Origin of the sequence: Azospirillum oryzae, assembly GCF_008364795.1 — a bacterium.
GTDB lineage: Bacteria > Pseudomonadota > Alphaproteobacteria > Azospirillales > Azospirillaceae > Azospirillum > Azospirillum oryzae.
In genome coordinates, this window is sequence record NZ_VTTM01000006.1 from 115344 (window position 1) to 171455 (window position 56112).

The 56112-nt window shown below is 68.0% G+C and carries 53 protein-coding genes (2 of these 53 running past the window's edge); 29 read left to right on the forward strand and 24 right to left on the reverse strand.

The features are described 5' to 3' along the window. The 6 genes from FZ938_RS17670 to FZ938_RS17695 all read right to left on the reverse strand — a co-directional run. Positions 1 to 281, reverse strand: the 5' portion of a protein-coding gene (locus tag FZ938_RS17670) for a dihydroneopterin aldolase (RefSeq protein WP_149199777.1). 217 nt of this gene lie to the left of the window's left edge; the window shows 281 of its 498 coding nt (coding positions 1-281); it begins with the start codon at positions 279 to 281; its stop codon lies beyond the left edge, outside the window. Positions 282 to 484: 203 nt separating this feature from the next. Further along, positions 485 to 1504, reverse strand: a complete 1020-nt coding sequence (locus FZ938_RS17675) for a GlxA family transcriptional regulator (protein ID WP_149199778.1) — start codon at positions 1502 to 1504, stop codon at positions 485 to 487. A 347-nt stretch (positions 1505 to 1851) separates the two neighbouring features. Beyond that, complete coding sequence (locus FZ938_RS17680) at positions 1852 to 2661, reverse strand: formylmethanofuran dehydrogenase subunit C (protein ID WP_149199779.1); 810 nt, start codon at positions 2659 to 2661, stop codon at positions 1852 to 1854. Further along, the gene (gene fhcD, locus FZ938_RS17685) at positions 2658 to 3563 is read right to left on the reverse strand and encodes a formylmethanofuran--tetrahydromethanopterin N-formyltransferase (RefSeq protein WP_149199780.1); all 906 of its coding nucleotides are present in this window, start codon (positions 3561 to 3563) and stop codon (positions 2658 to 2660) included. The genes FZ938_RS17680 and fhcD overlap by 4 nt, the downstream gene beginning before the upstream one ends. Continuing rightward, the gene (locus FZ938_RS17690) at positions 3554 to 5254 is read right to left on the reverse strand and encodes a formylmethanofuran dehydrogenase subunit A (protein ID WP_149199781.1); all 1701 of its coding nucleotides are present in this window, start codon (positions 5252 to 5254) and stop codon (positions 3554 to 3556) included. Before FZ938_RS17690 ends, fhcD begins: the two co-directional genes overlap by 10 nt. Next, positions 5247 to 6599 carry a molybdopterin-binding domain-containing protein gene (locus FZ938_RS17695; RefSeq protein ID WP_149199782.1) on the reverse strand — a complete coding sequence of 451 codons (1353 nt, stop codon included), beginning with the start codon at positions 6597 to 6599 and terminating at the stop codon, positions 5247 to 5249. Before FZ938_RS17695 ends, FZ938_RS17690 begins: the two co-directional genes overlap by 8 nt. A gap of 225 nt (positions 6600 to 6824) precedes the next feature. Here FZ938_RS17695 and FZ938_RS17700 point away from each other — a divergent pair, with 225 nt between their 5' ends. The 7 genes from FZ938_RS17700 to fae (FZ938_RS17730) are packed head-to-tail and all read left to right on the forward strand — an operon-like array spanning position 6825 to position 13342. Continuing rightward, positions 6825 to 7859 carry a beta-ribofuranosylaminobenzene 5'-phosphate synthase family protein gene (locus tag FZ938_RS17700; protein ID WP_149199783.1) on the forward strand — a complete coding sequence of 345 codons (1035 nt, stop codon included), beginning with the start codon at positions 6825 to 6827 and terminating at the stop codon, positions 7857 to 7859. Between the two features lie 50 nt (positions 7860 to 7909). Further along, on the forward strand, positions 7910 to 8812 hold the full coding sequence (locus tag FZ938_RS17705) for an NAD(P)-dependent methylenetetrahydromethanopterin dehydrogenase (protein ID WP_149199784.1): 903 nt from the start codon (positions 7910 to 7912) through the stop codon (positions 8810 to 8812). Further along, positions 8794 to 9990: an ATP-grasp domain-containing protein gene (locus FZ938_RS17710; RefSeq protein ID WP_149199785.1), complete on the forward strand. Its 1197-nt coding sequence runs from the start codon at positions 8794 to 8796 to the stop codon at positions 9988 to 9990. Before FZ938_RS17705 ends, FZ938_RS17710 begins: the two co-directional genes overlap by 19 nt. Before the next feature lie 46 nt (positions 9991 to 10036). Continuing rightward, a complete protein-coding gene (gene mch, locus FZ938_RS17715; RefSeq protein WP_246799054.1) occupies positions 10037 to 10930 on the forward strand; it encodes a methenyltetrahydromethanopterin cyclohydrolase in 894 nt (297 codons plus the stop codon). 11 nt (positions 10931 to 10941) lie between these two features. Next, entirely contained in the window at positions 10942 to 11874 is a 933-nt protein-coding gene (locus FZ938_RS17720) for an ATP-grasp domain-containing protein (protein ID WP_149199787.1), read from the forward strand. After that, positions 11871 to 12959: a triphosphoribosyl-dephospho-CoA synthase gene (locus FZ938_RS31075; RefSeq protein ID WP_246457346.1), complete on the forward strand. Its 1089-nt coding sequence runs from the start codon at positions 11871 to 11873 to the stop codon at positions 12957 to 12959. The genes FZ938_RS17720 and FZ938_RS31075 overlap by 4 nt, the downstream gene beginning before the upstream one ends. After that, the gene (gene fae / locus FZ938_RS17730; RefSeq protein WP_246457345.1) at positions 12854 to 13342 is read left to right on the forward strand and encodes a formaldehyde-activating enzyme; all 489 of its coding nucleotides are present in this window, start codon (positions 12854 to 12856) and stop codon (positions 13340 to 13342) included. Before FZ938_RS31075 ends, fae (FZ938_RS17730) begins: the two co-directional genes overlap by 106 nt. Here fae (FZ938_RS17730) and FZ938_RS17735 read toward each other — a convergent pair. Next, on the reverse strand, positions 13321 to 14049 hold the full coding sequence (locus FZ938_RS17735) for a HisA/HisF-related TIM barrel protein (protein ID WP_149199789.1): 729 nt from the start codon (positions 14047 to 14049) through the stop codon (positions 13321 to 13323). The two genes, fae (FZ938_RS17730) and FZ938_RS17735, sit on opposite strands and share 22 nt — an antisense overlap. Here FZ938_RS17735 and FZ938_RS17740 point away from each other — a divergent pair. Genes FZ938_RS17740 through FZ938_RS17750 form a run of 3 tightly spaced genes read left to right on the forward strand, consistent with a single transcriptional unit; the run spans position 14048 to position 16545 of the window. Beyond that, positions 14048 to 15025, forward strand: a complete 978-nt coding sequence (locus tag FZ938_RS17740; RefSeq protein ID WP_149199790.1) for an ATP-grasp domain-containing protein — start codon at positions 14048 to 14050, stop codon at positions 15023 to 15025. The genes FZ938_RS17735 and FZ938_RS17740 overlap by 2 nt on opposite strands. Then, the gene (locus tag FZ938_RS17745) at positions 15018 to 16052 is read left to right on the forward strand and encodes a hydantoinase/oxoprolinase family protein (RefSeq protein ID WP_149199791.1); all 1035 of its coding nucleotides are present in this window, start codon (positions 15018 to 15020) and stop codon (positions 16050 to 16052) included. Before FZ938_RS17740 ends, FZ938_RS17745 begins: the two co-directional genes overlap by 8 nt. A 10-nt stretch (positions 16053 to 16062) precedes the next feature. After that, the gene (locus tag FZ938_RS17750; protein WP_149199792.1) at positions 16063 to 16545 is read left to right on the forward strand and encodes a GreA/GreB family elongation factor; all 483 of its coding nucleotides are present in this window, start codon (positions 16063 to 16065) and stop codon (positions 16543 to 16545) included. 3 nt (positions 16546 to 16548) lie between these two features. Here FZ938_RS17750 and pabB read toward each other — a convergent pair whose 3' ends face one another. The 11 genes from pabB to FZ938_RS17805 form a co-directional block, all read right to left on the reverse strand. Further along, entirely contained in the window at positions 16549 to 18000 is a 1452-nt protein-coding gene (gene pabB, locus FZ938_RS17755; RefSeq protein WP_149199793.1) for an aminodeoxychorismate synthase component I, read from the reverse strand. A gap of 3 nt (positions 18001 to 18003) precedes the next feature. Next, positions 18004 to 18720 (reverse strand): GNAT family N-acetyltransferase, encoded by a 717-nt coding sequence (locus tag FZ938_RS17760; RefSeq protein WP_149199794.1) that lies wholly within the window; start codon positions 18718 to 18720, stop codon positions 18004 to 18006. After that, positions 18717 to 19601 carry an ABC transporter permease gene (locus FZ938_RS17765; protein ID WP_149199795.1) on the reverse strand — a complete coding sequence of 295 codons (885 nt, stop codon included), beginning with the start codon at positions 19599 to 19601 and terminating at the stop codon, positions 18717 to 18719. The genes FZ938_RS17760 and FZ938_RS17765 overlap by 4 nt, the downstream gene beginning before the upstream one ends. Positions 19602 to 19604: 3 nt before the next feature. Then, positions 19605 to 20888 (reverse strand): glycine betaine/L-proline ABC transporter ATP-binding protein ProV, encoded by a 1284-nt coding sequence (gene proV, locus FZ938_RS17770; RefSeq protein ID WP_149199796.1) that lies wholly within the window; start codon positions 20886 to 20888, stop codon positions 19605 to 19607. 64 nt (positions 20889 to 20952) lie between these two features. Next, positions 20953 to 21735 (reverse strand): adenine nucleotide alpha hydrolase family protein, encoded by a 783-nt coding sequence (locus FZ938_RS17775; protein WP_149199797.1) that lies wholly within the window; start codon positions 21733 to 21735, stop codon positions 20953 to 20955. Next, entirely contained in the window at positions 21728 to 22960 is a 1233-nt protein-coding gene (locus FZ938_RS17780; RefSeq protein ID WP_149199798.1) for an electron transfer flavoprotein subunit alpha/FixB family protein, read from the reverse strand. The genes FZ938_RS17775 and FZ938_RS17780 overlap by 8 nt, the downstream gene beginning before the upstream one ends. Further along, a complete protein-coding gene (locus FZ938_RS17785; protein ID WP_149199799.1) occupies positions 22957 to 24894 on the reverse strand; it encodes a (Fe-S)-binding protein in 1938 nt (645 codons plus the stop codon). The genes FZ938_RS17780 and FZ938_RS17785 overlap by 4 nt, the downstream gene beginning before the upstream one ends. Positions 24895 to 24945: 51 nt before the next feature. Beyond that, positions 24946 to 26991, reverse strand: a complete 2046-nt coding sequence (locus tag FZ938_RS17790) for an NADH:flavin oxidoreductase (protein ID WP_149199800.1) — start codon at positions 26989 to 26991, stop codon at positions 24946 to 24948. Positions 26992 to 27161: 170 nt separating this feature from the next. Further along, the gene (locus tag FZ938_RS17795) at positions 27162 to 28358 is read right to left on the reverse strand and encodes a GlxA family transcriptional regulator (RefSeq protein ID WP_246457344.1); all 1197 of its coding nucleotides are present in this window, start codon (positions 28356 to 28358) and stop codon (positions 27162 to 27164) included. A gap of 65 nt (positions 28359 to 28423) precedes the next feature. After that, the gene (locus tag FZ938_RS17800; RefSeq protein ID WP_246799055.1) at positions 28424 to 29533 is read right to left on the reverse strand and encodes an FAD-binding oxidoreductase; all 1110 of its coding nucleotides are present in this window, start codon (positions 29531 to 29533) and stop codon (positions 28424 to 28426) included. A 90-nt stretch (positions 29534 to 29623) separates the two neighbouring features. After that, positions 29624 to 30904 (reverse strand): aromatic ring-hydroxylating oxygenase subunit alpha, encoded by a 1281-nt coding sequence (locus FZ938_RS17805; RefSeq protein WP_149199801.1) that lies wholly within the window; start codon positions 30902 to 30904, stop codon positions 29624 to 29626. A gap of 661 nt (positions 30905 to 31565) precedes the next feature. Here FZ938_RS17805 and FZ938_RS17810 point away from each other — a divergent pair. From FZ938_RS17810 to fae (FZ938_RS17820), 3 genes are all read left to right on the forward strand, one after another. After that, positions 31566 to 32456, forward strand: a complete 891-nt coding sequence (locus FZ938_RS17810; protein ID WP_149199802.1) for a glycine betaine ABC transporter substrate-binding protein — start codon at positions 31566 to 31568, stop codon at positions 32454 to 32456. Positions 32457 to 32618: 162 nt separating this feature from the next. After that, positions 32619 to 34334, forward strand: a complete 1716-nt coding sequence (locus FZ938_RS17815) for a methyl-accepting chemotaxis protein (protein WP_246457343.1) — start codon at positions 32619 to 32621, stop codon at positions 34332 to 34334. 37 nt (positions 34335 to 34371) lie between these two features. Then, on the forward strand, positions 34372 to 34905 hold the full coding sequence (gene fae, locus FZ938_RS17820; RefSeq protein WP_149199803.1) for a formaldehyde-activating enzyme: 534 nt from the start codon (positions 34372 to 34374) through the stop codon (positions 34903 to 34905). A gap of 102 nt (positions 34906 to 35007) precedes the next feature. Here the strand turns inward: fae (FZ938_RS17820) and FZ938_RS17825 are convergent, their stop codons facing one another. Continuing rightward, positions 35008 to 36201: an MFS transporter gene (locus FZ938_RS17825; protein ID WP_281497563.1), complete on the reverse strand. Its 1194-nt coding sequence runs from the start codon at positions 36199 to 36201 to the stop codon at positions 35008 to 35010. Between the two features lie 166 nt (positions 36202 to 36367). On the opposite strand from FZ938_RS17825, the gene FZ938_RS17830 reads away from it, so the two are divergent. Further along, a complete protein-coding gene (locus FZ938_RS17830; protein WP_149199804.1) occupies positions 36368 to 37144 on the forward strand; it encodes an AraC family transcriptional regulator in 777 nt (258 codons plus the stop codon). Between the two features lie 9 nt (positions 37145 to 37153). On the opposite strand, the gene FZ938_RS17835 is transcribed toward FZ938_RS17830, so the two are convergent. Beyond that, positions 37154 to 38041, reverse strand: a complete 888-nt coding sequence (locus tag FZ938_RS17835) for an SDR family oxidoreductase (protein WP_149199805.1) — start codon at positions 38039 to 38041, stop codon at positions 37154 to 37156. A gap of 101 nt (positions 38042 to 38142) precedes the next feature. Between FZ938_RS17835 and FZ938_RS17840 the strand changes: the two genes are divergently transcribed. Continuing rightward, positions 38143 to 38994, forward strand: coding sequence for a helix-turn-helix transcriptional regulator (locus FZ938_RS17840; protein ID WP_149199806.1), 852 nt, complete (start codon positions 38143 to 38145; stop codon positions 38992 to 38994). 91 nt (positions 38995 to 39085) lie between these two features. On the opposite strand, the gene FZ938_RS17845 is transcribed toward FZ938_RS17840, so the two are convergent. Next, positions 39086 to 40450, reverse strand: coding sequence for a sigma-54 interaction domain-containing protein (locus tag FZ938_RS17845; protein WP_149199807.1), 1365 nt, complete (start codon positions 40448 to 40450; stop codon positions 39086 to 39088). A 393-nt stretch (positions 40451 to 40843) separates the two neighbouring features. On the opposite strand from FZ938_RS17845, the gene FZ938_RS17850 reads away from it, so the two are divergent. The 6 genes from FZ938_RS17850 to FZ938_RS17875 all read left to right on the forward strand — a co-directional run bounded on the left by FZ938_RS17850 (position 40844) and on the right by FZ938_RS17875 (position 46791). Further along, complete coding sequence (locus FZ938_RS17850; RefSeq protein WP_149199808.1) at positions 40844 to 41755, forward strand: 3-hydroxyacyl-CoA dehydrogenase family protein; 912 nt, start codon at positions 40844 to 40846, stop codon at positions 41753 to 41755. A gap of 81 nt (positions 41756 to 41836) precedes the next feature. Further along, complete coding sequence (kce, locus tag FZ938_RS17855; RefSeq protein ID WP_149199809.1) at positions 41837 to 42775, forward strand: 3,5-dioxohexanoate:acetyl-CoA acetone transferase; 939 nt, start codon at positions 41837 to 41839, stop codon at positions 42773 to 42775. A 33-nt stretch (positions 42776 to 42808) separates the two neighbouring features. Continuing rightward, positions 42809 to 43588 (forward strand): 3-hydroxybutyrate dehydrogenase, encoded by a 780-nt coding sequence (locus tag FZ938_RS17860; protein WP_149199810.1) that lies wholly within the window; start codon positions 42809 to 42811, stop codon positions 43586 to 43588. An 83-nt stretch (positions 43589 to 43671) separates the two neighbouring features. Then, positions 43672 to 44886, forward strand: coding sequence for an ABC transporter substrate-binding protein (locus FZ938_RS17865; protein ID WP_149199811.1), 1215 nt, complete (start codon positions 43672 to 43674; stop codon positions 44884 to 44886). 169 nt (positions 44887 to 45055) lie between these two features. After that, a complete protein-coding gene (locus tag FZ938_RS17870; RefSeq protein ID WP_149199812.1) occupies positions 45056 to 45475 on the forward strand; it encodes a CopG family transcriptional regulator in 420 nt (139 codons plus the stop codon). Positions 45476 to 45528: 53 nt separating this feature from the next. Further along, entirely contained in the window at positions 45529 to 46791 is a 1263-nt protein-coding gene (locus FZ938_RS17875) for an extracellular catalytic domain type 1 short-chain-length polyhydroxyalkanoate depolymerase (RefSeq protein WP_149199813.1), read from the forward strand. A gap of 124 nt (positions 46792 to 46915) precedes the next feature. Here FZ938_RS17875 and FZ938_RS30845 read toward each other — a convergent pair whose 3' ends face one another. The 3 genes from FZ938_RS30845 to hypA all read right to left on the reverse strand — a co-directional run bounded on the left by FZ938_RS30845 (position 46916) and on the right by hypA (position 48166). After that, entirely contained in the window at positions 46916 to 47437 is a 522-nt protein-coding gene (locus FZ938_RS30845; protein ID WP_281497564.1) for an IS6 family transposase, read from the reverse strand. A 3-nt stretch (positions 47438 to 47440) separates the two neighbouring features. Continuing rightward, positions 47441 to 47734, reverse strand: a complete 294-nt coding sequence (locus tag FZ938_RS30850; RefSeq protein ID WP_211101095.1) for an IS1 family transposase — start codon at positions 47732 to 47734, stop codon at positions 47441 to 47443. Positions 47735 to 47824: 90 nt separating this feature from the next. Beyond that, a complete protein-coding gene (hypA, locus tag FZ938_RS17885; RefSeq protein WP_149199814.1) occupies positions 47825 to 48166 on the reverse strand; it encodes a hydrogenase maturation nickel metallochaperone HypA in 342 nt (113 codons plus the stop codon). 558 nt (positions 48167 to 48724) lie between these two features. On the opposite strand from hypA, the gene FZ938_RS17890 reads away from it, so the two are divergent. The 8 genes from FZ938_RS17890 to FZ938_RS17925 all read left to right on the forward strand — a co-directional run. After that, positions 48725 to 49201 (forward strand): 4Fe-4S dicluster domain-containing protein, encoded by a 477-nt coding sequence (locus FZ938_RS17890; RefSeq protein ID WP_085091330.1) that lies wholly within the window; start codon positions 48725 to 48727, stop codon positions 49199 to 49201. A gap of 2 nt (positions 49202 to 49203) precedes the next feature. Continuing rightward, entirely contained in the window at positions 49204 to 51009 is a 1806-nt protein-coding gene (locus FZ938_RS17895; RefSeq protein ID WP_149199815.1) for an aldehyde ferredoxin oxidoreductase family protein, read from the forward strand. 94 nt (positions 51010 to 51103) lie between these two features. Then, positions 51104 to 51376 carry a MoaD/ThiS family protein gene (locus FZ938_RS17900; protein ID WP_149199816.1) on the forward strand — a complete coding sequence of 91 codons (273 nt, stop codon included), beginning with the start codon at positions 51104 to 51106 and terminating at the stop codon, positions 51374 to 51376. Positions 51377 to 51390: 14 nt separating this feature from the next. Next, positions 51391 to 53241, forward strand: a complete 1851-nt coding sequence (locus FZ938_RS17905; RefSeq protein WP_149199817.1) for an NADH-quinone oxidoreductase subunit 5 family protein — start codon at positions 51391 to 51393, stop codon at positions 53239 to 53241. A gap of 20 nt (positions 53242 to 53261) precedes the next feature. Then, positions 53262 to 54491: a proton-conducting transporter transmembrane domain-containing protein gene (locus FZ938_RS17910; RefSeq protein WP_149199818.1), complete on the forward strand. Its 1230-nt coding sequence runs from the start codon at positions 53262 to 53264 to the stop codon at positions 54489 to 54491. Continuing rightward, positions 54488 to 54997 carry an NADH-quinone oxidoreductase subunit B family protein gene (locus tag FZ938_RS17915; protein ID WP_149199819.1) on the forward strand — a complete coding sequence of 170 codons (510 nt, stop codon included), beginning with the start codon at positions 54488 to 54490 and terminating at the stop codon, positions 54995 to 54997. The genes FZ938_RS17910 and FZ938_RS17915 overlap by 4 nt, the downstream gene beginning before the upstream one ends. Further along, a complete protein-coding gene (locus tag FZ938_RS17920; protein ID WP_149199820.1) occupies positions 54994 to 55902 on the forward strand; it encodes a respiratory chain complex I subunit 1 family protein in 909 nt (302 codons plus the stop codon). The genes FZ938_RS17915 and FZ938_RS17920 overlap by 4 nt, the downstream gene beginning before the upstream one ends. A gap of 14 nt (positions 55903 to 55916) precedes the next feature. Continuing rightward, on the forward strand, positions 55917 to 56112 hold the beginning of the coding sequence (locus tag FZ938_RS17925) for a 4Fe-4S binding protein (RefSeq protein ID WP_149199821.1). It continues 347 nt past the right edge of the window; 196 of the gene's 543 nt are visible here — the first part of the coding sequence; it begins with the start codon at positions 55917 to 55919; its stop codon lies off the right edge, out of view.

Here is a 56112-nt window from a genome sequence, read left to right on the forward strand (position 1 = left end):
TCGTCCATCAGGATCCGCTTCAGCCCGGACAGCAGATCGTCGTAGGACAGCACGTCGCCGATATCGTCGGAGAATTGGGCTCCGTCCTGGCGCACCTGCAGCAGAAGGTCGATGCGCACCCGCTGAGGCGCACCGCGCTCGTAATCGAAGACGCCGATCCGGCAGGGCAGGACGACGTTCTCCAAGAACAGCTCGTAGAGGCCGGCCGGGATGGAGGACAGCTGCGCGTCGGCCGTGGCGGCGCCGCGCGCGCATTGGGCGGAAAGGATCGTTTCGAGCATCGGTGCCGTCCTCCTTGCAGTTGTCCGGCGGGGCCTGACGCGGATCGGGTGCCGGGCAGGCCGATTTGTACCTTATCGGCGACCGCAGGAGGGCATGTGTTCGAATGCGACACCGAATTGACGATTCCCGCCGCCGCCCGCCTGTTTCCCCTGGGCCGGTCCCGACCCGCATCCCGATAGCCGGTGGGGTACCCGGTGCGGCATCAGGTCAGGCCGGCGAACTCGTGCGCGGCGGCAAGCGGGCTGTGCCGCTGGCTCTGGCGGTCGTTGCGCGGGGCGACGCCGAAGTGATCGCGGTAGCATTTGCTGAAATGGGTGGCGGAAATGAAGCCGCAGCTGATCGACACCTCCATCACCGACATGCGGGTCTGGCACAGCAGCTGCCGCGCCCGCTTCATCCGGAGGCCGAGATAGTATTTCGCCGGCGAGCAGTTCATGTATTTGCGGAACAGCCGCTCCAGATTCCTGCGGGACTGGCCCAGCTCCGCGGCGAGCGTCAGCAGGTCCAGCGGTTCCTCGATGTTGGCCTGCATCACCGCCACGGCGGCGTTGAGATCTTCGTGATCCAGCACCGGATTGGCATGCAGTTCTTCCTGCTGGCGGATGCTGCCGGCGCGGATCTTGGTGTGCAGAAGCTGTTCGGCGATGTCCATCGCCAGCTTCTCGCCATGCCGGGCGGCGATCAGGTGCAGCATCATGTCGGTGGCGGCGGTGCCGCCCGCGCAGGTGAAGCGGTTGCGGTCGATGGTGAACAGTTCCCCCGTCGCCTCGATCTCCGGGAAGGTCTCGGCGAAGCCCGCCATATTCTCCCAATGGATGGTGCAGCGGTAGCCGTTCAGCAGGCCGGCCCGGGCCAGGATATGGCTTGCCGTGCACAGGGCGCCGAAGGCGATCCCCTGGGCGGCCGACCGCCGCATCCACGAGAACATCGCCCGATCCTCGTACCAGTGGCCTCCGACGCCGCTGCACACCATCACGGTGGACAGCGCAGGGGCGTCGGCGATGGCGTGGTCGACGCAGATCCGGATGCCGTTGCTGGCCCGCTCGACACCGCCGTTCGGGGAGAGCAGCACCCAGCGATACAGCTCCTTGCCGCTGATGTGGTTGGCAAGGCGGAGAGGCTCCACCGCCGCGGTGAAGGCGATCATGGAGAAATCGGGAACCAGGAGAAAACCGATTGTGTCGACCTTGGAACCGCCGGACTGCTGTTCAATGCACTTCATTGTCCCGTGCCCCTCTTCCGCATTCCTGTTCGTATCGTCGTGGGTCGCGAATGGTCGGCGAACACGCTGCTTTCCCGCGGCCTTGTTTGCTTGGATGGCCACGTTCGGACGGGCGGGAGGACGATCCTTCTCCGCACCATCAGTTTTTTATGACAAGCAGCCTACGCAGGTTGCGGCCTGGCGACATTGAACAAAGCGGACATTATCCTTGAAGGAGCGCGACGTTGATCGAGTCGGGATTGTTTTTCATGCAAATCATCCGGGCTTGCGAACGATAATATCACCCGGCGGAGTAATCCCACACCCTCCAAACGGCTGAATCCGAATGATCATTGGGCGGGGATTTTTCAAAGGCAGGACAGCAGCTCGCCGCGTCCGCCGAATCCGCGATCGCCCAGCCAGCGGCGCGCCCGCCCGGTCAGGCCCCGGCAGGCGGGTGGAACCCCGTCCAGTTCGGACAGGTGGTTGTCGAGAAGCGACAGGAAGGGCAGCTGGTTGAGGCCGCAGTCGGCGAACCCCGGCAACGGATCGATCTCGCCGCGGAACAGGATGGTGCCGTTCCGCATGCCGTGGCCGGTGGCCGCTCCCGGCCTGCCGCCGATCAGCAGGCTGCCGGCGTTCATGTGCAGGGCGGCATAGGCGCCGGTATCGCCGCCGACGGCGATCAGTCCGCGCCGCATGCGTTCACCGACGCGGTCGCCGCAACTGCCCCGGACCAGGATTCGTCCGCCCATCATCCCCGTCCGTTCACCGGGCAGCGCGCCGCCCAGTTCGTTGCCGGCATCGCCGCCGATGGTCAGCACGCCGCCGCGCATGGCGGCACCCGCCGCCAGCCCCGCCGACCCCTCCACCACCAGGACTCCGCCGCTCATGCCGGTGCCGGCGCGATGGCCGACCGCTCCGGCGATGCGGATGGTGCCGCTGGACTGACCCGCCCCGACGAAGTCGAGCCGCCCGTCGCCCTCGATCTCGACGGTGTCGCCGGGGCCGCCCGACAGGTCGAACAGCTCGCCGACCACGACATGGCCGCGGCCGAGCCGCAGCGGCAGGGCGGCGATCTCCGTCACGGTCAGCGCCGCCAGCCGGTGCGGCAGCAGGGGAGAGGCGTCGACGCGGCCGGGCAGCGGGCCTTTCAGACGGAAGCTCAGCACGCTCATGGCAGCAGCTCGTGAAGGTGGAAGTGGTGGCGGCCCAGCTTGCCGCCGTAATTGCCGGCGGTGACGCCCCAGACGCCGGAGCCGCGACCGCGCTCGATCAGGCATTTCAGCCCGGCGGTGGTGGCTGCCGCGACATCGGCCGCGGTCAGCCCGTCGATGACGATCTCCAGCACCGATTCGACCTCGGCCGGAAGGCGGGAGCGGGGCAGGCCGCGCAGCGTCGGGCAATAGGCATCGTTGGTGGAGGCCGGCATTCCCTTGTACTTCGCCCCCACCTTGGAGCCGGAGCGCACGACCCCGCCCGGGAACGGCAGCACCACGTTGGGCACGGTGCGCATGGCGTCCGCCGCCGCTTCCGCCGCCTCCAGCGCCGCCATCCGGGCGTCGGCCAGGATCAGCAGGTTGCCGCCGCCGACGGCCGGGACGCTCCAACTCGATTCCTCGCACAGGAACTCGCCGTCCATCACCGGGATGCGCCAATAGCGCCGGCCGCCCACCAGCTTCGACATCTGCTGCCCGTCGCCGAAATAGCGCAGCTTCTGACCCATCGGGATCAGATCCTCTTTTGAGCCGCGCGGCACGCCGGAGAAGCAGGCGGTGCCGGGACAGGTCAGGATGCATTGGCCGAGGCGGGTTTCCACCTGCTTGCCCAGCACGCTGCGCCCGGTGGCGAAGAACAGCAGGGACACGCCGGGGCGTCCGTCCGGGGTTTCCTCCGGCGTCAGCTCCCGCTCGATTCCCGCCTCGCAGCCGCAGGCGATGACCGAGGTGGCGAAGCCGGTCGCAGCCATGCCGGCATGGCGCGCCCAGGCCGGCGTGTCGGCGGTCACGATCAGCCGGGTCGCCTTCATGTCGAAGGCCTCGGCATAGGTGTTCTCGATGTGGATGCCGTTCAGAAGCATGAGTCGGATGCCGTCAGGGTCGGAACGATGGACAGGCCGCCGCGGCCATGGTCGAGGATCTCCCCGTCCGCGATGCGGAAGTTGCCGAGCCGGACAGTCTGGTGATCCTCGAACCACGGCTTCAGCCGCCGTTCGATGGCGGAATCGAACTCCGGGCGGACGACGATGGTGTCGCCCCAGCCTGTGGCGGTCAGCTGTCCGTTCCGCGCCACCAGCCGGCCATTCTTGAACACCAGCGCGGGGGCGGCGAACATCGCCTCGCGGTCGGGCAGGTCGTCGTACACCACCACGTCGGCGACGGCGCCGGGGCGCAGATGGCCGCGGTCGCGCAGCCCCAGCACGCGGGCGGGGCCGGCGCGGGTCATGATGGCGATCTCCTCCAGCGTGTATTCGCGGTCGATGGAGCCGAGCCGGCTGTGCGCCGCCACGTCGGGATTGATCCGCGCAAGCTGCTCGTTGCGGAAGCTGCGGTCCATCAGCAGGCGGATCAGGTGGGGATAGCTGGTGAAGGGGCCGCCGTTCGGGTGGTCGGTGGTCAGATAGACCCGCCACGGATCCTCGATCAGCAGGAACAGCTCCAGCCCGATCGCCCATTGCAGGGCGTTGACGAAGGCCTTGTCGCGGTAGCGGAACGGCACCAGTCCGCAGCCGCCGTCGCATTCGATGTCGGTGCACACCCACTTGCGCGGGCTGGCGAGGCCGCTGTTGCGGAACTGCGACATGATGTCGGCCGACGCGGTGATGGTCTGGCCGAAGATGATCTGGCCGACATCGACCGAGATGTTCGGGCTGCGGTTCACCGATTCCGCGATCTCGGCGGCGGCCGAGGAGAAGCGGCGATCGCCCTCCGTCCCATAGCTGTGGAATTGCAGATGGGTAAGGTGGGCGGGCAGCCCGTCGAGTGCCGTGATGGTGTCGCGCGTCACCGATTCGTTGCCGGGGATGCCCAGATTGTTGCAGTGGACGTGCAGCGGATGCGGCACCCCCAGGTCGGACAGCGCGGTGGCCAACGTGGTCAGGATGCGGCGCGGCGTGATCCCGTAATGGGGATGCGCCTCATCCAGATCCAGGCGGCGCTGGTTGAACTTGAAGGCGCTGATGCCGCCGGGGTTCACCACCTTGACGCCGACCGCCTGGGTGGCGTGCAGGATCCAGGCGACATAGTCGTTGACCTCCGACTGGGTCGCCCCGGCAGCCAGCCGCTCCAGCAGGAAGTCGTCGTTGCCGAGAACGGCGTAGCAGCCCTTGTCGATGATCGGGACGTCGGCCAGTTCCAGATGGGTGTGCCGGGCATTAGACGGCAGCATCGCCGGTTCGAACGCCGCCGTGTAGCCCATCTCGGCATAGCGGTAGCCGGTGACGAAGCTGGATGGGGTGAACAGGCCGCTGCCCGACCGGCGCAGGCCGTCCGGGCCGCTGCCGTGCTCGCGATGCTCCTCCGGCAACAGCAGGCGGGCGAGGTTGACCTTGCCGCCGCCGATGTGGCTGTGGATGTCGATGGCCCCGGCCATGACGATGCGACCGTCCAGATCGACCACCTCCCCGATGCGGGCACCCTCCGGCGGCGTCGCGGCGATGTGGCCATCCTTCAGATACAGGTCGCGCGGCGGGCCATGCAGGGCGGTGCCGTCCGCGGCCCCGGCGGGGTCGCAGACGCGGCCGCCGCGCAGCAGGGTGTAGGCGTCAGACATGCGCTGTCTCCCGGATCAGGACGGGAAGAGGAGAGGCGGGAAGCCGGTCGAGCAGGGCGCTCAGCACCGCTGCGGCGGTCGGCAGGGAGGCGGCGGACGGCTTGCCGGAGGATTTGGGAAACCGCAGCCGGCGCAGCGGCAGGGCGGCGACGCCGTCGCCGCGGTGGATGCTGCCGGCATGGTCGAGGCCGGGGATGGCGACCGGGATCAGCACCTCCGGGTCGTGGGGCAGCGGCTGTCCGGGACGGGCCAACACGACCATCGGCGTGCGGGTGTCCGGCACTTCCGCCCCGTTCAGCGCCGAAAGCCAGAGCAGCGCATCGATCCCGTCCTCGGCCAACAGGCTTTTCAGCCGGTAGCGCAGGGGATCGTGTTCCGGCGGGCCGGCGCCGAGGCGGGAGCGCAGCGGCACGCCATATTGCCAGGCGCACACGTAATTGGCGCCCAGCGCGTTGCCCTTGCCGCCCAGCGACAGGCCGGCGCAGCGGGTGGCGGCGTTGGCGGTCACGACCAGCCGGTTGAAGGCCTCGACGGCGACATCGCCGGCCGCCGGGTCCAGCGTGGCGGCGACCCAGCCGATGACGCCGAAACGTGCGTCGCGCAACGCCGTGGCGACACGCGCGAGATCCTCCATCGCGATGCCGCCCACCCGGTCGCCATGGGGCCTGTCGCCGGCGACCATCTGCGACAGCGCGGCGGCGATGGCGGGGGCGTGGATCAGGTCGGCGGTCAGGCGTTCGAACCCGTCCGGCGCCGGGCCGTCGCCGGGACCGCCGTCGCTAGGACCAATTAGAAAGCCGCGCGCGGCTCCGGCATCACGGAACAGGGCGGTCGGCGGACGGACCAGCCGGTCGAACAGGCGGGGAGCGTGGCGATCGAACTCTGAGCCGAACAGCACGAACAGGTCGGCACGGTTGCGCACTTCGCCGAAGGTGGCGGTCATGGCGCCGGTCACCTGGAGGGCGCGCAGGCCGTGGAACAGGCTGTCGGACGCGGCGTGGTCGACCACCGCGCCCAGCCGTTCCGCCAGCGCCAGCGCCGCGGAGACTCCTTCGGTGTCGGCGGCCAGCCCGCCGACGGCCGGAAAGGCGGCGTTCCGCAGCAGCGCCGCCGCCGCGTCCAGCGCCGCGTCAAGCGGTACGGCACGGCCCTTTATGAAGCAATGGGCCGGCAATGCCGGAAGGGCGAACAGGGTGCGAGCGCGTGCGCAGCCGTTGCCGGTAATCCTGAGCCGGCCGCCCCGATCATGTGCAACCGTAAGGTCGTCACAGGCCATTGCGCAGAACGGGCAAACGACATCGCTCATCGGTGGCGGGAGATCGGTCTCGCCAATTTCGTTGTCCATGTCCTAAACCCCGCACGTGATGTCGGATGTGGCGAATTCTGAAAAGAATATGACGCGAGTAATCGAACCCAGTTTCTCATGAAGAAACGAGGAAAGCGGGATTCTTGATTTTGAACTTATTCAGATTGTGCGATTTTCTGTCGTCGTTTCCATTGATTTTATCGCCATCGATTTTATTATGTCTGAAAGGCGGCTGGTCGCCTTGGCTTTTGCGACAGGTAGGCCATGATTTGCGGCGAACAGCGACCGACGGTCGACGCGGTGCGGGTGGAGGTGCCCGCCCGGCTGCATCTGGGGTTTCTCGACATGGAGGGCGGGCTGGGCCGGCGCTTCGGCAGCCTGGGCCTGACGCTCGACGGGTTGGGAACGGAATTGACGCTGCTCCGGGGCGGCCCGGCGGGCGATGCCGCTGACCGCCCCGCCAGCAGGGCGAGGGGATATCTCGACCGGCTGTGCGCTGCGCTGGACGTGGAGAACCGATTTTCCCTGCGCCTGGGCCGGACGATCCCTTCCCATTCCGGACTGGGGTCGGGCACCCAGCTGGCGCTGGCCGTCGGGGCGGCCCTGTCGGCGATGACCGGCCGGCCATTGCCGCCGCGTCGCGTCGCCAGCCTGCTGGACCGGGGCGCCCGGTCGGGCATCGGGGTCGGTGCCTTCGAGCAGGGCGGCGTCATTCTCGATGGCGGCAAGGGTGCGTTGGACGAGCCGCCGCCGGTCATCAGCCGCATGGTCCTGCCGGAAACATGGCGGATGCTGCTGGTCTTCGACGATGCCAACCGCGGCCTGTCCGGGACGGCCGAGACGGTCGCCTTCCGCGATCTGCCGCCCTTTCCGGCAGACAAGGCGGCCTATCTGTGCCGGCTGGCGCTGATGGTCGGGCTGCCGGCGCTGGCGGAAGGGGATGCGATGCGGTTCGGTGCCGCCGTGACGGAACTGCAGAGCGTGGTCGGCGACCATTTCGCTCCGGCGCAGGGCGGCCGTTTCAGCAGCCCCGACGTGGCCGAGGTGCTGCGCTGGCTGCCGTCGGTCGGCGCCACCGGGGTCGGGCAGAGTTCCTGGGGGCCGACCGGCTTCGCGATCTTCGGCGATGCCGGATCGGCGGAACGGGCTGCCGAGGGCGCGCGGGCGCGCTGGCGGCTGCAGGCCAATCTGCGTTTCGTCGTCTGCCACGGGCGGAATCGCGGTGCGGTGGTGGAGACTTTCGCAGGGCGCGGCGCGGTCGCTGCCGGATATGAAACAGTCGCAAAAAAGACAGCGTAAGCATGTAAGGTGAAAGACAGTGCCATGAAGCGAACCAAGGACTTCGTTTCATGGAAAAGCCCTATATCTTGCACGCCATTACTGCGGTAAAGGCGGTCAGTCCATTTGACATCAACATGGCTTGCGATGCCGGTTATGGTATCATTGCGCCTTATACCAATGTCGAGACCGGTGAAGTCCCGGGTCTTGTCCAGGACATGATCTTCTCCCGTGCACCGGGCGACGCCAAGCGGACAGGCCTGTTCATCGCCGGCCGCGACATCCTGAAGGCGCTGGACATGCTGGAGGCGGCGCGCGGCGCCATGGTTCCGCCGTTTGAAATCTCGGTCTTCGCCGATCCGTCCGGCGCCTATACCACCGCCGCGGCGATGATCGCGAAGGTCGAAGCCCAGCTTGAGAAGACCGGGATGGGTCTGGCCGGCGCGCGGGTCGCGGTGTTCGGCGGCAAGGGACCGGTCGGCGGAATCGCGGCGGTGCTGGCGGCGCGTGCTGGCGCGTCGGTGCGGCTGGTCGGCCATGACGGCGCCGCGTCCGTCGCGGAGCGGGCGGCGTCCTACATTCAGCGGTTCGGCGTGACGCTGGGCGCGGTGGACGGTTCGACCGACGCGCACAAGGCCGCCATCCTGGAGGAGACCGACGTGGTGCTGGCGGTCGCCCGCGCCGGCGTGCAGGTGCTGAGCCGCGCGCAGATCGCCGCGGCCCCGTCCGTGCGGGTGGTGGCCGACGTCAATGCCGTTCCGCCGGCCGGCGTTGAAGGGGTGGATGCCTTCAGCGATGGCGCTCCGATCGAGGGAACGGATGCGGTCGGCATCGGCGCGCTCGCCATTGGCAATGTGAAGTTCAAGACTCAGCATGGCCTGTTCAAGGCGATGCGCGAGGCGACCAAGCCGGTCTATCTGGCCTTCGACGACGCCTTCACCCTGGCCCGCGCCCAATGCCGCAAAGCGGACTGATCCTGGTCGCCGCCTTGTCGGGCCGCGCCATCGCCCAGGCGGTGGCGCGCACCGGCGCCGTGGTGGCGACGCTGGACCAGTTCGGCGACGCCGATGTGCCGGCACCTGCCCGCCGCGTGGCGGGCGATCCGGTCGCGGGCTTCGACGGTGAGGCGCTGATCGCCGCCGCGCGTGCGCTGGCTCCGCCGGGCAGCGGTCTGGTTGTCGGATCGGGGTTCGAACAGGCGCCGGAGTTGCTGGCTGCCCTGCTGGGGGCCGGTCCCTACCGTTTGCTCGGCAACGGGCCGGAGGTGGTACGGGCGGTCAAGGATCCAGCCGGTTTCGCTGCACGGCTGGCGACGCCTGGACTGGCAAAGATGGGCGTCTCGCACCCGGAAACACGGACGGAGGTTCTTGAAGATGCCGTTCCGGGAGAGTGGCTGATCAAGCGGACGGGAGCGGCCGGGGGCGGGCATATCCTCCCCTGGAACGGCGGTTCGCTGCCGGGCGGGCATTATCTGCAACGGCGGGCGGCGGGCCTTGCGGTCTCCGTCGCCTTCATCGCCGACCGCTCCGGCAAGTGCGAACTGGTGGCGATCAGCCGTCAATGGGCCGATCCGGCGCCCGACGCGCCCTTCCGCTATGGCGGTGCGGTGCTGCCGGCGGCGGTGCCGCAGTCACTGGCCGCCCGGCTGGCGGAAACGGCACGGCGCATCGCGGCGGCCTTTGGGCTGGCCGGGCTGAACAGCCTGGATCTGCTGGTCGATGGGGACGCGGTATCGGTGCTGGAGGTCAACCCGCGTCCGGGCGCCACGCTCGACCTGCTCGAACGCCACCGGCTCGGCGGGGTGATGCGCGCCCATCTCGACGCGGCGGCCGGACGCGGTTGGAGCCTGGGGCCCCCACGCCCGGGCGTGATCGCCGGCGCGGTGGCCTACGCCGCCGCAATGCTGACGATGCCCGCAGGTTTCGCCTGGCCCCCCTGGTGCGCCGACCTGCCGCGCGCCGGCAGCACCATCGAAGGCGGACAGCCCCTGTGCAGCGTCACCGCCTGGGGCGGGGATGAGGAGGAGGCGCGGCGGCGCCTGTCCCGCCGTATCGAGCACATCGTCGCCGACTGCGCGCGGCGGGGTTGTCTTGTGGAGAAAACCGGCCCTATGGAGAAAACCGGCGATGTCGTCCCTTCCCTTCAGTGTTAACCGGCTTGCCGCCCCCTTGGTGCACGCGTTGGTGGCGGATGCCGCCATGCTGCGGATCGGCGTGGAGCAGCATCCCGCCGGCTGCACCGTGATCGATGCCGGCATCGACCGGCCCGGCAGCCTGGAGGCCGGGCGCCGCATCGCCGAGATCTGCATGGGCGGCGCCGGCAGCGTGCGCATCGCCATGGATTCGCCCTTCGCCCGCTGGCCGGCGCAGGTGACGGTCGGCGCCGCCGATCCGGTGCTCGCCTGCCTGGGCAGCCAATATGCCGGCTGGAGCCTGTCGGGCGAGAAATTCTCGGCCCTGGGATCCGGCCCCGGCCGCGCCCTGGCGGTGAAGGAGCCGCTGTACGCCGAACTCGGCTATCGCGACATGGCCGACCGCGCCGTGTTGGTGCTGGAGACCGACAAGCGGCCGCCGGCCTCGGTGGTGGAGAAGGTGGCGCGCGATTGCGGCGTTCCGGTGGAGCGCGTGACCCTGATCCTGACGCCGACCCGCAGCCCGGCCGGCATCGTCCAGATCGTCGCCCGCGTGCTGGAGGTGGGGCTGCACAAGCTGCACGCCCTTCATTTCCCGCTGGAGCGGGTGCGCGACGGCGTCGGCTGCGCGCCGCTGCCGCCGCCGGGCCGCGACTTCGTCCAGGCGATGGGCCGGACCAACGACGCCATCCTGTTCGGTGGCAGCGTCCATCTGCTGGTCGACGGGCCGGACGACGACGCGGCCGATCTCGCCGCCCGCCTGCCCAGCTCGGCCTCCGCCGATTATGGCCGCCCCTTCGCCGACCTGTTCGCGGCGAGCGGCTACGACTTCTTCAAGATCGACCCGATGCTGTTCAGCCCGGCCCGCGTGATCGTCACGGCGTTCGAGAGCGGGCGGAGCTTCACCGCCGGGGCGCTGGCTCCGGCGCTGCTCGACCGCTCCTTCGGCATCGACGGGTAGGGGGCCGGACGATGGGACGGACCCGCATCGCAATCTTCGTGGATGGCGCCGACTGGCACACCCGGAGGCTGATCGCCGCCTTCGCCCGGCGCGGCGCGAAGGCGGTCCCGGTGTCGCTCAGTGCCTGCGGCTTCGGTCCGGAGGGACCGGTGGTACCGGGCTTTGACGGCCCCGGTTTCAATGACGGACTGCCCGACGCCTGTCTGGTCCGCACCATCTCCGCCGGCAGCTTCGAGCAGGTGACTCTGCGGCTGGGCGTGCTGCATGCGCTGGCCCATGGCGGGGTGCCGGTGCTCAACAATCCGGCCTCCATCGAACGCTGCGTGGACAAGAGCGCCACCGCCTTCCGGCTGGCCGCTGTCGGGGTGCCGACCCCGCGGACCTGGACCGTCGCCGATCCCGTCCAGGCCTCATCCATCCTGGCCGCCCTCCATGCCGAGGGCCGGTCGGCGGTGCTGAAACCGCTGTTCGGGTCGCAGGGCAAGGGGCTGCGCCGGCTCGATCCCGGCATGGCTCTGCCGGACCCGGACGAGGTCGCCGGAGTCTACCACCTGCAGGAGTATGTCGGCGCGGCGGATGGCGGCTGGTTCGATTGGCGCGTCTTCGTGGTGGACGGTCGTCCGCTGGCCGCCATGGTCCGTCAGGGCGACCACTGGATCACCAACGTCAAGCAGGGCGCCCGCTGCCATCCGGCCAGTCCGGGCGGCGTGCTGGGCGATCTGGCGGTGGCCGCCGCCGCCGCCGTCGGCACCGATTATGCCGGGGTGGACGTGATCCGCGCGCCCGACGGCCGCTTCCTGGTGCTGGAGGTCAACAGCATGCCGGCATGGCGCGGCCTGCAGGCGGTGACGTCGGCGGACGTGGCGCAGGCGCTGGCCGATCTGGTCCTGGCCCGTCTGGCCGCCGCCTCGCCCGCATCGGCAGACGCGCGGAGGGCCGGATGAGTGCGCTGCTGCCCGCTCCCGGATCAATATCGGGACAGGATTGCCGGGCCCTGGTGGAGGAGGCGGTGTTCACCGCCTGCCGTCTGGAGCTGATGGCGCTGAAGCCCGGCAACGTTCACATCCATGCCGAAGGCCATGGAATGAGCGTGGCGCAGTTCCTGGACAGCGCCGCCGCCATCGCCCCGATCCTCGCCACGCCCGGCCGCCGGGTGGGGGAGGCGATCCTGCGCGCCGTGGCGGCGACGCGGGATGTTGCCGGCTGCAACACCAATCTCGGGATCGTGCTGCTGCTGGCGCCGCTCGCCGCCGCGGCGCTGTGCCGCGATAAGGGTGAGCCGCTGCGGATGAGGCTGGCGCGGGTGCTCGACACACTGAGCGTTACCGACGCCGCCGACGCCTTCGCGGCCATCCGCCTGGCGCTGCCCGCCGGGCTGGGAGAGGCCACGCAGCATGACGTCGCCGAGGCCCCCCGCGTCGACCTGCGGGCCGCGATGGCTGCCGCCGCAGACCGCGACCTGATTGCCCGGCAATACGCCACCGCCTTCGCCGACGTCTTCACCTTCGGCGTGGCCCGCGGCCGTTCGGCGCTGCGTCGCAGCGCCAACGCGGAGGCGGCGGCGAGCGCCATCCATCTCGGCTTCATGGCGTTGCACCCCGACACCCACATCGCCCGCAAGCATGGCGCGGCGGTGGCGGAACGGGTGCGGGACCAGGCCTTCCTGCTGGAGCGGCGCCTTGCCGTCAATTCCGCCTTCGGCGGCCATTCAGGAACGGCCCGGCGGCTTCTCGCTTTCGACCGCGCGCTGAAGCGCCGCGGCCTCAATCCGGGCACGTCCGCCGACCTGACGGTGGCCTGCCTGTTCGTGCTTCGGCTGGCTGGCGAGCTGCCCGCCGGACCGTGGCCGCCGGGCGACAACCGGCGGAGCCTTATCAAACCAACCAGCGTAGAGGATGCGCAATGCCTAAGATCGACAAGGTTATGGTCGGCGAAGCTCTGGTGGGCGACGGCAATGAAGTCGCTCACATCGATCTCATCATCGGTCCGCGCGGCAGTGCCGCCGAGACCGCCTTTTGCCAGACCCTGACCAACCAGAAGGAAGGCGTGAACGGCCTGCTGGCCGTGCTGGCGCCGAACCTGATGGTCAAGCCCTCCACCGTCATGTTCAACAAGGTGACGATCAAGAACGCCAAGCAGGCGGTGCAGATGTTCGGCCCGGCCCAGCGCGCCGTCGCCCTGGCCGTCGCCGAATGCGTCGAGGACGGCACCATCCCGGCGGAAGAGGCCGACGACCTGTTCATCTCAGTCGGCGTCTTCATCCACTGGCAGGCGGAGGACGACCGCAAGATCCAGGATTACAACCACGAAGCCACCAAGCTGGCGCTGAAGCGTGCGATCGCCGGCAGCCCGACCGCCAAGGAGATGCTGGACGGCATTGCCGCCGCGGTTCACCCGTTCGCCGCCAACTGACTGGAAGCGAAGCGGGCGAGCGTCCCGGCGTCGAGGCGCCGGTCGTGGAGCGCGCTGGCCACCAGCACGGCATCGGTGCCGTGCGTGGCCAGCGCATCCAAATCCGCCGCGTTCCGCACACCGCCGGCCCCCCACACCCGAACCCCCGGGCGTTGGGCCGCCAGCGTGGCGATCCGGTCCAGATCCGGCCCCTCGCTTGACCCGACCCGGTCCAGCGTCATGGCGATCACCCGCGCGGGCCAGCGGCCGGCATCCTCGTGCAATGCCGCCGGTCCCAGCGGCGCCCCCTGCCGGACATCCAGCGACAGCGCCACCCGGTCCTCCCCGGCCAGCGCCAGCGCCGCGTCCAGCGTCGCGCCGTCCGTCTGGCTTTCGCTGCCGATCACCAGATGGCGGATCCCGGCGTCGAGCCAGCGGCGGCAGTCGTCGGGCGTCGCCAGCCCGGCATCGACCCAGAACGCCACCTCCGGCCAGCGGTCCTGCAGCGCCGCGACGGTGGAGCGATGGTCGCCATTTCCCCTGATCGCGTCGAGATCGGCGACATAGCAGGCGCGGAAGGGTTGCAGCGTCAGCAGCGCGGCCACGATATCCTGTGGTGCCGATCCTGCGGTCAGCGCGCTTTCGATGGGGCGGTAGCGGTCGCGCTCCCCCCGCTTGGCATGAACCACCTGCTCGCCCAGCAGGTCGATGACGGGAACGATGTCCATGGAGAACAGCCTTCGTCGGGTTCTGGTCTGCGAGTATGTCACCGGCGGCGCGCTGTGCAACGGGCCGCTTCAGACGGATCTGATGGCTGAAGCCAACGCGATGGTCGCGGCCTTGGTCGGCGATCTGGTCGCGCTGGATGGAATACACGTCACACTGTGCTGGGACAACCGCCTTCCCCCGCCGTCCTTCCCGGCCGACCGGGCCGCCCTGTTCCCGGTAGCGCCGGGCGAGGATCCCGAGGCACGCTGGCGCGATGCAGCCGCCCTGTGCGACGTGGTCTGGCCGATCGCGCCGGAAAGTGACGGGCTGCTGGGACACGTCGCCGCTCTTTTCCGCGACACCGGCCGCACGGTGGTCGCCTGCGCCCCCGACGCCATCGCTCTCGCGTCTTCGAAGACGGCGACGGCGGCCCGGCTCGCCGCCCACGGCATCGCCGCCATTCCCACCGTTCCCTTCGGCGCCCCGCCGCCGCCCGCCGCCCGTCATGTGGTGAAGCCGGACGACGGCGCCGGTTGCCTCGACACCTTCATCGTCGACGACATCGCCGCCTGGACGCCGCCGCATGCCGGCCGCTGGATCGTCCAGCCGCTGGTCGAGGGCGCGGCGTGCAGCCTGTCCATGCTGGTCGACGATGCCGGCGGGGTGCGGCTGCTCGGCTGCAATCGTCAGACGGTAGAGCGCGGGAACGGTCGCTTCTCCTTCCATGGCGTGGAGGTCGGGGCGATGGAGCACCGCCGCGCCGCCTGGGAGCCGCTGGCCCGCGCCATCGCCGCCGCGATCCCCGGCCTGCGCGGCTATGTCGCCGTCGACCTCATCGACCGGCCTGATGGCCCAGTGGTTGTGGAGGTGAACCCGCGCCTGTCCGTCGGTTATTCCGGGTTGTCGCGGGTGTTGGGCTGGAATCCGGCGGGCGACATCCTGACTCTGTTCAACCCGAGATCGGCCGACACCGGCCGGGAGGACGCACATGCCTGACATCCATGGTTCGACCGTGATCGGCTGGGACATCGGCGGCGCCCACCTGAAGGCCGCCTGGGCGGTGGATGGCCGGCTGCGTGACGCTGTGCAGGTGCCTTGCCGGCTTTGGCAAGGGATGGGAGAGCTGGATGCGGCGCTGACCACGGTGCTGGACCGCCTGCCGGCCGACGCCGACCATGTGGTGACGATGACCGGCGAACTGGTCGACCTGTTCGACGACCGCGCCCAGGGCGTGCACGCGCTGATCGACCGGATGGCTGCTGCCCTGCCGCAGGGGCGGCTGCGCGTCTATGCCGGCCGGCGCGGACTGCTGTCGCCGCCGGAGGCGCGCGGACAGGTGATGGATGTCGCCTCCGCCAACTGGATGGCGACCGCCGCGGTGGTTGCCCGGTGCCTGCCGGCGGCGCTGCTGATCGACATGGGCAGCACCACCACCGACATCGTGCCGGTGCGGGACGGCGCCGTGGTGGCGCGCGGCGTCACCGATCACGAGCGGATGGCGGTGGAGGAACTGGTCTATACCGGGCTGACCCGCACGGCGGTGATGGCGATGGAACGCACCGCGCTGGTCGCGGGCGAGCGGTTGCCGATGATGGCCGAGTATTTCGCCACCAGCGCCGACCTCTACCGTGTGCTGGGCCGGCTGGACGAGGCCGCGGACCAGCATCCCGCCGCCGACAACGGGGCGAAGACGGTCGAGGCCAGCCTGCGCCGCCTGGCCCGCATGGTCGGGCATGACGCCGGCGATTACGATCCGGCGGTGTGGCGGGCGATGGCCGCCGATCTGACCGAACGCCAGCTGCGCCGCATCCACGATGCCGCCTGCCGCGTTCTGTCGGCCGGGGTGCCGCTCCTGCCCATCGATGCGCCCGTGGTCGGGGCCGGCGTCGGGCGTGCCGTCGTGAAGGAGGCGGCCGTCCGGTTGGGCCGCCCCTATCGGGAATTCTGCGATGTGGTGGGTGCTCCCGGTCAGGACTGGGTCGCCAGTTGTGCCCCCGCCGCCGCCATGGCGTTGCTGGGTTGAGGGAGAAGACATGAGCCGCGCCTTCGTCAAGGAAAGCGACGCCGAAACCGAAGGGCCGATGCCGCAGATCAACGGTCCCCTGCATGTGTCCGCCGCCACCGTCGCCGCTTGGCAGGAGGAGCTTGCCGCAGCCGATGCGGAGATCGCGAAACTGCGCGGCTCCGAGGCGCCGGAGGACCGGCAGGCGATGAGCAGCGCCAAGCGGCGCGCCGACCTGCTCCGCGCCCGTCTGGCCGCCGCCGTGGTGGTGCGTCCGGCCGGCTCGGTGGAGGAGGCCGGCTTCGGCTCCGTCGTCGTCGCCGAGGACGAGAACGGGCGCCGATGGACATTCACGCTGGTGGGCGGCGAGGAGGCCGATCCCGCCGCCGGCCGGATCAGTTGGCAATCCCCGTTGGGCGAAGCGCTGATGGGCGGACGGGCCGGCGACGTGGTCGAATGGCCACGCCGGAACGGCCCCCTGTCGCTTACCCTTCGTTCGGTGTCGGCGTCCTGATCCTCACCCGCCATCCAGTGCGCGCAGCTGCGGGCCGATCTTCACCATCATCTCGTCATGCTCGCGGCCGGGATCGGAATCGGCGACGATGCCGCCGCCGGCCTGGGCGATGACGCGGTCGGGCGTGACGGTCAGGGTGCGGATGACGATGCTGCTGTCCATCGCCCCGTCGAACCCGATCCAGGCGACCGACCCGCAATAGGCGCCGCGCCGTGAGACCTCCAGCTCGTCGATGATCTCCATGGCGCGAATCTTGGGAGCGCCGGTTATGGATCCGCCGGGGAAGGTGGCGCGCAGCAGGTCGACCGGACCAAGACCCGGCTTCAGTTGCCCCTCGATCACCGACACCAGATGGAGGACGGAGGCGAAGCGCTCCACCCCGCACAGGACCGGCACCTTGACGCTGCCGATGCGCGCCACGCGGCCGATGTCATTGCGCAGCAGGTCGGTGATCATCAGATTCTCGGCCCGGTCCTTGATGCTGTGCTCAAGCTCGCGAGCCAGGGCGTCGTCCTCGTCCGCCGTGGCGCCGCGCGGGCGGGTTCCCTTGATCGGGCGGGTTTCCATGCGGCCGTCGGCATGGAGGCGGATGAAGCGCTCGGGCGAGGCGCTGGCGAGACCGTACCCGCCGGGCAGCGTCAGGCAGGCCGCGAAGGGGGCGGGGCTGAGCGCCAGCAGGCGGCGGTACAGGTCGAATACAGACAGCCCGGCCGGCCGGTCGGCCAGGAAGCGCCCGGTGAAGTTGGCCTGGAAGATGTCGCCCGCGCGGATGTATTCCAGCACCTGCTCCACCCGCCGGCAATAGTCGTCCCGCGCGATCTCCGGCTGCCAGGAGGCGGTGGCGGTGTGGGGCGGCGGCAGGACGGTGGGCGCCGCTTCCAGGTGCTCGGCAATTGATTGCAGTCGGTCGGCGGCGCGGAGGCGGCGCCCGACCGGGCTGCTTTCGGGAAAGCCGCTGGACAGGATCCAGCCGCGCCGTTCCAGTTCATCGAAGACAATGACGGTGTCGTATAGCCCGAAGGCCATGTCGGGTAGGGCGCTGTCGTCGCCGTGGCGAGCCGGCAGCCGTTCCAGCACCTGTCCCAGCTCATAGCCGAGGAAGCCGACGGCACCGCCGGCGAAGGGAACGGGGAGGTCGGGGGGAACGGGCAGGCGGTGGGCATCCAGCTGCTCTTCCAGCACGGTGAAGGGATCGCCGGCCACCGCATGGCCGTCCACAGTGACGGAGCCGCCGCGCGCCTCGATGGTGCGGAAGGGCTCAACCGCGACGATGCTCCACCGGCCCCGGCCGCCGCCTTCCGCGGCGCTGTGCAGAAGGGCGGCGAATGGCTGGCCGGACCATGGTGCGAAGGCGGCGACCGGATCGCGGTAGGGAATCTCGCGGATCACCAGCGGATACCCGTCGCCTGCCCTCTCCCCGGCCGGAATATCGAAGACCAGGCCGTCCTGCGGCATGCGTCATGCTCCGATGCTGGTGGCGAGGGACTTGACCCAGAAGCGAAGGGGTTTGGCGGTCTCCTCCCGGTCGCAGGCGTCGCACCAGGACAGGGTTCCGCCGATCTCGGGCTCCAGCCTGTAGCCCAGCCGCCGCCATGCGGCATCGGGCGTCCGGTACGCATTCGGGCGGCGGGGATGGTCGATGGATCGCACGATCTCGCCGAAGGCGATGGACGCGAAGCGGCCGGTTTCGTGTATGTGGGATTCGCCGATTTCCAACAGGGCGGTCCCGATCCCGCGCCCGCGATGGCAGGGAAGGACCACCACCTCGCCGAAATAGAAGATTGAGCGCGGGTCGCAGCCTGCATGGGTGAACGGGTCGCGCAAGGCGTCCAGCTCCTGGTCGAGCGGTGCGCCGGTGACGGCCGCGACCATGCGGTTGCGCTCGAAGGCGGCCAGGATGAGCCCGCCCGGCAGACCGGCGAGATCGGACAGATAGCGTTCCTCGTAGGCGGCCGAACCGGAATAGAGATAAGGGAACTCGCCCAGCACCGCCAGACGCAGGACCGCCAACTCCTCCACCCGGTCGGCCAGGGCGGCGCCGGTCAGACGCTCCACCCGGATGCCGCCTTTGATGTCGCCCCCATCGTCACCCTGCAGCCGCGGCCCGTGGGGCGGCACGGGCCGCGCCGGAAGAGCGGCGGCGAAGCCCCCTTCCGGAAGAGCCCCTGCGCTCACCGCGCCGGCACCGGCAGGAACCGCCGCAGGAACGCGAAGCGTACCGGGCGTGGCACGGAGGCGGTCCGGCCGAAGCTCTGGGTGATGCGGTCGAGAACGATCGCCAGCAGCACGACGCTGAGGCCGCTTTCGAAACCGAGCGCGATGTCCAGCCGCTGGATGCCCTGCAGCACCACGTTGCCCAGGCCGCCAGCGCCGATCATGGAGGCGATGACGATCATCGACAGCGCCATCATCATGGTCTGGTTCACGCCGGCCATGATAGAGGGCAGGGCGTTCGGCAGCTGCACCTTGAACAGAAGCTGGCGGTCATGGCAGCCGAAGGCCTTTCCGGCCTCGACGATCTCGGCCGGCACCTGCTGGATGCCCAGCGACGTCAGGCGCACCGCCGGCGGCATGGCGAAGATCACGGTGGCGAGGATGCCCGGCACCCGGCCCAGGCCGAAGAACATCACGGCCGGGATCAGATACACGAAGGCCGGCATGGTCTGCATGAAGTCCAGCGTGGTGCGGACGATGCTTTCGACCACCCGGCTGCGCGCCATCCAGACGCCCAGCGGCACGCCGACCAGCAGGCTGAGCAGGGTGGCGGTCAACACCAGACCCAGGGTGGAGGCGGTCTCCGTCCACAGCCCCATGCCGGCGATCAGCAGCAGGGCGGCGACCGTGAAGACGGCGAAGCCGACCCCGACGCGCCAGAGGGAGATGGCGACGATGAGCCCGATCAGCAGCCAGGCCGGCGCCCCGACCAGCACATAGTCGATGGCGCCGCCGAAGCCGTTCACCACCGTCGCGATCGCGTCGAACGTCGATTGGAAATGGTCGAGCATGAAGCTGACCAGCTCCTCGACCCACTTGCCGATTCTGATTTCGGAATCCATCGGTCAATCCCCCCGAACCAAGGTGTGGAGCATGAGGGCGCGTGAAATGGCGCCGAGGAAGTTGTGGTCGTCGTCGACGACGGGCACCGGCCATTCGGTGTCGGCGACGAGGGCGAGCAGGGCGTGGACGGGCGTCGCGGCGTTGACCGTGCGGACGTCGGGCAGGAAGGCGTTGATGAAGCGCGGCTGCGGCCCCTTCAGTTCGCGTTCCAGTGTCGTCTGCGAAACGACGCCTTCGAAGCGTCCGTCCTGGGTGCGCACATAGCCGAAGTTGTGGTGGTTCTCGCGCAGCTGCTGCAGGGCGGGGGCCAGTTCGCCGGGCAGGCGGATGACCGTGTTGGTCGCCTCGTAGCGTGCCACGTCGCCGGCCCGCAGCACCTTGGAGGCATCGACGTTGCGGAAGAAGGAGCGGACGTAGTCGTCGGCCGGGCGGCTGAGGATTTCATAGGGCGTGCCGACCTGCACAATGCGGCCGCCTTCCATGATGGCGATGCGGTCGCCGATGCGCATCGCCTCGTCCAGGTCGTGGGAGATGAAGACGATGGTGCGCTGGTGTTCGCGCTGCAGGCGCAGCAGTTCGTCCTGCATTTCGGTGCGGATCAGCGGATCGAGGGCGGAGAAGGCCTCGTCCATCAGCAGGATGGTGGGATCGTTGGCCAGCGCGCGGGCAAGGCCGACGCGCTGCTGCATGCCGCCGGACATCTCGCGCGGGTAGCGGCTGGCGTAGGTGCCAAGCCCCACCTGCTCCAGCGCCTGCTGCGCCGCCTTGTGGCGTTCGGCTTTGGACACGCCGGAGATTTCAAGGCCGAAGGCGGCGTTGTCCAGCGCGCTCAAGTGCGGCATCAGGGCGAAGGACTGGAAGACCATGCCCATGTTGCGGCGGCGGGCCTGGATCAGATCCGCCTTGGACATGCTGACCAGATCCTTGCCGTCGAGCAGGATCTCGCCGCTGCTGGGTTCGATCAGCCGGTTCAGCAGGCGGATCATGGTGGATTTGCCGGACCCCGACAGCCCCATGATGACGAAGATCTCGCCGGCGCGGACCTGGAAGCTCGCGTCCAGCACACCGACGTTGACGTTCAGCTTTTCCAGGACCTCCGCCTTGCTGGCGCCCTGGCGCAGCATCGACAGGGCGGGCTTTGGATCGGCGGAGAAGATCTTGTAGACGTTCCGCACCTCCAGGCGAACCGCCGCGTCGTCGCCGATGCTCGTCCTGGCGGCTCCGCGGGGAAAGCCCAGGCTGGCCGGTCCACCGACCGAAACCGCGCTTCGCATCATCGTATTCATCGACAGGCCCCCCCTGATTGCGCGACGGCGTGACCCGTGGGACTGAGAGGATCGTGGTGCATGTTCATGGAAGCATTCCCTGTTCGACTAGGCTGTCGTAAATGGCCAGCGCCCCCGCTTCGGCTGTCGGGTTGACCAGCAGTTGGCCTTTTCCGCTCTTGCTCTCGGTCGCCGCCTTCAGCCGGTCCAGCGCCGAGCCGCCGCGCTTCACACGCATCAGCTTGGGCTTTGGCCGCCATGGACGATGCTCACAGTCCGACAGGAAGAGGTCGGCGGTCGCCTGGGCCGCCACCGGCTCGATGACGCCCCGCCTGGCCGGGCCATAGGCCGAGGCGCGGGCGGGCGGGGCGGAGGGATGGATGGTCGCCACAAAACGGCCGGTGGCGGTCAATGCCCGCCGCTGTCCGCGCGGCAGCGCCTGAACGAGGTCCGCAGCGCCCGGAATGGAGTTCGGCGCATCGGCAGGGCCGATTCTAACCACATCGGGAACGACTGCGGCATCGAGGCCGCGGGCGATCAGATAAGGCAGCATGCCGCTGCCCTCGCCATCCTCCGCCTGCCGTCCGGTCAGGACCAGCGACGGGTCGAACTGGCGCAGATGGGCGATCAGCGGTTCGACCGGATCGGCCCCCTCCGACAGGACCAGATGAGTCAGCCGCTCCAGCCCCATGCCGAGATAGGCGCGCAGCGCCTCGCCGTCGGTGGGCGGGCCGGCATGGATCGCCGTCAACCGCCGCGGGCGGAGCGCCAGCGCCATTTCCAGCGCCTGCGCATCGGTGGCGGCACGTCGGGCGCGGCCGGAAACCGGATGGCGGCCGATGGACAACAGGACGGCGACATCAAGCATGGCGGCGCTCCCGGATGAGCCGGATCAGGGCGGGCATGACGGCCTGCGCGTCGGCGACGATGGACAGGTCGGCCCGCTTGATCATCTCGGCATGGAGGTCGGTGTTGACGGCGATCACGTGGCGGACGCCGGTGATGCCCTGAAGATGCTGCGGCGCGCCTGCGATGCCGAAGGCGAGGTAGCAGCGGGCGCTGACCACCATGCCGGAAGCGCCGACCTGCCGTTCGCGCGGCAAATGGCCGGCGTCGCACACAACGCGGCTGCCGGCGCGGGTAGCGCCCAGCGCCTCGCCCAGTTCGGCGAAGCTTTGCCAGTCGGTCACGCCGTTGCCGGCGCTGAGGATGAAGTCGGTTTCCGACAGCGACAGCGCGTCGGGATCGACGGCCAGCCGACGGGCGCCGCCCAGGCGGGGTGGAAGCTCTTCCCCAGCCATCACCGGAGCGGCGAGGTCGAGCGGCCGGGCCTCGTGCCGCACGCCGTCGAGCGGGGGGAAGGCGTCCACCGCGACCGTCATCAGCCGGGTGGGGCGGTGCCCGGCTTCCAGCGATCCGCCGGCCGACTGGCGGGTCGCCCGGTCGGGGCCGAGGCTCTGCACGCCGGCGAACAGCCGCTCTCCTGCCGCCGCCGCGACCCGCCGCGCCACGTCGCCGCCGTCCGGGCTGTCCGGAAACAGGATGTGGCGGGGAGACAGCGCCGCCATCAGCGCCGAAGCGGCGGCGGCGCGCCGCTCAGGCACGTAATCGTCGGCCCAGCCATCGGGCAGGGCGACATGGCGGTCGGATCCGGCCTCGGCCAATGCGTCGCCCGATCCGGTGGAGACGGTCACCACCGCACCGCCGCCGGCGTCGGCCAGCAGGCGGGCGGCGGCGATCACCTGCCGGTCATGCTCGCTGACCTCGCCGCCGGGGCGGTCGAGCATGGCGAGGATCAGGTAGGCCGGCTCGGCGATCACCTGCAGCGGGATCGCGGGCGTGGCGGCAACGCCGATGCCCACCGCCGCGGTTGCGCCGGCCGAGGCCGCGTCGCGGGCCCAGTCATAGCGCGGGCGCGGCTGGATCTGGACCAATGCGGCGGCCCGAAGGGCGCGCGGGTCGCGGCGGCGCCCGTTGACTGCGACGGCGACCGGCTGGGGCAGCAGGCGCGGACGCTGGCCGGTCAGGATCGTGCGGGCTGCGCGCTCGGCGCGGGGATCGACACGGCGGCGCACTGGCGAGGGTTGGGTCATCGGGCGGTCTCCGTCGCGGCGAGCACCAGTTCGGCGATCTCCGCCACCTCCGGCCGGGGACCGACGACGCCTTCCAGCATCAGGGCGCAGTTGGGGCAGGCGACGGCGACCAGCGAGGCACCGGTTTCCCGGACATGCTCCATGCGGACGTCGGGAATGCGGCGTTCGCCCGACACGTCGGTCAGCGGGGCGCCACCGCCGCCGCCGCAACAGCTCGACCGCAGGCCGGAGCGCAGCATTTCCCGGCGTTCGACGCCGATGGCGTCCAGCAGGGCACGTGGTGCCTCGATCTCGCCATTGTAGCGGCCGAGATAGCAGGGGTCGTGGAAGGTGACGCTGCGCCCGACCGGCTTGGTCACGGTCAGCGCGCCAGTGGTGATCAGCTCCAGCAGCAGGGCGGTATGATGGACGACGGTCCAGCTGCCGCCGAAGGCCGGATATTCGTTTCGCAACGTGTGCAGGACATGGGGGTCGGCGGTGACGATGCGGGTGAAGCGGCGGGCGTTCAGGGTCGCCACGTTGCGGGTCGCCAGCGACTGGAAGGTCGCCTCGTCGCCCAGCCGGCGGGCGACGTCGCCGCAGTCGAGTTCATCGTCACCCAGAACGGCGAAGTCCACCCCGGCGCGGCGCAGCAGCACCACCAATGCCCGCAGCGAGCGCTGGACACGCAGGTCGAAGGCGCCGTCGCCCACCCACAGCAGCGTGTCGCAGGACCCGCCGGCCGGCAGCCGGGGCAGCGACAGGTCTGCCGCCCAGTCCCAGCGCCGGGAGAGCGCGCGGCCGCCGGGATTGTCGGTGGCGCGCAACTCCTCCAGCATGACGGCGGCCTTGCCGGGGGTGGCGCCCAGCTCCAGCGTCTGGAAACGGCGGAGGTCGACGACGGCGTCCACATGCTCGATCATCATCGGGCATTCCTGCACGCAGGCGCGGCAGGTGGTGCAGGACCACAGCGTGTCGGGATGGATCATCGCATCCGGCCCGATCAGCGGCAGAGCCGCGCCGCCATGGGCCTTGCCCACGCTGCGGCCTGGATGGGGATTGCCGGCATAGGCGGCGTCGCTGGCCTCGGCGTCCATGGCGACGACGAGATCCTGCACCAGCTTCTTCGGGTTCAGCGGCAGGCCGGCGGCATAGGCGGGGCAGGCCGTCTCGCATCGCCCGCACTGGACGCAGGCGTCGAAGCCGAGCAGCCGGTTCCAGGCGAAGTCGACCGGGCGCTCCACACCCAGAGTGCCCGGCTCGACGGTGCCGGCATCCTCCGACGGCGCGAGCGGCAGCGGCTTCAGCCCGGTGTCGCGTCCCCTGCCGTCGTGGAAACGGGCCGGACGCGGGTGGAAGGCCAGATGCAGCGCCCCATGCACCGCGTGCTTCAGCGGTCCCTTCCACACCCCCCACACCAGATCGGCCATCGCCAGCCCGGCGATCGCGACCAGGATCAGGGCCAGCGCCTCCGGCATCACGCCGCCCAGCGACTGGTCGAGCGCCACCACCAGCAGGCAGCCGGAAAATCCCAGAAGCGACAGCGGAAGGCGGGCGAAGCGGCCCTGCGACAGCTCGCGCGGGCGCAAGACCCGGCGGCGATGCCGGACCATCAGCGCTCCCGCCAGCATCGCCGCCAGCACCACGGCCAGCAGCAGCCAGACGATGCGCGATCCGGCCCAGGAACCAGCGATGGCGACGCCCATCGCCACCAGCAGCACGACCGCCGCAAGGAAGCCGCCGGCCACCAGCGCGTGGAAGCGGGCATTGAACGGCGTCCGCCCCACCACATGGTGGACATCCACCAGATAACGGCCGGGCAAGGCGCGCAGTCCGGCGACTACACCGACCGCCGCCGGCCGGCCGGCCAGCCAACGCCGTGACTGCCAGGCGGCCAATGCCGCGCCGATGGCGAGGACGGCAAGGACGACGGTGGTAAGAGCGGTGGCGATCACGTCGAACGGCTCCTGTCGCTTGGCTGAAGGTGCTGGGCGGGGGTGGAGGTGTCAGATGTCCTTGCAAAGACGCGCGGCGTCGTAGATGGCTGCGTGGATGTTGCGGCCGGCCACCGCGTCGCCGATGCGGTGCAGCGTGTAGCCGCCATGGCCGTTGGCCTGCACCGGCTGCGGCCGTCCGGCGATCAGGCTGTCGAGATCGGTTTCGCCGCGGTTCAGCGAGCGGTCCTTCAGATCGAAATAGAGGCCGTCGTTGGGCAGGGTGCCCAGCTCCACCACGATCTGGTCGACCAGCCGCTCCTCCTCCTCGTGGGTGTATTCGTTGCGCAGGACGGCGACGCGGCGGTTGCCCTCCGGGTAGATCTCCACGAGCTGGTGGTTGGTGGTCATCACCACGTTCAGCTTGTACAGCTCGCGCAGGTGGATCGGCTGGTTGGTGGTGCCGACCTCCTCCGCGACCATGCGGTCAGGGGTGGCGATCTCCACCAGCGCGCCGCGCTTTGCCATGAATTCGGCGCAGGACGCGCCGTGATGCTGGCCGGTGCCGTCATACATCAGGACCGTCCCCGTCGGCTCCACCGCCCCGGTCAGGACATCCCAGGTCGATACCGCGAGATCGGCGCCCTTGAAGTCGCCGCGGTTGGGCCGGCCGCCGGTCGCGAGGATAACCACGTCGGGTGTCTCGGCCTCGACGGTCGCGCGGTCGGCCTCCACCCCAAGGCGGACATCGACGCCCAGCTTGGTGACCTGCTGCGACAGCCAGCGGGTGATGCCGCTCATCGCCTCGCGCCAGGTCGCCTTGGCGGCGATGCCGATCTGGCCGCCGGGCGCGGCGTTGCGTTCGAGCAGGACGACCGAATGGCCGCGCTCGGCGCAGACGCGGGCGGCTTCCAGGCCGCCGGGGCCACCGCCGACCACGACCACGCGGCGCTTGCGCTCCGCCTTCGGGATCACATGCGGCATGGTGCTCTCGCGCCCCGTCGCCGCGTTCTGGATGCACAACGCGTCGCCGCCGACATAGATGCGGTCGATGCAATAGCCGGCGCCGACGCACTGGCGCACGTCGTCCAGCCGCCCTTCCATCAACTTGCGCACCAGATGGGGGTCGGCGATGTGGGCGCGGGTCATGGCGACCATGTCGACATGGCCCTCCTCCACCGCGCGGGCGGCGGTGGCGAGGTCGGTCACGCGTTGCGCGTGGAAGACGGGAATGCCCGCCTCGCGCTTGATGCCGCTGGCCAGATGCAGGAATGGGGCGACCGGGAAGGACATGTTGGGCAGCGAGATGGCGTGCGCCAGATGATCGCGCGCCTGTCCGCCCAGCACGTTGACGAAATCGATCAGCCCGCGTTCGGCATAGGTGCGGGCGATGGCGATGCAGTCCTCGTGGCTGAGGCCATCGTCGATCAGCTCGTCGCCCGACATGCGCATGCCGACGATGTAGTCGTCGCCGACCTCGGCGCGGATCGCCTCGAACACCTCGATGCCGAAGCGCATGCGGTTTTCCAGGCTGCCGCCGTACTTGTCGATACGCCGGTTGACCGAGGGGCTCCAGAACTGGTCGATCAGGTGGCCGTGGGCGGCCGACAGCTCGAAGCCGTCCAGCCCGCCTTCCTTGCAGCGGCGGGCGGCGGCGGCATAGCCGGCGATAATCCGCTTGAAGTCGAAATCCTCCATCTCCTTCGGCGTGTTGCGGTGCGCCGGTTCGCGAGCGGCCGAGGCGGAGACGGTGGGCAGCCAGTTCTCGGTGTCCCAGCGGGTGCGCCGGCCCATGTGGGTCAGCTGGATCATCAGCGCCGCGCCATGGCGGTGCACCCGGTCGGAGAATTCGCGAAAGAAGGGAATGACGCTATCGTCGGCGACGGAAATCTGGTTCCACGGCGCCGCCGGGCTGTCCACCGCGACGGAGGAGGAGCCGCCGAACATCGTCAGACCGATGCCGCCTTTGGCCTTTTCCTCGTGGTAGAGCTGATAGCGTTCCTTCGGCTTGCCTTCGGACCCGTAACCCGGCGCGTGGCTGGTGCTCATCACGCGGTTACGGATCGTCAAATGCTTGATCTGCAGAGGCTTCAGAAGGGCTTCGGCGGGTGAGGACATGGCAGGAACGATCCCCAGTATTGAGCCTGCCAAGAATTCACCATCGGCGCGATTGTCGCGTTGCCCCCCGCGACCGCGAATTACCTTTTTGCGACAGGAGCGGATCGATGCGATGCCCGTCCGTCAAATATTTGAATTCTTTACGCGAATTGGGAGTGGTGGCACCCCCTTCAGTCCGTCGCCACACTGTCCCGGACCATCGGCGCCGGGTCTTCGAACAGGCGGCGGTCGGGCAGCAGGGAGTCGCCGTTCGTGCGCCGGAAAGCGGCGAGCGGCGAGAGATGCGGATCGGCCTCCGCATCCGGCTCGGCGGTGCGGCGCACCTCCGACGGCGATATGCCGAACAGTTCGCGGAACTGGCGGGAGAAATGGGCGCAGTCGGCGAAGCCGGCCTCGTTCGCGATGGCGGTGACCGAACGCTTGGTGTTGCGCAGCAGCCAGTGGCCGTAGCGCAGGCGCAAGCTGCGGTAGTAGGTGGCCGGGCTGGTCCCGACGGCCAGCCGGAACAGCCGTTCGAATTGGCGGGTGCTGACGTTCAGGCGGCGGACCATCTCCTCCACCGACAGCGGGTCGCTGATGTGCTGCTCCATCAGCAGCAGGGCGCGGCGGACGCGGTCGTTGGTGATCTCCGCGACCGTCGGCGGCTGCGGTTGCGACTGGCTGGCGGGACGCGCCTTGTCGATCAGCAGGATGTGCATGGTTTTCTGGGCGGTGGCGCGGCCCAGATGGCGCTCGATCAGGAAGGCGGCCAGATCGGCCACCCCGGCGCCCCCCGAACAGGTGATGCGGTCGCGGTCCACCACGTAGAGCTGGTCGGCCACTGGCACCAGATCGGGAAATTCCTCGATGAAATCGCGATGATGATACCAGCTGACGCAGCAGCGCCGGTTCTTCATCAGGCCGATGCGGCTCAGCACGAAGCTGCCGGTGCACACGCCGACCAGGGTCACGCCATAGGATGCCGCGGCGCGCAGATAGGCCAGCGTCTCGTCGTCCAGCTGCGGGCCGGCGTGCAGCAGCCCGCCCACCACGACTACATAGTCGAAGCGGCGGGGATCGGTCAGCGGTTCCCAGCGGGCGACGCCGATGCCGCAGCTGGACATCACCGGTTCCGCCCGAGACCCCATGATGGTCCAGCGGCATCGGATCTGCCGCGACCGGTCGCCCTCGTCGGCCGCCAGCCGCAGGGCGTCGATGAAGGGGGCAAGTGCCGTCAGTGTGAAATTGTTGGTCAGGATGAACCCGACCGACAAGAGCGCGCGTTCCTCCTGCCGGGGTGCGGGACCGCTACCGCCGAAACGGCGATATTCCACTGTCTTCCCCACCAGGACACCCTCCCAGTCCGACGGCCCCGGTCTGGCGGCCATCTTCCGTCCTTCGGAATGCTAGCGTCAGCGGCCTGCCCCCGGAAGACAATTCATTGGCGATGATTCTAACGCTCTATCACCAGATCACTGGTCGGGTGGCTGCAGCAGAGCAGGATCAACCCCTGGTCGATTTCACGTTTGCGGATGCCGCCGGTATGGTTCATTTCCACCGTGCCGGAGATCAACTTCGTCTTGCAGGTTCCGCACATCCCGCGCGAGCAGGAGGTCGGAACCCTGATGTCGGCGGCCGATGCCGCATCGGCCACGGCCATCTCCGGCGGACAGGCGAACACCCTGCCGCTTTTCGCGAATTCCACGCGGAAACCGTCCGTGGGCGCTGCCGCCTGGGCCGGCGCGGATGGTGTCGGCGGCTCTCCCGCGGCAAGCTCAGCCGTCAGTTCCTCGAAATTGAAGCTTTCCTGATGATAGCGGCTCATGTCGAAGCCACCCTCTTCCAGGAAGGCGCGCACCGCCTTCATGAAGGGGCCGGGGCCGCAGACATAGACCTCCCGCTCCTTGAAGTCGGGAGCGATCAGCCCGAGCATCGGCAGGGACAGCCGGCCGGTGAAGCCGGCCCAATGCGCCTCGGTGCCGATGCCTTCGCACACATGGGCGACGCGCAGGCGGCGGCCGGGACCGGTCAGCGCGTCCAGTTCGCGGCGGAAGACGATGTCGGCGGGCGTCCGGGCGGCATGGACGAAGACGATGTCGTGATCTTCGCCCAGATCGTCGAAGGTCCGGGTCATCGACATCAGGGGCGTGATGCCGCTGCCGCCGGACAGGAACAGGAACTTGCGCGGGGTTTCGGACTCTCCAGGCGTGAATTCGCCGAGCGGACCGACCGCGCGGATCGTGTCGCCCGGCTTCAGCGTGTCGTGCAGCCAGTTCGACACCGGACCGCCGGGCACGCGCTTGACGGTGATCGAGAGCCGGTGCGGCCGCGCGGCGGAGGATGAGACGGTGTAGCTGCGGTGGATGGTTTCGCCGCCGATGGGCAGTTCCAGCGTGATGAACTGGCCCGGCTTGAATCGGAACAGGCAGGGGCGCTTTGGTGCGAAGACAAAGGTCTTCACGTCATGCGTCTCGTCCCGCACCGCCCGGCACACCAGCGTGTCGTCGATTTCCGGATCCCAATCCCGGACCGGAGGCGGAGCCGCATCCTGCTGCATCGTCATCTCTCTCCTTGAGCCCTGAGCCTCGGACCCTGAACCTTGAACAGCGGGCGATCCCGGCTGCTTGCCGGCCGGGATCGCCCTGGCGTCGCGTCATTCGGCGGCGACGCCCACCGGCGCCTGCTTGCCCAGCAGATGCTCGGCCATGCGGCCGACGTACCATTCCGTGAACTTCTCCACGAGCGGCTCGGTATAGGGCGAATAGGGACCCGGCTCGTAGGCGGGGCTGAGGGCGCCGTTGTGCGAGATCTCGACCAGATCGGCATCCTGCTGGTTGGTCGCTTCCCACACCTCCGTCAGACGGTTCAGGTCATAGTCGACGCCCTCGACCGCGTCCTTGTGGACCAGCCAGCGGGTGCGCAGCAGGTTGCGGTCGGGACCGAGCGGGAACACCGAGAAGGTGACGATGTGGTCGCTCATGAAGTGGTTCCAGGAGTTCGGCTGGGTCCAGAAGGACAGGGCGCCCAGCTTGCGCTCGGTGATCGACCCCAGCAGCTTCTTGGAGGCGCTGCGGGTATCCTTGGTGTGGGCCTCGCCGGCGCCGTCCAACGGCAGGCGCTCGGCGCGGAAGCCGGTGGTGTCGGTCAGGCGCTCGACCTCGCGGCTGGGGAAACCGGCGGCTTCCCAGCTGGTGTGGCAGGACTGTACCAGCGCGTCGTACTTGGCGGCATGCTCCATCCGCTTCGGGTTGGTGCCGTCGGGGGCGAAGCCGAAGCCGTATTCGAACAGCGGGATGGTCAGTTCCGGATGGTTGCTGACGCAGTGGTAGCATTCACGATTGTTCTCCATCGTGAGCTTCCAGTTGCCCTTCTCGATCAGGTCCACCGTCTTGGCGACCTTGCAGTTCTTCAGATCGTGCGGAAGGATGTAGGGCTCGATGGCCGCCGCCATGCGGTCGATGTCCTCTGGCGCTTCCTCCGCCAGGCAGATGAAGATCAGGCCGCCGACCGACCGGATGTGCACCTTCTTCAGGTTCCGGCACTTGCGGTCGAAATCACTGCCCATATGCTCGGCGAACAGAAGCTCGCCGTCCTGGCCGTAGGTCCACTGGTGATAACTGCACACCAGATTGCCGACCGAGGTCTTCTCCTGCAGGATGATGCGCGCGCCGCGATGACGGCAGACATTGTGATATGCCCGCAGTTCCATGTCGTCGTCGCGCATGACGATGACGGAGGTCTTCCCGATATCCACCACCATCACGTCGCCCGGCTCCGCCACGTCCGGCTCCACACCCACATGCAGCCAATGGCGGCCGAAGATGATCTCCATGTCCAGCTTGAAGATCTCCTCGCTGGTATAGAACGGGGCCTCCAGGCTGTGCCCCTTCTTTCGACGCGTCAGCAGGGCTTCTATGGAAATCTCGGACGACATGGCGGTTGACCTTCTGCGGGAGTGGGGCCGGGTGTTCGCGGAACCGCTTCAGCCTTGACCGGGCTGTTGCTATTTTCGATTCCACGACGCACAGCCTGCCGCCCGCCGCGGCGCGTCGCGTTCTGGAATGCGACATCAACTTTAAAAAGGCCGACAGGCGCACCTGTCTTTTTGCGCAAGCCGGACCTCGGCAATGGTCGTTTTGCGGCATGTCGTGATTATTCAAGAGCGATGGCCGCCTTGGTCCATCGGGAGAGCGGCCGGCCGGCGGCGTGCCGCCATCCGAAGAGAGCCGATCGGCATTCATGACGCCTCGTGTCCACGGAGCTGTCGAAGCGCTTCCCTATTTCTATGAAAGACTTTGAAGCATCTGCCTGAAAACCGGGCAACATTCTCCGGCGGCGCGGGGTTTGGAAAAAGCTGTCGCAAATCCGATACGAATTGCCGCTCTGATGAAGGTTTTTTGCTTTCGGAGCCGGCATCCTTCCTCAATCAGCACTGATGCCATCAAAGAACCCGTTGGTCGGAAACGACTTTCCGCGTCGATGCCGGAAGGTGGCCGTCGGCCCATGCATGCGTCCGATCCAAACTTCGGCGCGGCAAAGCCTGGCCGTCCCACCAAACGGGTCCAAACAAACAAACGATAAGAGGAGGCTTCTTGATGAAAATCTTCGGTAAAGCCTTGGGCGTGCTGCTTTCGGCGGCCATGACGGTCGGTCTGGGGGCCGCCGTGGTCGCCGCCCCGGCGCAGGCCGCCGAGAAGTCCATCAACATCGGCTGGACGGCCTGGGCCGACGCCGAGGCGGTGACCAAACTGGCCAAACGTGTGATCGAGGAGCGGTACGGCTACAAGGTCGAGCTGACGATGGCCGACATCGGCATCCAGTATCAGGGCATCGCCAGCGGCAAGCTGGACGCCATGCTGATGTCGTGGCAGCCGCTGACCCACAAGCCCTATCTCGACAAGGTCGGCAAGGACGTGGTCGATCTCGGCCCGCTCTACACCCGCGCCCGCCTGGGCTGGGTGGTGCCAGACTACATCCCTGTCGATCAGGTCAAATCCATCGAGGATCTCAAGAAGCCGGATGTGCAGCAGAAGCTGGGCGGCAAGATCCAGGGCATCGATCCGGGATCGGGGCTGATGCAGGCGTCGGAGAAGGCGCTGAAGACCTATGATCTGAAGGGAATGCAGCTGGTGTCGGCCAGCGACGCCGGGATGCTCGCCGCTCTGGAGCGCGCCATGAAGCGCAACGAGTGGATCGTGGTGACGAGCTGGAGCCCGCACTGGATGTTCGCCAACTGGAAGCTGCGCTATCTGGAGGACCCGAAGGGTGCGCTGGGCGGTCTGGAAAGCGTGAACGCGCTCGTCCGCAAGGGCTTCTACCAGGATCATCCGGAAATCTTCGAGTTCCTGAACCGGATGGTGCTGCCGATCGGCGATCTGGAAGCGATGATGCAGGAAGCCCGTCAGACCAGCTACGAGCAGGCGGTCGACAATTACATCAAGAACAACAAGGCCCGGATCGATTACTGGGTCACCGGCAAGCTTTGATCGGCACCCGTTGCCACCGCCCCAGACGGCGGTGGCAACGGCGGTGGTCGCGCTCCCTTTCCCGCACCGCTCCCGGAGGCGGTCCGTTCATGGCGCAGCCGCGCGGCGGACGGCCGTCTCCGGCCATTCCGGTTTTCAGTCCTTCAACGACGGAGGTCGCCCATGAACCCGTCTGCTCATATGCAGGGCACCGTGTCGGCAAGCGCCGCGATGGTGTCGGCTGAAGGACTCTGCAAGCTTTACGGCGGCAATGCCGCCCAGGCATTGACCATGCTGCGCGCCGGCGTGGATCCGGCCGACATTCTGCGGGAAACCGGCGCCACGGTGGCCGTCGCCGACGTGGCATTCGGGCTGTCGGCCGGCGAAATCGTCACGGTGCTGGGCCGGTCCAACGCTGGCAAGTCCACCCTGCTCCGCCTGGTCAACCGGCTGGTCGAACCGACGGCCGGGACCGTGGTCCTGAACGGGCGCGACATGGCGACGATGAAGCCGGCCGAACTGGTGGCTGCCCGCCGAGACGCCATGGCGATGACCTTCGGCGCAGTGGCGCTGATGCCGAACCGCAGCGTTCTGGACAATGTCGCCTTCGGGCTGGAGATCGCGGGCTTGCGCCGGCGCGACCGGCGGGACCGGGCCATGGCCCTGCTGACGCAGATGGGGCTGGCCCATTTCGCCGCCCGACGACCTCAGGAGGTTCCGGCCGAGGCACGGCTGCGGATCGGTCTGGCACGCTCCCTGATCGCCGATCCGCCGCTGTTGCTGATGGATGCGCCCTTTGCCGGGGTCGATCCCGTCCTGAGGCTGGAACTGGAGGCTGAATTCCTCGACTGGCAGCGGGCGCACCGGGCGGCCGTGCTGCTCACCACCCAGGACCCGGATGAGGCGATGCGGCTTGCCGATCGGATCGCCTTCATGGAGACCGGGCGCATCACCCAGATCGGCACCCCGGACGAAATCCTGGAGACCCCCGCGAACGACCATGTCCGGTCCGCCTTCCAGGACATCGCGGACCGGCGCCGCCAGCGCCAGCGTTCCGCCCATCTGGAGGAGCTGATTTCCCACTTCGAACGGACAGCGATGGAGGGGCTGGACATGGTCGGGTCGTCGGCGGGCGCGCTGGACGGCACCGCGCGTCAGCTGACCGGCATCATCGACCGCACCAACGAGCAGGCGGGCGCCACCGTCGTGGCGGCGGAGCAGATCGCCGGCAACGTCCAGTCGGTCGCCGCATTGGCCGACGACACCTTCCGGTCGCTGGAGGAGATCCGCACGCGCATCGACGATTCCGCCCGCATCGCCCAGTCGGCAGTGGAGCAGGCCCGCAAGGCCGACGAGTCCGTGCATAGCCTGCGGCAGTCGGCCGAGGATATCGGCAATGTCGTGCGCATCATCGACCAGATCACCGGACAGACCAATCTGCTGGCTCTGAACGCCACCATCGAGGCCGCCCGCGCCGGAGAGGCCGGCAAAGGCTTCGCGGTGGTGGCGCAGGAGGTGCGTCAACTGGCCAGCCAGACCGGCAAGGCGACCCAGGATGTCTCGCTCCGTATCCAGGCGATGCAGGATGCGACCGGCAATGCTGCACAGGCCCTGCAAAGCATCACCGCAGTGATCGCGGAGATCAGCACCGTATCGCTTGCCATCGCCCAGTCGATGCAGGCGCAGGCCGCCGCCTCCGCCACCATTCACGCGAGCATCGATCAGGCGGCATCGGGGGCGGGCGTGGTCGCACGCAACGCCCGCCATGTCACCGGCGGTGCCCGCGACACCGAAAGTGCCACCCGGCACGTCCTGACCGCCGCTGCGGAGCTGGCCGGCCAGACCGCACGGCTGCGCAGCAGCATCGAGCAGTTGCTGGACGGCATCCGCACCGGATGACCGACGGCGTCACCCTTATCAAGAGAACGATGATCCCATGCCCAATCCGCTGTTCCGTGTCGGCGAAGCCACCGTCTTCGCCAAGGAGGGCCAGTTCACCGACGCCATGCCGGAGATCGTGATCGGAACGGTCGATGGTCCGGCCGGCCACGCGTTCGCCACCATGATGGGGCAGACCGCCGGCCACACCCGCATGTTCGCAGTGCGGGATTGCAACCAGATGGTCCGTCCGGCCACCATGATGGTGTCCAAGGTGACGATGAAGTCCAGCGCCTATGTCGACCTGTTCGGCGGCGTCGTCCAGGCCGCCACTGCCGACGCCGTGCTGGACTGCGTCATCGAAGGCGTTCTGCCGCGCGACGGGATCAACGACCTGTGCATTCTGGTGATGGTCTGGATCGATCCCCGCTGCCCCACCGATCCGAACCTCGATCGCGCCGATCTCTACCGCACCAATTACGAGGCGACCAAGATCGCCATCGGCCGGGCGATGCGCAATGAACCGACCATCGACGAACTGATCGAAAACCGGCACACGGTCCGGCATTTCATGTTGGATCCGCTGGAATAACCTGCCGGCCCGCCGCAGCAGGCCAGGAAAAAGGCCCGCCTCCGATCAGGAGAGCGGGCTTTTTTGCCATAGGGCCGCTCGACCCTTCACCGTCCCTGCCGGCTATCGCCGCTCCACATTCGGCAGGAAGACGGTCAGCAGCCCCAAGAGCGGAAGGAACGAGCAGGCGGAATAGACGAAGCCGATGCCGCGCCAGTCGGCGACAAGGCCGAGCCCCGCCGCACCGATGCCGGCGACGCCGAAGGCCAGCCCGAAGAACAGGCCCGACACCAGACCGACCCGGCCGGGCAGCAATTCCTGCGCATAGACCACGATGGCGGGGAAGGCCGAAGCCAGGGCCAGCCCGATCACGGCGCTGAGAACCACCGTCGCCGTCAGGCCGACATAGGGCAGGGCCAGGGTGAAGGGCAGGATCCCGAGGATCGAGACCCAGATCACCGTCTTACGGCCGATGCGGTCGCCGACCGGCCCGCCGATCACCGTTCCCGCCGCGACCGCCGCCAGGAAGACGAACAGGCAGAGCTGGGCGTCGCCGGTGGACAGCCCGAAGCGGTCGATCAGGTAGAAGATGTAGTAGCTGGTGATGCTGGCCAGATAGACGTATTTGGAGACGATCAGGGCGATCAGGATGCCGACGGCCCTGGCGACGTGTCCGGCCGGCAGTTCGGTCCGATGCGCCGACTGTCTGCCACTCGCGCGGGGTTTGGCGTTCAGCCGCTGCCAGCTTCCCAGCCGGACCATGACCACCATGCCGGCAAGGGCGGTGATGGCGAACCAGCTGAGGCTGCCCTGGCCGTGGGGCAGGATGACGAATGCCGCCAGCAACGGGCCGAGCGCGGAGCCGAGATTGCCGCCGACCTGGAACAGCGATTGTGCCAGCCCATGGGCGCCGCCGGAGGCTTGGCGCGCGATGCGCGACGCTTCCGGATGGAAGACGGACGACCCGAAGCCCAGCAGCATCCCGCCGGCCAGCAGCGCCGGAAAGCCGGGCGCCCAGGCCAGGGTGAGAAGCCCGAGCAGGGTGGAGCCCATGCCGAAGACCAGCGAATAGGGCATCGGCTTGCGGTCGGTGACGAGCCCGACCAGCGGCTGCAGAAGCGATGCCGTGACCTGATAGACGAAGGTCAGCAGGCCGAGTTGGGCGAAGCTGAGGCCGAACTCGTCTTTCAGGATCGGATAGACCGCCGGCAGCAGCGACTGGATCATGTCGTTGAGCAGGTGGCAGGCGCTGATCGCGGCCAGGATGGAAAAGGCCGTCGAACCGGTGCGGGGCCGGCTCATGGTGGTGTCGGTCACGGGGGCATGCCCTCTTCTCTCCGCCTCAGGCGTTGGGTCCGTCCCGCCCTTGAAGGAGGGGGCGGTCCGGGATCGCCCGGCATGTTGCGTTGAATGCACCGTAAGCCTACGGTCGGCTGAGAAGGCCCGCCACCGCGGTCAGGCCAGTTTCCTACGAGATCGGGCCATGGTCAGAAATGTCCGCGTCGACGAGATCGATGCCGTCCAGCGGCCACTGCTCGCCACCACCCACGATTACCCGGACGGCGGCACGCTGCCGCTCCACCGGCACCGGCGCGGACAGCTGATCTCCGGCATCACCGGGGTGCTGATCATGTCGACGCCGCAGGGGCGATGGGTGGTGCCGCCGGACTTCGGCCTGTGGATTCCGCCCGGCGTGATGCACGAGGTCCGCATGATCGGGGCGGTGACCACCCAAAGCCTCTACCTTGATCCGGACCTGACCGGCGGCATGCCGGACCGCTGTCAGGTCGTCGGGCTTTCGCCCTTCATCCGCAGCCTGATTTCCCGCGCCGTGGATGTCCCGGCCGATTACGATCCGGACAGCCATGACGGCGCGGTGATGGCGCTGATCCGCTACGAAATGCAGCATCTGCCGGCCCAGCCGCTGACCGTGCCCTTCCCGACGAACCCTGCCCTGGCCGAGCGTTGCCGACGCTTTCTTCGGCGACCGGCGGTGCATGAGACGATCGAGCAATGGTGCGACGGGCTGGGGGTCAGCCGGCGCGCCTTCACCCGGCTGTTCCGGCGGGAAACCGGGCTGAGCTTCCTGGAGTGGCGCCAGCAGGCCTGCCTTGCCGCCGCCCTGCCGCGGCTGGTGGCGGGGGAGAGCGTCACCGCTGTCGCGCTCGACCTCGGCTATGACAACCCCGCCGCCTTCACGGCGATGTTCAAGCGGGTGCTCGGATCGTCGCCGCGCGCCTATCTCAAGGGTGACGGCTGACGCCTCCGCTCATGGGTATCGCATCGCCTCCAGATCGGCGATGAGACCGGGACCTTGCGGTCGCCAACCGAGCGTCGCCTGCGTCAGGGCGCTGGATGCCGCCATGTCGATGCCCGCGAACATCGTCATCCAGCCGAAGGACTCCGCCGCCTTGTCCTGCGGGATGGAGACCACGGGAATCCTCAGGCCGCGCGCCAGCGTTTCGACGATCTCGCGGGTCTCGACTCCTTCCTCGCCGACCGCGTGGTAGCGGGCGCCGGCTTCCGCCTTCTCGATGGCCAGCCGATAAAGGCGGGCGACGTCGCTGAGATGACCGGCGGACCAGCGGTTGCGCCCCTCGCCGATGTAGGCTGCGGCACCCTTTTCGCGGAAGATGGCGATCAGCGGGGTGATCAGTCCCTGCTTCTCGGTGTTGTGGACCTGCGGCAGACGCAACACCGCGACGTTGACGCCGGCATCCAGCAGTTCGTTGCCGGCCTGCTCCGATGCGATGCGCGGATTGGGGTGGGAATCGTCGAAGACATCCTCCCGGGCGAGCCTGCCATGGCCGGCACCGCCGATACCGACCCCGGAAGTGATCAGCAACGGGCGCCGGGATCCCTTCAGCACCTCGCCCAGCGCGCCGATCACTCGGCGGTCCTTTTCGCAGTTCTCGACAAAGCGCGAGAAGTCGTGGTCGAAAGCGGTGTGGATCACCGCGTCGGCACTCTCGGCGCCGCTTCGGACGCTCGCCAAGTCCTCCAGGGTGCCGTGGTGCGGCTCGACCCCGGCGGCTTCCAGCGCGCGGGCGCCGTCAGCGGATCGGGTCATGCCGACGACATGGTGCCCGGCCTCCAGCAATTCGGACAGCACCGCCCGGCCGATGAAGCCGGTGGCGCCGGTGAGGAAAATACGCATGGGGACATCACCTTTCCAATTCCGTCACCCTACTCTGATGGGTTGTGATATCCTGTTAAAGTAGTGACGTTTTCCTAGTATAGCGGCTACCAGGATCGCCGATGCAGCCCGACGCAAAGCAGGTCAGCACACTCGCCGCCTTCCTGCGCGACCGCCGCACGCGGCTCGATCCGGCGGCTTTCGGCTTCACGGGGCGCCGCCGCACGCCGGGACTGCGCCGGGAGGAGGTGGCGCAGCGGGCCAACATCAGCCCGACCTGGTACACCTGGCTGGAACAGGGGCGGGGAGGGGCGCCGTCGGCCGACGTGCTGGACCGGATCGCCGGCAGCCTGTTGCTGACCGATCTGGAACGGGAGCATCTGTTCATCCTGGCGCTCGGCCGTCCGCCGGAAATGCGGTACAGGCCGGCGGATGGCGTCAGTCCGCGTCTGCAACGGCTGCTGGATGCGTTCGACGCCTGTCCCGCCTTCATCAAGACGGCGACCTGGGACGTGCTGGCCTGGAATCAGGCCGCCGCGGTCGTTCTGACCGATTACGCCACGCTTCCCCCCGACCGGCGCAACATCCTGCGGCTGGTGTTCTGCAATCCGTCGATCCGGGCCAAGCAGAAGGATTGGGAAGGCATGGCGCGGTTCCTGGTCGGCGCCTTCCGGGTCGATGCCGCCCGGGCCGGGGCGGTGAAGGAGATTGCCGACCTCGTCGACGAGTTGTGCCGGGCCAGCGCGGATTTCGCCCGGTTCTGGAAGGAGAACGACGTCTATGCGCCGAGCGAGGGGATCAAGCGCCTGCAGCATCCCGAACTCGGCAGCATCGAGATGGAGTTTTCCGGATTCGCCGTCGATGGCCGTCCGGACCTGGGGCTGCTGGTCTACAATCCGCTGGATGAGCAGATCAAGGACCGCATCCGTGCCATCGTCGCCCGAAGGACAGGGACGGGGGCGGCGGGGCACTGAGCGGTGCGCCCTGGTAGGTCTCGCCCGATCGTCCAGCGGCCGCGCCCGTCCATCGACGCCCGGATGCTGGGCCGCGGTCCAGAGGCTGGCATCAGTCGTCTGAATGCGACGCAATGCCGTGTTTGCGCAGTTTGGCGTAGAGGTTTGTGCGCGAAAGGCCGAGCCTCCGGGCCGCTTCGAGCTTGTTGCCCCGGCAATCCTCAAGGGATTCCAGAATGAGCGCCCGTTCCAATTCGTCCATGGCGGCGTTCAGGGACCGCTTCCGGTCGGGTGGGGCAGGGGGTTGGATCGCGGCGCTCGGAAGGATGTCCGCGAAATCTTCGGCCCTGATGCGCTCGCCTTCGGTACGCACATAGACCTGTTCGATGACGTTGGCCAATTCACGGACATTGCCGGGCCAATCATGCTGCCGCAGCGCATCCAGCGCCGCAGGCGTGAACTCGCGCATCGGCTGATCGAGACTGATGGCGATCTTCTCCGAAAACAGGGGGGCCAGGATCTCCAGGTCGTCCTTGCGGTCACGGAGCGCCGGCAGTTGTATCGGAAAGACATTGAGCCGGTAGTACAGATCCGACCGGAAGGTGCCGCTGCGCACCATCTCGGCCAGGGGACGGCTGGTTGCCGCGATGATGCGGACATCGACCTTGATGACCTGATTGGACCCGAGCGGTTCGACCTCGCGTTCCTGCAGGGCGCGCAGCAATTTGGCCTGCAGCGGCAGGGGCATGTCGCCGATCTCGTCGAGAAACAGCGTTCCGCCATGGGCAAGCTGGAACTTGCCGGGGCGTGGCTGGCGGGCGGCGCCCGTATATGCCCCCGGTGCGACCCCGAAGAACTCCGCTTCCAGAAGATTTTCGGGAATCGCGGCGGTGTTGACGGCGACGAAGGGGCGGTGGGCACGGTCCGAGGAGGCGTGGATCGACTGGGCCACCAGTTCCTTGCCGGTCCCGGTTTCGCCAAGCAGCAGGACCGCCGACCGGATCTGGCCGGCCCTGCGCACCAACCGCTTGACCTGAAGCATCGGCTGGCTGAAGCCGATCAGGTTCTCCACCGTGTATTGGGAGGCGCGGCTCGCCGCCAACTCCTGCTCCACACGGGTCAGGCGGGACTGCAACTTGTTGAAGCGGTCGGCGATGGGCCGAAGATATGTCAGGCTGTTCTTCAGGGCGAAGGCAAGGGCGCCGATGACCTGTCCCTGCTCATCGCGCAGGGGAAGGCGGCTGACCAGTAGCGTGTGCTCGCCATAGCGCATGATGTCGAGCGGCAGCGACCGACCCGTTTCCACCACCTCGCGCATCCGGCTGTGTGGAATGATGCGCTCCACCGGTTGGCCGATTGCGTCCGCCGGCGACCGGAAGCCAAGCATCGCAATCTGCTTGTCGCTGAACCAGACATGCTTGTCATTCGACCAGACGAGACGCGCATCCTGATCGACCAGTATGGCGCCGTCGATCATCTCATCGATCATCACCATCAGCGCACGTGCCGCAGCGAAATGACCGGCCGGATCCTTCTGCATGCCACGCTCCTCGGTGTCGCTGATTGTCAATATACTGTACATTGTTTGTCAGAAAAGTGAACACGGTGAAAGCGCGGATTTGCAGAGGTATTCCGCCCTTTGCGGCAGTCGACTGTCAGCGATCGCTAACTTCTGCTCTTCCGCATAGTGAAAGCGGCTTGGCGCATATCCTTTTCTTTCAAGCAGTTATCCATGTGGCACGCGCGTTGCTAACCATCCCTTCCAAAATGCGCGCCACCCGAACAATCCGCCTCGCAATCCTACGGACCTTGGCAGGAAAGAGGGGCGGGCACGGGCTTCCGGTCAGGCAAAGGGGGATATGCACGCGCCATGACAAACCAGCGCATCGCGATCATCGGCGGCGGACTGATGGGGCACGGGATCGCACAGGCCTTTGCCGCCGCCGGACATCGCGTCGCCATCCAGGAACCCGATGCCGAACGCCGGTCCGCGATCCCCGACCATGTCCGCCGCAATCTGCGGGCATTGGGCGAGGACATCGCGGCCGCCAACCTGATCGACCTGCACGAAACGCTGGCGGGCGCCGTTGCCGGCGCCGACATCGTCATCGAGGCGGTGCCGGAGGACCTCGCCCTCAAACAACGCATCGTCGCCGCCATCGAAGCGGCCGCGCCTCCCCATGCGCTTCTCGCCAGCAACACGTCGGTCATCCCGATCACGCGGATCATGGAGCCGCTTTCCGACAAGTCCCGTGCCCTGGGCACTCATTGGTGGAACCCGCCCTATCTGATCCCGCTGGTCGAGGTGATCCAGACCCAGGACACCAGCGATGCCGCAATCGCCGCGATGATCGGCCTGCTGACGTCCATTGGAAAGACGCCGGTGCATGTCCGCAAGGATGTTCCCGGCTTCATCGGCAATCGCCTGCAGCACGCGCTCTGGCGCGAGGCGATTGCCCTGGTCCAGAACGGCGTGTGCGATGCCGAAACGGTCGATGCCGTGGTCAAGGCGAGTTTCGGCCGGCGGCTCGCCGTCCTCGGACCGTTGGAGAATGCCGATCTTGTCGGCACCGACCTGACCCTCGCGGTTCATGAGCATGTCCTGCCCGATCTCGACCGCAGCCCCGGTCCGCTGCCGCTTCTGCGCGATCTGGTCGCGTCGGGACGGCTGGGCATGAAGGCCGGCGCCGGTTTCCGGACCTGGACGGAAGCGCAGCGGGAGGAGGTCACCGCCACCCTTGCAACGCATCTTCAACGCCTGGATGGCCTCGACCGCCGGTAGCCGCCGCCGCAGCCGCTCGGCGACGTTCAATCTTCAATCGTCCGCAGCCTCGACGGGCGGTTCAACACAGGAGGGCCTTGCATGGCCGCATCAGGCAAGAAAGTCATTATCAGCTGCGCGTTGACGGGCTCGATCCACACGCCCACCATGTCGGACGCCCTGCCGGTCACGCCCGACGAAATCGTCGAGCAGGGGGTCGGTGCGGCCGAAGCCGGGGCGGCGATCCTGCACCTGCACGCCCGCGATCCCCGCACTGGACAGCCGACACCCGATCCGGCGGTGTTCATGCAGTTCCTGCCGCGGCTGAAGCAGTCCACCGACGCGGTGCTGAACATCACCACCGGCGGTTCGCTCAACATGACGGTTCAGGAACGGCTCGCCGCCCCGCTGCAGGCCCGGCCGGAAATGTGCTCGCTCAACATGGGTTCGATGAACTTCGGCATCTTCCCGTTGGCCGACCGGTACAAGAACTGGAAGCATGACTGGGAAGAGCCCTACCTGCGCAGCACCGACGACTTCATCTTCCGCAACACCTTCCGGGACATCGCCTATATTCTGGAACACCTGGGTGAAGGCTGTGGCACGCGCTTCGAGTTCGAATGCTACGATGTCGGCCATCTGTACAATCTCGCGCATTTCCTGGATCGCGGACTGGTGAAGACGCCGCTCTTCATCCAGACGATCTTCGGAATCCTGGGCGGCATCGGGGCGGAGGAGCGCAACCTCGTCTTCATGCGCGAAACCGCCGACCGCCTGTTCGGCAAGGATTACGAATGGTCGGTGCTGGCCGCCGGCCGCCATCAGATTCCCTTCACGACCATGGCCGCGGTGATGGGCGGCAATGTCCGGGTCGGGCTTGAGGACAGCCTCTATCTCGCCAAGGGCCGGTTGGCGCGGAACAGCGCCGAGCAGGTGGCGAAGATCCGTCGCATCCTGGAGGAACTGTCGCTGGAGGTTGCCACCCCGGAAGAGGCGCGCGCCATGCTCCACCTCAAGGGCGCCGATCAGGTGGCGTTCTGAGCCGCCCCATTTTCCCATATCAAGGACCGATAGATGCAGAACAGAAACGCCGTGGTTACCGGTTCCACCAGCGGAATCGGGCTGGCGACCGTGCGGGAACTGGCCGGCCGGGGCTGCCATGTGGTGGTCAACGGCTTCGGCGACCGTGCGGAGATCGACCGGACCTGTGCCGAGATCGCGGAGTTGAGCGGGACCCGGATCGTCTATTCAGGCGCCGATCTCAGCCGGCCGGAGGAGGCCCGCGCCCTGATGGCGGAGGCGGCTGACCTGCTGGGACCGATCGACATCCTGGTGAACAACGCCGGCATCCAGCATGTCGCCGCCCTGCACGAGTTTCCCGACGACAAGTGGGACCTGCTGCTGGCGGTCAATCTCAGCGCCGCGTTCCACACCATAAAGGCGGCTGTGCCGGCGATGCGGGAGCGGGGCTGGGGACGCATCGTCAACACCGCGTCCGTGCTGGGCATGGTCGGCGCCCCGCACAAGCCGGCCTATGTCGCCGCCAAGCATGGCATCATCGGCCTGACCAAGTCGGTGTCGATCGAGGTCGCCGGTCATGGCATCACCTGCAACGCGGTCTGTCCCGGCACGGTGCTGACCCCAATCATCGAACGCCAGATCGCCCAGCAGGCGCAGGTCACCGGCCTGCCCGAGGATCAGGTCCTGAAGGCCGTATTCCTGGAAAAGATGCCGACCGGCCGGCTGATCGGCCCGGAGGAGGTGGCCGCAGCCATCGCCTTCCTCTGTTCCGACGCCGCGGCGTCCATCACCGGGGCGATCCTTCCCGTGGACGGCGGCTACACCACCCATTGAGTCAAGGTCCCGCGACCCTTCGGGCGGCGCCGTCGCCGGCGACCGCCCCAATCACCAAGAACTGACAGAATTGGGAGTGAAAGATGCGCAAGTTCCTTCTCGCCGGCGTCGCCTTCGCCACGCTGGCCGTGGGTTCGGCCTCAACCCAGGCGCAGGCCCAGATGTCCGACAACGTCATCAAGATCGGGATGCTGTCCGACCGCTCCGGCATCTACGCCGACATCAACGGCGAAGGATCGGCGGTTGCCGCAAGGATGGCCGCCGAGGAGTTCGGCAACGCGGTCAACGGCACGAAGATCGAGATCATCGTCGGCGACCACCAGAACAAGGCGGACATCGCCGCCAACCTTGCCCGCCAATGGATCGATACGGAAAAGGTGGACGTGATCGCCGATGTGCCGAATTCGGCCGCCGCGCTGGCCGTGCAGGGGATCACGCGGGACAAGAAGCGCCTGTTTCTGATGTCCGGTCCCGGTTCGACCGACCTGACGGGCAAGGATTGCAGCCCCTACGGCTTCCAGTGGACCTGGGACAACCATGCCGTCGCCTCTGCCACTGCCCGCGCGCTGGTCGAGCAGGGCAGGAAGAGCTGGTTCTTCATCACCGCCGATTATGCCTTCGGCCATTCGCTGGAGGCCGAAGCGGCCGACACGGTCAAGCAGCTCGGCGGGACCATCAAGGGCAGTGTGCGTCATCCGCTGGGCGCATCCGATTTCTCTTCCTACCTGCTTCAGGCGCAGGCTTCGGGCGCGGACGTGGTGGCCTTCGCCAATGCCGGCGGCGACACCATCAACGGCGTCAAGCAGGCGGCCGAATTCGGCATTCCCCAGGGTGGGCAGACCTTGGCCGGCCTGCTGCTGAACATCAACGACATCAAGGCGCTCGGACTGGAGACCTCGCAGGGGCTGATGCTGGCGAACTCCTTCTACTGGGACATGAACGACGAGACCCGCGCCTGGTCGAAGAAGTTCGAGGAACGAACCGGCCGCATGCCGTCGATGAACCAGGCGGGTGTGTATTCGGCGGTCCGCCATTACCTGAAGGCCGTGCAGGAGACCGGCACCGACGATGCCGACAAGGTGGCTGCCAAGATGCGCAGCATGCCCGTCACCGACATGATGATGAAGGAGGCGAAGATCGCCGATAACGGCCGCGTCTTCGACGACATGTATCTGGCGCAGATCAAGACGCCCGCCGAATCCAAATACGCCTGGGATTATTTCAAGATCATCAAGAAGATCCCCGGTACGCAGGCCTACATCGACCCGAAGGCCAGCGGCTGCCCACTCGTGAAATGATGGGAAAGGGGAGCGTTCGGGCTCCCCTTTTTCACTGCTCTGCATCAGGCCACCCTCGGTGGCGGGAATTGCGCGCCGACGGCCGTCCGAAAACATCGGGGTCGGGCTTGAACAGCGGGCAGGAACCATCCATCTACCATCCAGTTGGATGGTGAACGGATGGAACATCATGAGCGACGTGGCGCGAGACCTGCGACCGAAAGCCGGTGACAGCGAGAAGATCACAATCAATCTCGGCTACGTCGACCTGGGTCACATCGACTTGCTGGTGGAGGAGGGGTTCTATTCGAACCGCACCGACTTCATCCGCACCGCCATCCGCAACCAGGTCGACAAACACGCTGAGGTGGTCCGCCAATCCGTGACGCGAAAGAGCGTCGATCTTGGCCTTCGCCATTTCAGCCGTGCCGACCTGGAAGCCGTGCAGGCCCAAGGGCGGATGCTGGACATCCGTGTCCTCGGGCTTGCCGCCATCGCCCAGGACGTGTCACCCGAGCTTGCCCGCGCCACCATCGCCACGCTGACCGTACTTGGCGCGCTCCATGCGCCGGCCGCCGTCAAGGCGGCGCTCGCCGACCGCATCCGCTGATGCGTCCCGCAGCGCCGATACCGGCGTCATCCCCGAACCGAGAAAGCATCCAGATGTCCCAAACACGCCCCACCGGCTTGCCGCCCGGCATGGACGAGGTCGCCCGCCTGACCCAGGCCGGCCGGCTCGCCGAAGCGACTGGCCTGATCCAGCGCCTGCTGCGGGGAGAGGGCGCGACCGAACCTGCGGCGGCTCCAGCCGCCGCGCCGGACCCGACCGTGCTGGAGGGAGAGTTCGTGCGCCTCGATGCCGCTTCCGGACCTCAAGCCCGGAGCGACACCAAGGATCACGTGCGACCAACCGGCAAGATGGCGGGAAACCGGTCCGGAAAGGGCGTGAGGACCGGCCTTGGCGAGACCCTGCGCGGCCTTGCGGCGCGCCTGCAGCCGACGGGGTTGCGGGGTGGCGGTGCTCCGCGCCCGCCCGCCGAACCGCTGCCGGATGGCGCATCCTTTGCGACGGCGTCCCACAGCGGGGCGTCGGGGACGCGGGCTTACAAGCTCTATGTGCCGGCCAACCGCGGCGACGGGCCGCGTCCGTTGGTGGTGATGCTGCACGGCTGCACCCAGTCGCCCGACGATTTCTCCGCAGGGACCCGGATGAACGCCTTTGCCGAGCAGCACGGCGTTTACGTCGCCTACCCCGAACAGCCGGCCTCGGCCAACGCCCAACGCTGCTGGAACTGGTTCAAACCCGAAGACCAGCGCCGCGGCCATGGGGAGCCGGACCTGCTGGCAGGGATCACCCGCCGGATCATCCACGACCATCCCATCGACCCGAACCGGGTTTACATCGCCGGGCTGTCGGCCGGCGGTGCCGCCGCGGCCATCATGGGGGAGGCCTATCCCGACCTCTATGCGGCGGTCGGCGTGCATTCCGGCTTGCCTGCCGGCGCCGCACACGACCTTCCCTCCGCCCTCGCCGCCATGCGCCAGGGCGACCATGGGGCCATGGGCAGGGCAGGGGCGGGAAGGGCGGGTGCCGGCCGCCCGGTACCCACAATCATCTTCCACGGTGATCGCGATACCGTTGTCCACCCGCGAAACGGCGATCAGGTGGCTGCCCAGGCGACGGCCGCCGTGGCCGGCCTAGGCACTGAGGTGCAGCACGGCGAAGCCCCCGGCCGGCGTTCCTACAGCCGAACCCTGCACACCGACCCTTCCGGCCGGACGCTGTGCGAGCAATGGGCGATCCATGGCGCCGGACATGCCTGGGCAGGTGGGAGTCCCACCGGCTCCTACACCGACCCGCAGGGTCCGGACGCCACGGCGGAGATGATGCGCTTCTTCCTGGAACACCGGGTGGAACCACGCTGAAGTGCGACAACACGTTCTCATTGATCTGTTGGCCTGCTTTTAGGCATTGCTTCAGGGGTTCCGTCAGGTGTCACGCCCCGCCTGAGCCGGCGATGCGAATGGCCCGGAGGGCGGTCGCCGTGAACTATGCGACAGCGAGTATGTCGCGCAGGGCGGCGACCCTCTGGACATGGATTGCCCGTCGGCGTGCCGCCGGGACGTGCTGCTTGCGCCGGGTCGCCGGGCGCAGAAAGTTGCGCACCTCGTCGTAAGCCCGGCAAAACCGTGCGGCGCTGACCGGCGACTTGAAGCCACGCATCGGGCGGGTGCGCCCTTTGACTCCGCGGTGATCTTGCTCCAAATGGTTGTTCTTGTATTTGGATTTTCGGTGCTCGACGTCCTCGCCGAACAGCTCGTCAATCGCGGGTGGGTAGCCGGCGTGCTTGTCCGTGGTGATCGTCTCGGGGATGATGCCAGTGACCTCGATAGCAGAGCGGAAGAAGGTTTCGGCGGCAGCCTGGTCGCGGGTAGCGCTGAGGAAGACATCGACCAGATTACCGTCGCTGTCGATGGCCCGGTACAGGTATTGCCACTGACCCGCGACCTTGAGGTACGTTTCATCCACATACCAACTGCGGCCGATCTTACCTCGGCGGCGCTGGCGCAAAGCCTAGGTGAGCCGCGGCGCCAGCTTGGCCTCCCAGTCGCGCACCGCCTCGTGGCTGAAGACCAGCCCGCGTAACAGCAAGATTTCCGCCAAATCGCGCAGGCTGAGCTTGAGCCGCAGCCGCCACAACACGATCAGGAACACCACGTCCGAAGGCAGTTGCAGCCGGTTCAGCACCGAGCCGGTGCGCTCATTGAATTGGCGCCGGCAGCCGTGGCAACGAAAGCGCCGATACCCATACATCGTCCGGTCCGAACGCTCGGTCGTGCTCGCCGACTGGCAGTGTGGGCAACGCATCCGTCTCCTCCTTGTTGAGAGGGGAGATCCGGGGAATGGCCAAGCTCCCGGCAACTTGGCGCAAGCCCTGACGAAACCCGTCCCGAAACTCTATTCCCCTTCGAACGAAACCACCCGCATGTCGCGGCCGGCCAGCAGCGTGCGCCGGGTCCCACCGCAGGCCGGGCATGGCGCGATCAGCGTGTCTGGCGCGTAGTCGGTGCCGCAGGCGTCGCAGCGCGCCTTCAGCGCCGTCCGCTCGATCGCCAATTCCGCCCTGGCGGCGAGCGTGTCCTCCGTCACCAGGGGAAAGCAGAACAGCAGCGCGTCCGGATCGATGGCGGCGCCCGCTCCGATGTCGACCGTGACGCGGGTCACCCGGCGGATGCCTTCCCGTCCGGCGCTTTCGACCACCAGGGTGACGATGCTTTCGCACAATGATAGTTCGTGCATCGGTAAGTTTCCGAAGAAATCTAGGCTTTCCCTAGGGCCGATTCCATGTCTTCACCATAACGAGCGCAGAAGCGTTGATGTAAATCATATCGGCGCATGCAGGCTGGTGATAAGAAAGAGCAGTCTGGTCCAAAGATTGGCGGCCCCGCCCTCCAGGCAAGGTTAACAGCCTGGCCCTATGTTGTTTCGATCATAACGGGTCAACGACTATGGTCATCCCAACGACGCGGACCATCCGCCCGACAGCCCTGGGCTCCGGCGGATCGACAACGAACACCCCGGGTTGTCATCCGCCCTGACGGGCATCCCGATCACGACAGGCCGGCTTCATCCCCGGGCCAGTCCCCCATGCCTCAGGTCAAGATTTTGGCCACGCCCGGCGGTTTCTCCGCCGTACCGGCGGTGATCCCCTGTTGCCGCAAGCCGGCCAAGCCACGATCCGAGGAACCAGCCCAACACCGGACGCGCGAGAGCGGCCGGCCAGAACGGCCGGAACGCACTCGACAGGAGCGCTGAGAAGCGGAGCCCGCGTCACGGCTATTAGGAGGTCACCCGACCATGAGCATGATGCTGATGATCCATCCGGACAAATGCACCGGATGCCGCAACTGCGAACTCGCCTGCTCCATGGAGCATGAAGGAGACTTTCGGCCGAAAGCCTCTCGCATCCATGTCTACACCTGGGAACGTGAAGGCTTCTCCGTCCCCATGATGTGCCAGCAGTGCAAGGACGCTGCCTGCACCACCGTCTGCATGCCGAAGGCGATGCACCGCAACCCGGCCAACGGCCAGGTCGAGCTGGATCAGTCGAAATGCATCGGCTGCAAGATGTGCGTGCAGGCCTGCCCGTTCGGCTGCGCCTCCTGGGATTTCCTGGGGTCGCAGATCCTGAAATGCGACACCTGCGGTGGCGATCCGGCCTGCGCGACGATCTGCCCCACCCACGCGCTGGAATGGGTCGAGGACACCGTGTCGGCGCAGGCGCGCAAACGCTCCTTCGCCACCAAGCTCAAGAATGCCTTTGCGGAGGTCTGATCATGCACGGCTGGACAGGAAAAATCCTTCGGATCGATCTCAGCACCGGCAAGATCGCCACCGAAGCGCTGAAGACCGACCTGGCGCGCGACTACATCGGCGCCCGCGGCCTCGGCACCAAATACATGTACGACGAGGTGGATCCCACCGTCGACCCGCTGTCGCCGGCGAACAAGCTGATCTTCGCATCGGGTCCGATGACCGGCACCTTCGCGCCGTCAGCCGGCCGCTACGACGTGGTCACCAAGGGGCCGCTGACCGGCACCATCGCCGCTTCGAACTCCGGCGGCGCCTGGGGGCCGGAGCTGAAATACGCCGGCTACGACATGCTGATCCTGGAGGGTCGCTCGCCGAAGCCGGTCTATCTGTGGATCCAGGACGACAATGTGGAGATCCGCGACGCCGCCCATCTCTGGGGCAAGGACGTTCCCGAGACGACGGAGACGCTGAACGCCGAGACGGCGACCGACGCCAAGATCGCCTGCATCGGCCCGGCCGGTGAGAATCTGTCCTTCATCGCTTCCATCATGAACGACATGCAGCGCGCCGCCGGCCGCACCGGTGTCGGCGCGGTGATGGGGTCGAAGAACCTGAAGGCGGTGGTGGTGCGCGGCACTGGTGCGGTCACCGTCGCCGACAAGACCGCCTTCCTCGCCGCGGTGAGCAAGGCCAGCACCATGATCAAGGAGCATCCGGTCGGCGGCACCGGCTTGCGCCTCTACGGCACCAACGTGCTGGTCAACATCCTGAACTCGGTGGGCGGCCTGCCGACCGGCAACTTCCAGGACGGCCATTTCGAGACCGCCGACAAGGTGGGCGGCGAGACGCTGGCGGCCAACCAGCTGCAGCGGCCGAAGGGCTGCTTCTCCTGTATCATCTCCTGCGGCCGCGCCACCAAGGTCAAACACCCCAAATACAAGGGCGAAGGCGAGGGGCCGGAGTATGAAACCGCCTGGGGCTTCGGCCCGGATTGCCGAATCGACAACCTCGACGCGGTGATCAAGGCCAACTACTACTGCAACGAATACGGCCTGGACACCATCTCGATGGGCGGCACCGTCGCCTGCGCAATGGAGCTGTTCGACCGCGGCATCATCACGCTGGAGGACACCGAGGGTCTGGAGCTGACTTTCGGCAATGCCGACGCAATGGTGGAGGCGGTGCGGCTGGCCGGCATCGGCCAGGGTTTCGGCAAGAAGCTGGCGCTGGGCTCCTACCGGCTGGCCAGCCTCTACGGCCATCCCGAACTGTCGATGACCGTCAAGAAGCAGGAGATGCCGGCCTATGACCCGCGCGCGGTCCAGGGCATCGGCCTGAACTACGCCACCAACAACCGTGGCGGCTGTCACGTCCGCGGCTACACCATCAGCCCCGAGGTGCTGGGTGTGCCGGTCAAGGTCGACAAGGACAGCATCGACGGCAAGGCGGAGCTGGTCGCCCTGTTCCAGAACCTGACGGCGGCGCTGGATTCGAGCGGATCCTGCCTGTTCGCCACCTTCGGCATCGGTGCGCCCGAATTCGCCGAGTTGATGACGGCGTTGACCGGCTTCGCCTACACCGGCGACAGCTTCATCGAGGCGGGCGAGCGGATCTGGAACCTGGAGCGGCTGTGGAACCTGAAGGCCGGGCTGACCGCCGCCGACGACACCCTGCCGCCGCGCCTGCTGAGTGAGCCGATCGTGACCGGCCCGTCGAAGGGGGCGGTCAGCCGCCTGCCGGAAATGCTGCCGCTCTACTACGGCGTTCGCGGCTGGGACGCCAACGGCGTGCCCACGCCGGAGAAGCTGAGCGCGCTGGCGCTGGCCTGACCCTGTCCGGACCGCCCGCCGCGGCCATCCGCCGCGGCGGCGGCAGTCGGGTGGCGGTGGTCAGGCGGCGGTCCTGGAAGAAGGGCCCTGTCCCATGAAAATCTCCTATTTCGCGCTGCTGCGCGACGCCACCAAGAAGTCGCATGAGGTGTGGCAGCGTCCCGCGGCGACCCTGCGGGACCTGCTGCGCGATCTGGCCGCCGAATACGGCCCGAACTTTGCCCGCTGGATCCTGAAGGACGGCGAACTCGCCGGCTACGCCATCATCCTGGTCAACGGCCAGGACGTGCGCGGTCTTCAGGGGCTGGACACGCCACTGTCGCCGGACTCCGACGTCTTCATCTTTCCGCCGCTGGCCGGTGGCTGAGAAAGGGGCTGGTCATGACGTCCACAACGCTCCCTATTCTTCTCCTGCTCGGGGGCTTCGTCCTTCAACTCCTGCTCGCCCGCTGGCTGACGCCGGTCGGCAAGGGGGTGCTCGCGACCGCCGTGGTCTTCGCCTCCTTCCTCGCCTCGCTGACGCTGGTGCCGGCCAGCATGGCCGGCGTCGCGGCGGAGGCGCCGCTGCTTGCCGGCTGGGACGGTCCGCTGTCGATCGGCCTGCGCGTCGACGGGCTGAGTGTCCTGTTCATGGTGATGGGCACCGGCATCGGTGCCGCCATCCTGCTGTTCTCCGTCCGCTACATGGAGCATGAGGAGCAGGGCACGACGCGCTTCTACGCCATCATGCTGATCTTCGTCGCCGGCCTGCTGCTGCTGGCGGGCGCCGCCGACATGCTGGGCGCTTATGTGGCGTGGGAGGTGATCGGGCTGTGCTCCTACAGTCTGGTCGGCTTCTGGTACAAGCAGAAGGCGGCGACCGACGGCGCCCGCAAGGTGCTGGTTATCACGCACCTCGCCGGCTACGGATTCCTCGTCGGGCTGGTGCTGGTCTATGCCCGCGCCGGTACGCTGGCCTGGACCGATCCGGCCGTCGCCTCCGCCTTCACCTCGGGCGTCGCCGCGCTGTTCATCGTCGCGGCGATGGCGAAATCGGTGATGTTCCCGTTGCACACCTGGATCCCGGAGGCGATGAACGCGCCGACGCCGGTGTCGGCGCTGCTGCATTCCGCCTGCTACGTCAAGGCCGGCGTCTACCTGATCGCCCGCATGTATGTGGTGGGCGGTGGGCAATGGCATGAGGCGATGGGAACCCCGCTGCTGGCGGTCGGCTGCGTCACCATCCTGGTCGGCGTCATCTTCGCCATGGCGCAGACCGACCTGAAGCGGCTGCTCGCCTTCCACACCGTCAGCCAGCTCGGCTACATCGTCGTCGGGCTGGCGCTCGGCACCGATCTCGGGCTGGCGGCCGGGCTGTTCTATTGCCTGAGCCACGCGCTGTTCAAGGGCACGCTGTTCATGTGCGCCGGCGCCATCCAGCACGCCACCGGCACCCGCGACCTGCGCGACCTCGGCGGTCTGGCGTCGGCGATGCCGGGAACGGCGAAGGTGTGGATCATCGCCGCGGCGTCGATCGCCGGCGTGCCGCTGACCAACGGCTTCGTCGCCAAATGGCTGCTGTTCAGCGCAGCGCTCGACAAGGGGCTGCTGGTCGTCGTGCTGGTCGGCTGGATCGGCAGCATCCTGACCGCCTTCTCCTTCCTCAAGGCCACGGTCAACGCCTTCTACGGCGTGCCGTCCAAAGCGCTGCTCGGCCGTGCGGTACACGAGGCGTCGCCGAGCATGCTGGCCGGCATGGGGTCGATGGCCGGGCTGTGCCTGCTGTTCGGCGTCGCGCCGCAACTGCTGATGCTGCCGATCGTCGCCCCGGCGGTGCGTTCGCTGGGCTTCGACTGGGCGGTGGAGATGAGCTGGCTCGGCATCCTGACCGACCGCGGCACCATCGCGGTGACCGTCGGCGGCGGCGTGGTGCTGGCCTCGGCCATGCTGGGGCTGCTGGTCTACCGGCTGGCGCAGGCGCCGGCCCCCGGGCTGGTGTCGGTCTATTCCGGCGGCGAGCCGCTGCCGGCCGGCGACCGGCCCGGCGCCGTCGATTTCGCCGAGATGGCGGAAATCGCATTTCACCCCGTCTATTCGCTCGATCCCGATCCCGGCTATCTCCGGATCTGGCGCGCCCTGACCCGTGTGGCCGGTGCGGCGCAGACCGCGGCGGACGCCGTCCTTGAGGATCGCCCGCTGCTGCCCATCGGTCTCGTCGCGATTGCCGCGCTGGCCGGCGTGTGGCTGGTCTGAGCGCTGCCGGAGGCATCGACATGGACACGGTCCTGATACCACTCTTCCTGGGAATCGCGCTCGGCGTCGGCCTTTACGCCCGCGCCATCCCGCAGGGGGATCGATCCTGGTGGCGCTTTGCCGCCGCCACGGTCGCACTCGCCATCGCCGCCCGGCTGGCCGGCCACTCCTGGCCCCATTCCTGGACGGCGACCCTGCTCGCCTCCGCCGCCGAGCTGGTGGCGGTCGGCATGGTGTGGAGCGGCGGAACCGACGCGGCGCGGGCCGCCGCCCGCAAATACCTGACGGCGGTGGTCCTCGCCACGCTCTGCACCTGGGCGGCGCTGGCGCTGACCGGCCTCGGCACGCTGCGGCCCGGCGCGCCGTGGGACAAGCTGGCGGTGGCGCTGCTGCTGATCGGCGTCGCGCTGAAGCTGGGGCTGGTGCCGGTCTATTTCTGGCTGCCGGCGGTGGCGCGGGCCTCGTCGGCGATGACCACCGCGCTGATCGTCGCGGTGGTCGATGTCGGCGCCTTCTGCGAGCTGCTGACGCTGCGCGAAACCGCCCCCTGGATCTTCACCGGTTTCGCGCCGCTGTGGATCGGGCTGGCGGTGCTGTCGCTGCTGGGCGCCGCGCTGCTGGCGCTGGCCCAGCGCGCGCTGAAGCCGATGCTGGCCTTCTCCTCAATCGACGACATGGGCTATCTGCTGCTCGGGCTGGTCATCGGCGGCGCCGACGGCATGGCTGGGGCATGGTTCGGCATTCTCGGCCACGCGCTGGGCAAGATCGTGCTGTTCGGTGCGGTCGGGGCGGCGGAATGGCATCTCGGCCGGGCGGTGACGCTGGACGACCGCGGCCTGTCGACCCCGCTGCCTGTGGCGAGCGCCGCCTTCATGCTGGGAGCGCTGGGCTTCATCGGCATCCCACCGACGCTCGGCTTCATCGGCCATTGGCGGCTCTATCTGGCCGGGGCAGAGCTGGGCGGGCCGCTGCTGCTCACTGTGCTCTACGCCTCCTCGGCGATGGCGCTGCTGTGCTACGTCCGCGTCATCCACCGGGTCTGGCTCGGTCCGGCGATCGCGGGGCCTTCCGTCGGAACGGGTGGGCAGCCGCTGCCGCGTGCCGCCGCCGTGGTCCTGCTGGTCTTCGCCGTCGCACCGGTGCTGTTCGGGCTGACCCCGAACCGGCTGCGCCCCGCGATCGAGCCTCATCCGCACGTCGCTGAACTGACTGGCCCGCTGGTGGCCAACCCGCTGGGAGGTGTGAAATGAACCTCATCGAACGGGTCATCGCGATCTCGCGCCGCCGGTCGCCCTGGATCTGCCGGCTGAACGCCGGTTCCTGCAACGGCTGCGACATCGAGATCACGCCGCTGCTCAGTCCACGCTACGACGCCGAGCAGTTGGGCATCGAGCTGCACGGCACGCCCAAGCACGCTGACATCGTGCTGATCTCCGGCACGCTGACCCTGCGGTCCCGTGAGGCGATCCTGGACATCTACGCCCAGGTTCCCAACCCGAAGGCGGTGGTGGCGCTGGGATCCTGCCCATCGTCGGGCAACGTCTTCGCCGGAAGCCCGCTGGTGCTGAGCTGCTCGCTCGACACCGTCGTTCCGGTCGATGTCTGGGTGCCCGGCTGCCCGCCGCGCCCCCAGGCCATCCTGGACGGCATCGCCCGCGCTGCCAAGCTGCTGGAGGACGGCGCGACCAAGAGCCAGTTGGCCAAGAGCCGGCTTGCCCGAAGCCAGCCTGAGAGCCGGTGCGGGAGGCTGTCATGAACGCCGTCTGGTCCTATCTGGTCGCCATCGCCGTCTGGCCCGGCCTGCTGTTCGCCGCCCCGCTCGGCTGGCTAGAGCTGTGGTTCATGCGCAAGCTGGTGGCCCGGCTGCAAGGCCGCCAGGGTCCGCCCTTCTTCCAGCCCTTCTTCGATGTCATGAAGCTGCTGGGCAAGGAAACAGTCATTCCCCGGGGCGTCAGCCGCGGCATCTTCCTGGCGCTGCCGCTGGTGTCGGTGGCGGCCGTGACGGCGGCGCTGGCCATCGTGCCGCTGCCCGGCAACCCGGTGCCGTCGCTGCCCGGCGACGTCGTGCTGCTGCTGTACCTGATGGAGGTGCCGGTCCTGTGCGAGGTGCTCGCGGGCTATGTCAGCCGGTCGATCTACGGGCAGGTCGCGGCGATGCGCGAGGCGATCCTGTCGCTGGCCTACAACCTGCCCTTCCTGGTCGCCATCATCGCCATGGCGCAGATGGCCGGCAGCTTCCAGATGCGCGCCCTGCAGGAGGTGCCCTACGGCCTCGTTCATTTGCTGGCGGCCGTGACCTTCCTGCTGGCGCTGCCGGCGCGGATGAAGCTCAACCCCTTCTCCATCGCCAACGCCGAGCACGAGATCATCGCCGACAGCCACATCGAATACAGCGGCCCGCCGCTGGCGCTGTTCAAGCTGTCCCACGCCATCGAGGTCGTGCTGCTGACCGAGCTGTTCGCCGTCGTCTTCATCCCGGCGACGCCCTGGCCACTGGTCAATCTGGTGGTCTATCTCGTCGCCGGCATCCTGGTGCTGGGCGGGGTGACGCTGCTGGCGACCACCACGGCACGGCTGCGCCTGACCCAGGCCTTCCGCTTCTACTGGGTCTGGGGCGGCCTCGCCTCGGCCATCACGATGGCCGCGACTCTGGTCCGGTGAAGGGGGATACCGCCATGGCAATGCTGAAGACCATCCTCGGCAACCTGCTGCGACCGTCGCGCACCCGCGCGCCGGCCGACATGCCGGTCGTGCCCCCGACATACCGCGGTGCGCTCACCCACGATGCCGGCCGCTGCACCGCCTGCGGCACCTGCGCCTTCGTCTGCGCGCCCAAGGCCATCCACTTCACCCAGGAACCCGGCGTCTCGG

Coding starts and splice junctions, on each gene's coding strand:
- FZ938_RS17735 (WP_149199789.1), bottom strand. CDS start 14,049: ATGGACATCGTTCCCGTCATCGACCTGCTGGGCGAGCAGGTGGTTCAT.
- FZ938_RS17780 (WP_149199798.1), bottom strand. CDS start 22,960: ATGACCCAACCCTCGCCAGTGCGCCGCCGTGTCGATCCCCGCGCCGAG.
- pabB (WP_149199793.1), bottom strand. CDS start 18,000: ATGCCGCAGGACGGCCTGGTCTTCGATATTCCGGCCGGGGAGAGGGCA.
- FZ938_RS17870 (WP_149199812.1), top strand. CDS start 45,056: ATGAGCGACGTGGCGCGAGACCTGCGACCGAAAGCCGGTGACAGCGAG.
- FZ938_RS17845 (WP_149199807.1), bottom strand. CDS start 40,450: ATGATCGACGGCGCCATACTGGTCGATCAGGATGCGCGTCTCGTCTGG.
- FZ938_RS17895 (WP_149199815.1), top strand. CDS start 49,204: ATGCACGGCTGGACAGGAAAAATCCTTCGGATCGATCTCAGCACCGGC.
- FZ938_RS17915 (WP_149199819.1), top strand. CDS start 54,488: ATGAACCTCATCGAACGGGTCATCGCGATCTCGCGCCGCCGGTCGCCC.
- FZ938_RS17810 (WP_149199802.1), top strand. CDS start 31,566: ATGAAAATCTTCGGTAAAGCCTTGGGCGTGCTGCTTTCGGCGGCCATG.
- FZ938_RS17910 (WP_149199818.1), top strand. CDS start 53,262: ATGGACACGGTCCTGATACCACTCTTCCTGGGAATCGCGCTCGGCGTC.
- FZ938_RS17815 (WP_246457343.1), top strand. CDS start 32,619: ATGAACCCGTCTGCTCATATGCAGGGCACCGTGTCGGCAAGCGCCGCG.
- FZ938_RS17805 (WP_149199801.1), bottom strand. CDS start 30,904: ATGTCGTCCGAGATTTCCATAGAAGCCCTGCTGACGCGTCGAAAGAAG.
- fae (WP_149199803.1), top strand. CDS start 34,372: ATGCCCAATCCGCTGTTCCGTGTCGGCGAAGCCACCGTCTTCGCCAAG.
- FZ938_RS17710 (WP_149199785.1), top strand. CDS start 8,794: ATGCCGCAAAGCGGACTGATCCTGGTCGCCGCCTTGTCGGGCCGCGCC.
- FZ938_RS17790 (WP_149199800.1), bottom strand. CDS start 26,991: ATGTCCTCACCCGCCGAAGCCCTTCTGAAGCCTCTGCAGATCAAGCAT.
- FZ938_RS17745 (WP_149199791.1), top strand. CDS start 15,018: ATGCCTGACATCCATGGTTCGACCGTGATCGGCTGGGACATCGGCGGC.
- mch (WP_246799054.1), top strand. CDS start 10,037: ATGCTGCGGATCGGCGTGGAGCAGCATCCCGCCGGCTGCACCGTGATC.
- FZ938_RS17700 (WP_149199783.1), top strand. CDS start 6,825: ATGATTTGCGGCGAACAGCGACCGACGGTCGACGCGGTGCGGGTGGAG.
- fhcD (WP_149199780.1), bottom strand. CDS start 3,563: ATGCTTCTGAACGGCATCCACATCGAGAACACCTATGCCGAGGCCTTC.
- FZ938_RS17705 (WP_149199784.1), top strand. CDS start 7,910: ATGGAAAAGCCCTATATCTTGCACGCCATTACTGCGGTAAAGGCGGTC.
- fae (WP_246457345.1), top strand. CDS start 12,854: ATGGTCGGCGAAGCTCTGGTGGGCGACGGCAATGAAGTCGCTCACATC.
- FZ938_RS17840 (WP_149199806.1), top strand. CDS start 38,143: ATGCAGCCCGACGCAAAGCAGGTCAGCACACTCGCCGCCTTCCTGCGC.
- FZ938_RS17890 (WP_085091330.1), top strand. CDS start 48,725: ATGAGCATGATGCTGATGATCCATCCGGACAAATGCACCGGATGCCGC.
- FZ938_RS17835 (WP_149199805.1), bottom strand. CDS start 38,041: ATGCGTATTTTCCTCACCGGCGCCACCGGCTTCATCGGCCGGGCGGTG.
- FZ938_RS30850 (WP_211101095.1), bottom strand. CDS start 47,734: ATGCGTTGCCCACACTGCCAGTCGGCGAGCACGACCGAGCGTTCGGAC.
- FZ938_RS17905 (WP_149199817.1), top strand. CDS start 51,391: ATGACGTCCACAACGCTCCCTATTCTTCTCCTGCTCGGGGGCTTCGTC.
- FZ938_RS31075 (WP_246457346.1), top strand. CDS start 11,871: ATGAGTGCGCTGCTGCCCGCTCCCGGATCAATATCGGGACAGGATTGC.
- FZ938_RS17680 (WP_149199779.1), bottom strand. CDS start 2,661: ATGAGCGTGCTGAGCTTCCGTCTGAAAGGCCCGCTGCCCGGCCGCGTC.
- FZ938_RS17800 (WP_246799055.1), bottom strand. CDS start 29,533: ATGACGATGCAGCAGGATGCGGCTCCGCCTCCGGTCCGGGATTGGGAT.
- FZ938_RS17690 (WP_149199781.1), bottom strand. CDS start 5,254: ATGTCTGACGCCTACACCCTGCTGCGCGGCGGCCGCGTCTGCGACCCC.
- FZ938_RS17875 (WP_149199813.1), top strand. CDS start 45,529: ATGTCCCAAACACGCCCCACCGGCTTGCCGCCCGGCATGGACGAGGTC.
- FZ938_RS17795 (WP_246457344.1), bottom strand. CDS start 28,358: ATGGCCGCCAGACCGGGGCCGTCGGACTGGGAGGGTGTCCTGGTGGGG.
- FZ938_RS17695 (WP_149199782.1), bottom strand. CDS start 6,599: ATGGACAACGAAATTGGCGAGACCGATCTCCCGCCACCGATGAGCGAT.
- FZ938_RS17720 (WP_149199787.1), top strand. CDS start 10,942: ATGGGACGGACCCGCATCGCAATCTTCGTGGATGGCGCCGACTGGCAC.
- FZ938_RS17865 (WP_149199811.1), top strand. CDS start 43,672: ATGCGCAAGTTCCTTCTCGCCGGCGTCGCCTTCGCCACGCTGGCCGTG.
- proV (WP_149199796.1), bottom strand. CDS start 20,888: ATGAATACGATGATGCGAAGCGCGGTTTCGGTCGGTGGACCGGCCAGC.
- FZ938_RS17860 (WP_149199810.1), top strand. CDS start 42,809: ATGCAGAACAGAAACGCCGTGGTTACCGGTTCCACCAGCGGAATCGGG.
- FZ938_RS17850 (WP_149199808.1), top strand. CDS start 40,844: ATGACAAACCAGCGCATCGCGATCATCGGCGGCGGACTGATGGGGCAC.
- FZ938_RS17900 (WP_149199816.1), top strand. CDS start 51,104: ATGAAAATCTCCTATTTCGCGCTGCTGCGCGACGCCACCAAGAAGTCG.
- FZ938_RS17675 (WP_149199778.1), bottom strand. CDS start 1,504: ATGAAGTGCATTGAACAGCAGTCCGGCGGTTCCAAGGTCGACACAATC.
- FZ938_RS17830 (WP_149199804.1), top strand. CDS start 36,368: ATGGTCAGAAATGTCCGCGTCGACGAGATCGATGCCGTCCAGCGGCCA.
- hypA (WP_149199814.1), bottom strand. CDS start 48,166: ATGCACGAACTATCATTGTGCGAAAGCATCGTCACCCTGGTGGTCGAA.
- FZ938_RS17920 (WP_149199820.1), top strand. CDS start 54,994: ATGAACGCCGTCTGGTCCTATCTGGTCGCCATCGCCGTCTGGCCCGGC.
- FZ938_RS17750 (WP_149199792.1), top strand. CDS start 16,063: ATGAGCCGCGCCTTCGTCAAGGAAAGCGACGCCGAAACCGAAGGGCCG.
- FZ938_RS17775 (WP_149199797.1), bottom strand. CDS start 21,735: ATGCTTGATGTCGCCGTCCTGTTGTCCATCGGCCGCCATCCGGTTTCC.
- kce (WP_149199809.1), top strand. CDS start 41,837: ATGGCCGCATCAGGCAAGAAAGTCATTATCAGCTGCGCGTTGACGGGC.
- FZ938_RS17765 (WP_149199795.1), bottom strand. CDS start 19,601: ATGGATTCCGAAATCAGAATCGGCAAGTGGGTCGAGGAGCTGGTCAGC.
- FZ938_RS17740 (WP_149199790.1), top strand. CDS start 14,048: ATGGAGAACAGCCTTCGTCGGGTTCTGGTCTGCGAGTATGTCACCGGC.